This is a genomic window from Streptomyces sp. NPDC093586, assembly GCF_044764905.1.
Classification (GTDB): Bacteria; Actinomycetota; Actinomycetes; order Streptomycetales; family Streptomycetaceae; genus Streptomyces.
In genome coordinates this window covers 170,740-225,788 of the sequence record NZ_JBIWJA010000006.1, presented here as the reverse complement: position 1 = coordinate 225,788, position 55,049 = coordinate 170,740, and the positions used below count along the sequence as shown (strand labels likewise).

The 55,049-nt window shown below is 73.8% G+C and carries 51 protein-coding genes and 2 pseudogenes (1 of these 53 running past the window's edge); 26 read left to right on the top strand and 27 right to left on the bottom strand.

Annotated features, from left to right (window positions below; all coding sequences use genetic code 11):
• Positions 1-792, bottom strand: partial view of an SWF or SNF family helicase gene (locus tag ACIRFH_RS09835; RefSeq protein WP_403518632.1) — the 5' portion only. The gene continues 513 nt to the left of window position 1, outside the view; only the first 792 of its 1,305 coding nucleotides appear in the window; it begins with the start codon at positions 790-792; its stop codon lies off the left edge, out of view.
• A complete protein-coding gene (locus ACIRFH_RS09830) occupies positions 789-3,623 on the bottom strand; it encodes a DEAD/DEAH box helicase (protein WP_403518631.1) in 2,835 nt (944 codons plus the stop codon). Before ACIRFH_RS09830 ends, ACIRFH_RS09835 begins: the two co-directional genes overlap by 4 nt.
• Before the next feature lie 290 nt (positions 3,624-3,913).
• Here ACIRFH_RS09830 and ACIRFH_RS09825 point away from each other — a divergent pair, with 290 nt between their 5' ends.
• A complete protein-coding gene (locus ACIRFH_RS09825) occupies positions 3,914-4,096 on the top strand; it encodes a hypothetical protein (RefSeq protein WP_403518629.1) in 183 nt (60 codons plus the stop codon).
• 4 nt (positions 4,097-4,100) lie between these two features.
• Here ACIRFH_RS09825 and ACIRFH_RS09820 read toward each other — a convergent pair whose 3' ends face one another.
• The 3 genes and pseudogenes from ACIRFH_RS09820 to ACIRFH_RS09810 form a co-directional block, all read right to left on the bottom strand.
• Entirely contained in the window at positions 4,101-5,489 is a 1,389-nt protein-coding gene (locus tag ACIRFH_RS09820; RefSeq protein ID WP_403518627.1) for a tannase/feruloyl esterase family alpha/beta hydrolase, read from the bottom strand.
• Positions 5,490-5,637: 148 nt separating this feature from the next.
• Positions 5,638-6,585, bottom strand: a complete 948-nt coding sequence (locus ACIRFH_RS09815; RefSeq protein ID WP_403518625.1) for a hypothetical protein — start codon at positions 6,583-6,585, stop codon at positions 5,638-5,640.
• 144 nt (positions 6,586-6,729) lie between these two features.
• Positions 6,730-7,017: pseudogene (locus ACIRFH_RS09810) on the bottom strand (hypothetical protein); the annotation flags it as partial.
• Positions 7,018-7,112: 95 nt separating this feature from the next.
• Here ACIRFH_RS09810 and ACIRFH_RS09805 point away from each other — a divergent pair.
• Entirely contained in the window at positions 7,113-8,009 is an 897-nt protein-coding gene (locus ACIRFH_RS09805; RefSeq protein ID WP_403518623.1) for an oxygenase MpaB family protein, read from the top strand.
• Here the strand turns inward: ACIRFH_RS09805 and ACIRFH_RS09800 are convergent.
• Positions 7,995-8,519 carry a PadR family transcriptional regulator gene (locus ACIRFH_RS09800; protein WP_403518621.1) on the bottom strand — a complete coding sequence of 175 codons (525 nt, stop codon included), beginning with the start codon at positions 8,517-8,519 and terminating at the stop codon, positions 7,995-7,997. The genes ACIRFH_RS09805 and ACIRFH_RS09800 overlap by 15 nt on opposite strands.
• 160 nt (positions 8,520-8,679) lie before the next feature.
• Between ACIRFH_RS09800 and ACIRFH_RS09795 the strand changes: the two genes are divergently transcribed.
• Positions 8,680-9,435: an alpha/beta fold hydrolase gene (locus tag ACIRFH_RS09795; RefSeq protein ID WP_403518619.1), complete on the top strand. Its 756-nt coding sequence runs from the start codon at positions 8,680-8,682 to the stop codon at positions 9,433-9,435.
• 3 nt (positions 9,436-9,438) lie between these two features.
• On the opposite strand, the gene ACIRFH_RS09790 is transcribed toward ACIRFH_RS09795, so the two are convergent.
• Positions 9,439-10,038 carry a class I SAM-dependent methyltransferase gene (locus ACIRFH_RS09790; protein WP_403518618.1) on the bottom strand — a complete coding sequence of 200 codons (600 nt, stop codon included), beginning with the start codon at positions 10,036-10,038 and terminating at the stop codon, positions 9,439-9,441.
• Between the two features lie 152 nt (positions 10,039-10,190).
• On the opposite strand from ACIRFH_RS09790, the gene ACIRFH_RS09785 reads away from it, so the two are divergent.
• The 5 genes from ACIRFH_RS09785 (at position 10,191) to ACIRFH_RS09765 (ending at position 15,298) form a co-directional block, all read left to right on the top strand.
• A complete protein-coding gene (locus tag ACIRFH_RS09785; RefSeq protein WP_403518616.1) occupies positions 10,191-10,964 on the top strand; it encodes an MHYT domain-containing protein in 774 nt (257 codons plus the stop codon).
• Between the two features lie 65 nt (positions 10,965-11,029).
• Positions 11,030-13,654, top strand: coding sequence for a nitrate- and nitrite sensing domain-containing protein (locus ACIRFH_RS09780; protein WP_403518614.1), 2,625 nt, complete (start codon positions 11,030-11,032; stop codon positions 13,652-13,654).
• On the top strand, positions 13,651-14,088 hold the full coding sequence (locus ACIRFH_RS09775) for a roadblock/LC7 domain-containing protein (RefSeq protein WP_403518612.1): 438 nt from the start codon (positions 13,651-13,653) through the stop codon (positions 14,086-14,088). Before ACIRFH_RS09780 ends, ACIRFH_RS09775 begins: the two co-directional genes overlap by 4 nt.
• A gap of 22 nt (positions 14,089-14,110) precedes the next feature.
• Positions 14,111-14,524, top strand: coding sequence for a DUF742 domain-containing protein (locus ACIRFH_RS09770; protein ID WP_403518611.1), 414 nt, complete (start codon positions 14,111-14,113; stop codon positions 14,522-14,524).
• 168 nt (positions 14,525-14,692) lie between these two features.
• Positions 14,693-15,298, top strand: a complete 606-nt coding sequence (locus tag ACIRFH_RS09765) for a GTP-binding protein (protein ID WP_403518609.1) — start codon at positions 14,693-14,695, stop codon at positions 15,296-15,298.
• 106 nt (positions 15,299-15,404) lie between these two features.
• Here ACIRFH_RS09765 and ACIRFH_RS09760 read toward each other — a convergent pair whose 3' ends face one another.
• Complete coding sequence (locus tag ACIRFH_RS09760) at positions 15,405-15,833, bottom strand: PPOX class F420-dependent oxidoreductase (protein ID WP_403518608.1); 429 nt, start codon at positions 15,831-15,833, stop codon at positions 15,405-15,407.
• A gap of 107 nt (positions 15,834-15,940) precedes the next feature.
• Between ACIRFH_RS09760 and ACIRFH_RS09755 the strand changes: the two genes are divergently transcribed.
• Together ACIRFH_RS09755 and ACIRFH_RS09750 are read left to right on the top strand one after the other, a co-directional pair.
• Entirely contained in the window at positions 15,941-16,354 is a 414-nt protein-coding gene (locus ACIRFH_RS09755; RefSeq protein ID WP_403518606.1) for a roadblock/LC7 domain-containing protein, read from the top strand.
• A 138-nt stretch (positions 16,355-16,492) separates the two neighbouring features.
• Positions 16,493-17,506 carry a DUF6397 family protein gene (locus ACIRFH_RS09750; protein ID WP_403518605.1) on the top strand — a complete coding sequence of 338 codons (1,014 nt, stop codon included), beginning with the start codon at positions 16,493-16,495 and terminating at the stop codon, positions 17,504-17,506.
• Between the two features lies 1 nt (position 17,507).
• Here ACIRFH_RS09750 and ACIRFH_RS09745 read toward each other — a convergent pair whose 3' ends face one another.
• Positions 17,508-18,374, bottom strand: a complete 867-nt coding sequence (locus tag ACIRFH_RS09745; RefSeq protein ID WP_077799778.1) for an acyl-CoA thioesterase II — start codon at positions 18,372-18,374, stop codon at positions 17,508-17,510.
• 19 nt (positions 18,375-18,393) lie between these two features.
• Positions 18,394-20,907: a DEAD/DEAH box helicase gene (locus ACIRFH_RS09740; protein ID WP_403518603.1), complete on the bottom strand. Its 2,514-nt coding sequence runs from the start codon at positions 20,905-20,907 to the stop codon at positions 18,394-18,396.
• Between the two features lie 157 nt (positions 20,908-21,064).
• Between ACIRFH_RS09740 and ACIRFH_RS09735 the strand changes: the two genes are divergently transcribed.
• Complete coding sequence (locus ACIRFH_RS09735; RefSeq protein WP_403518602.1) at positions 21,065-21,859, top strand: metal-dependent hydrolase; 795 nt, start codon at positions 21,065-21,067, stop codon at positions 21,857-21,859.
• A 104-nt stretch (positions 21,860-21,963) separates the two neighbouring features.
• On the opposite strand, the gene ACIRFH_RS09730 is transcribed toward ACIRFH_RS09735, so the two are convergent.
• The 4 genes from ACIRFH_RS09730 to ACIRFH_RS09715 form a co-directional block, all read right to left on the bottom strand.
• Positions 21,964-22,242: a type B 50S ribosomal protein L31 gene (locus tag ACIRFH_RS09730; RefSeq protein ID WP_403518600.1), complete on the bottom strand. Its 279-nt coding sequence runs from the start codon at positions 22,240-22,242 to the stop codon at positions 21,964-21,966.
• A gap of 63 nt (positions 22,243-22,305) precedes the next feature.
• Positions 22,306-22,776: a DUF5709 domain-containing protein gene (locus ACIRFH_RS09725; protein WP_403518598.1), complete on the bottom strand. Its 471-nt coding sequence runs from the start codon at positions 22,774-22,776 to the stop codon at positions 22,306-22,308.
• Positions 22,777-23,149: 373 nt separating this feature from the next.
• Positions 23,150-24,931 carry an ABC transporter ATP-binding protein gene (locus ACIRFH_RS09720; RefSeq protein ID WP_403518597.1) on the bottom strand — a complete coding sequence of 594 codons (1,782 nt, stop codon included), beginning with the start codon at positions 24,929-24,931 and terminating at the stop codon, positions 23,150-23,152.
• Positions 24,928-26,784, bottom strand: a complete 1,857-nt coding sequence (locus ACIRFH_RS09715; protein WP_403518595.1) for an ABC transporter transmembrane domain-containing protein — start codon at positions 26,782-26,784, stop codon at positions 24,928-24,930. The genes ACIRFH_RS09720 and ACIRFH_RS09715 overlap by 4 nt, the downstream gene beginning before the upstream one ends.
• Positions 26,785-27,009: 225 nt before the next feature.
• Between ACIRFH_RS09715 and ACIRFH_RS09710 the strand changes: the two genes are divergently transcribed.
• Positions 27,010-27,768: a L,D-transpeptidase family protein gene (locus ACIRFH_RS09710; protein WP_403518593.1), complete on the top strand. Its 759-nt coding sequence runs from the start codon at positions 27,010-27,012 to the stop codon at positions 27,766-27,768.
• Between the two features lie 65 nt (positions 27,769-27,833).
• On the opposite strand, the gene ACIRFH_RS09705 is transcribed toward ACIRFH_RS09710, so the two are convergent.
• Entirely contained in the window at positions 27,834-28,307 is a 474-nt protein-coding gene (locus tag ACIRFH_RS09705) for a MarR family winged helix-turn-helix transcriptional regulator (protein ID WP_403518591.1), read from the bottom strand.
• Between the two features lie 118 nt (positions 28,308-28,425).
• Between ACIRFH_RS09705 and ACIRFH_RS09700 the strand changes: the two genes are divergently transcribed.
• On the top strand, positions 28,426-30,228 hold the full coding sequence (locus tag ACIRFH_RS09700) for an ABC transporter ATP-binding protein (protein WP_403518589.1): 1,803 nt from the start codon (positions 28,426-28,428) through the stop codon (positions 30,226-30,228).
• Between the two features lie 229 nt (positions 30,229-30,457).
• Positions 30,458-31,216, top strand: a complete 759-nt coding sequence (gene mltG / locus ACIRFH_RS09695; RefSeq protein ID WP_403518710.1) for an endolytic transglycosylase MltG — start codon at positions 30,458-30,460, stop codon at positions 31,214-31,216.
• Positions 31,217-31,228: 12 nt separating this feature from the next.
• On the opposite strand, the gene ACIRFH_RS09690 is transcribed toward mltG, so the two are convergent.
• Positions 31,229-32,308: an NAD(P)-binding domain-containing protein gene (locus ACIRFH_RS09690; protein WP_403518587.1), complete on the bottom strand. Its 1,080-nt coding sequence runs from the start codon at positions 32,306-32,308 to the stop codon at positions 31,229-31,231.
• A gap of 99 nt (positions 32,309-32,407) precedes the next feature.
• Here ACIRFH_RS09690 and ACIRFH_RS09685 point away from each other — a divergent pair, with 99 nt between their 5' ends.
• Positions 32,408-32,830, top strand: a complete 423-nt coding sequence (locus tag ACIRFH_RS09685; protein ID WP_403518585.1) for a secondary thiamine-phosphate synthase enzyme YjbQ — start codon at positions 32,408-32,410, stop codon at positions 32,828-32,830.
• Positions 32,831-32,864: 34 nt separating this feature from the next.
• On the opposite strand, the gene ACIRFH_RS09680 is transcribed toward ACIRFH_RS09685, so the two are convergent.
• Positions 32,865-33,389: a MarR family winged helix-turn-helix transcriptional regulator gene (locus tag ACIRFH_RS09680; protein ID WP_403518583.1), complete on the bottom strand. Its 525-nt coding sequence runs from the start codon at positions 33,387-33,389 to the stop codon at positions 32,865-32,867.
• Between the two features lie 77 nt (positions 33,390-33,466).
• On the opposite strand from ACIRFH_RS09680, the gene ACIRFH_RS09675 reads away from it, so the two are divergent.
• On the top strand, positions 33,467-34,675 hold the full coding sequence (locus ACIRFH_RS09675; RefSeq protein WP_403518581.1) for an MFS transporter: 1,209 nt from the start codon (positions 33,467-33,469) through the stop codon (positions 34,673-34,675).
• A gap of 90 nt (positions 34,676-34,765) precedes the next feature.
• Here the strand turns inward: ACIRFH_RS09675 and ACIRFH_RS09670 are convergent, their stop codons facing one another.
• From ACIRFH_RS09670 to ACIRFH_RS09660, 3 genes are read right to left on the bottom strand one after another with little or no spacing between them, the layout of a single operon-like run.
• The gene (locus ACIRFH_RS09670) at positions 34,766-36,253 is read right to left on the bottom strand and encodes a tripartite tricarboxylate transporter permease (RefSeq protein ID WP_403518579.1); all 1,488 of its coding nucleotides are present in this window, start codon (positions 36,251-36,253) and stop codon (positions 34,766-34,768) included.
• A gap of 1 nt (position 36,254) precedes the next feature.
• Positions 36,255-36,791, bottom strand: coding sequence for a tripartite tricarboxylate transporter TctB family protein (locus tag ACIRFH_RS09665; RefSeq protein ID WP_403518576.1), 537 nt, complete (start codon positions 36,789-36,791; stop codon positions 36,255-36,257).
• Positions 36,788-37,774 (bottom strand): Bug family tripartite tricarboxylate transporter substrate binding protein, encoded by a 987-nt coding sequence (locus ACIRFH_RS09660; RefSeq protein WP_403518709.1) that lies wholly within the window; start codon positions 37,772-37,774, stop codon positions 36,788-36,790. The genes ACIRFH_RS09665 and ACIRFH_RS09660 overlap by 4 nt, the downstream gene beginning before the upstream one ends.
• 438 nt (positions 37,775-38,212) lie before the next feature.
• Here ACIRFH_RS09660 and ACIRFH_RS09655 point away from each other — a divergent pair, with 438 nt between their 5' ends.
• Positions 38,213-39,874 (top strand): ATP-binding protein, encoded by a 1,662-nt coding sequence (locus ACIRFH_RS09655; RefSeq protein WP_403518575.1) that lies wholly within the window; start codon positions 38,213-38,215, stop codon positions 39,872-39,874.
• Positions 39,871-40,641 (top strand): response regulator, encoded by a 771-nt coding sequence (locus ACIRFH_RS09650; RefSeq protein WP_403518574.1) that lies wholly within the window; start codon positions 39,871-39,873, stop codon positions 40,639-40,641. Before ACIRFH_RS09655 ends, ACIRFH_RS09650 begins: the two co-directional genes overlap by 4 nt.
• Here ACIRFH_RS09650 and ACIRFH_RS09645 read toward each other — a convergent pair.
• Positions 40,604-41,194, bottom strand: a complete 591-nt coding sequence (locus ACIRFH_RS09645) for a TetR/AcrR family transcriptional regulator (RefSeq protein ID WP_403518572.1) — start codon at positions 41,192-41,194, stop codon at positions 40,604-40,606. The two genes, ACIRFH_RS09650 and ACIRFH_RS09645, sit on opposite strands and share 38 nt — an antisense overlap.
• 196 nt (positions 41,195-41,390) lie before the next feature.
• Here ACIRFH_RS09645 and ACIRFH_RS09640 point away from each other — a divergent pair, with 196 nt between their 5' ends.
• The 4 genes from ACIRFH_RS09640 to ACIRFH_RS09625 are packed head-to-tail and all read left to right on the top strand — an operon-like array spanning position 41,391 to position 46,225.
• Positions 41,391-41,969, top strand: coding sequence for a 2Fe-2S iron-sulfur cluster-binding protein (locus ACIRFH_RS09640; RefSeq protein ID WP_403518570.1), 579 nt, complete (start codon positions 41,391-41,393; stop codon positions 41,967-41,969).
• A complete protein-coding gene (locus tag ACIRFH_RS09635; RefSeq protein ID WP_403518568.1) occupies positions 41,966-42,958 on the top strand; it encodes an FAD binding domain-containing protein in 993 nt (330 codons plus the stop codon). The genes ACIRFH_RS09640 and ACIRFH_RS09635 overlap by 4 nt, the downstream gene beginning before the upstream one ends.
• Positions 42,955-45,102, top strand: a complete 2,148-nt coding sequence (locus ACIRFH_RS09630) for a xanthine dehydrogenase family protein molybdopterin-binding subunit (RefSeq protein WP_403518566.1) — start codon at positions 42,955-42,957, stop codon at positions 45,100-45,102. Before ACIRFH_RS09635 ends, ACIRFH_RS09630 begins: the two co-directional genes overlap by 4 nt.
• Positions 45,095-46,225 (top strand): XdhC family protein, encoded by a 1,131-nt coding sequence (locus ACIRFH_RS09625; RefSeq protein WP_403518565.1) that lies wholly within the window; start codon positions 45,095-45,097, stop codon positions 46,223-46,225. The genes ACIRFH_RS09630 and ACIRFH_RS09625 overlap by 8 nt, the downstream gene beginning before the upstream one ends.
• A gap of 147 nt (positions 46,226-46,372) precedes the next feature.
• Here ACIRFH_RS09625 and ACIRFH_RS09620 read toward each other — a convergent pair whose 3' ends face one another.
• The 4 genes from ACIRFH_RS09620 to ACIRFH_RS09605 form a co-directional block, all read right to left on the bottom strand.
• The gene (locus ACIRFH_RS09620) at positions 46,373-48,148 is read right to left on the bottom strand and encodes a glycoside hydrolase family 15 protein (RefSeq protein ID WP_403518563.1); all 1,776 of its coding nucleotides are present in this window, start codon (positions 48,146-48,148) and stop codon (positions 46,373-46,375) included.
• 10 nt (positions 48,149-48,158) lie between these two features.
• Positions 48,159-49,139, bottom strand: coding sequence for a polysaccharide deacetylase family protein (locus tag ACIRFH_RS09615; protein WP_403518561.1), 981 nt, complete (start codon positions 49,137-49,139; stop codon positions 48,159-48,161).
• A gap of 88 nt (positions 49,140-49,227) precedes the next feature.
• The gene (locus ACIRFH_RS09610) at positions 49,228-50,154 is read right to left on the bottom strand and encodes a DMT family transporter (RefSeq protein WP_403518559.1); all 927 of its coding nucleotides are present in this window, start codon (positions 50,152-50,154) and stop codon (positions 49,228-49,230) included.
• Between the two features lie 16 nt (positions 50,155-50,170).
• A complete protein-coding gene (locus ACIRFH_RS09605; protein ID WP_403518557.1) occupies positions 50,171-51,022 on the bottom strand; it encodes an SDR family NAD(P)-dependent oxidoreductase in 852 nt (283 codons plus the stop codon).
• Positions 51,023-51,278: 256 nt separating this feature from the next.
• On the opposite strand from ACIRFH_RS09605, the gene ACIRFH_RS09600 reads away from it, so the two are divergent.
• From ACIRFH_RS09600 to ACIRFH_RS09590, 3 genes are all read left to right on the top strand, one after another.
• On the top strand, positions 51,279-52,349 hold the full coding sequence (locus tag ACIRFH_RS09600; protein WP_403518707.1) for a galactosyldiacylglycerol synthase: 1,071 nt from the start codon (positions 51,279-51,281) through the stop codon (positions 52,347-52,349).
• Between the two features lie 100 nt (positions 52,350-52,449).
• On the top strand, positions 52,450-52,836 hold the full coding sequence (locus tag ACIRFH_RS09595; protein ID WP_403518555.1) for a DUF2267 domain-containing protein: 387 nt from the start codon (positions 52,450-52,452) through the stop codon (positions 52,834-52,836).
• A 168-nt stretch (positions 52,837-53,004) separates the two neighbouring features.
• The gene (locus ACIRFH_RS09590) at positions 53,005-53,496 is read left to right on the top strand and encodes a DUF1360 domain-containing protein (RefSeq protein ID WP_403518553.1); all 492 of its coding nucleotides are present in this window, start codon (positions 53,005-53,007) and stop codon (positions 53,494-53,496) included.
• Positions 53,497-53,523: 27 nt separating this feature from the next.
• On the opposite strand, the gene ACIRFH_RS09585 is transcribed toward ACIRFH_RS09590, so the two are convergent.
• On the bottom strand, positions 53,524-53,922 hold the full coding sequence (locus tag ACIRFH_RS09585) for a DUF5997 family protein (protein ID WP_403518551.1): 399 nt from the start codon (positions 53,920-53,922) through the stop codon (positions 53,524-53,526).
• Between the two features lie 58 nt (positions 53,923-53,980).
• Here ACIRFH_RS09585 and ACIRFH_RS09580 point away from each other — a divergent pair, with 58 nt between their 5' ends.
• Positions 53,981-54,757: a LysR substrate-binding domain-containing protein gene (locus ACIRFH_RS09580; RefSeq protein WP_403518550.1), complete on the top strand. Its 777-nt coding sequence runs from the start codon at positions 53,981-53,983 to the stop codon at positions 54,755-54,757.
• A 33-nt stretch (positions 54,758-54,790) separates the two neighbouring features.
• Here the strand turns inward: ACIRFH_RS09580 and ACIRFH_RS09575 are convergent.
• Positions 54,791-55,049, bottom strand: a pseudogene (locus tag ACIRFH_RS09575) (hypothetical protein); the annotation flags it as partial.

Sequence of the window (55,049 nt, the reverse complement as noted above, 5' to 3'; positions counted from 1 at the left end):
GAAGACCAGCGCCGCCGGATCCACACCGGGCGGGGGCACGGTCTCGGTGTCCAGGGCGGGCGGTTCCCCCGGTCCGTCCGGAAGCGGGGGAGGCGGGGGCGGCGGAGGCAGCACCTGCCCCGCCGCGTACGCCTCGGCGGCGTCCACCCCCTCCGGCCGGGAGGCCGCCGCCTCGGCGGACGTGCCGTCGCGTGTCTCCAGAGCGGACAGCACGGCGCTCTCACCGCGTCCGCGCATCAGCAGCAGTACGAGGGGATCCTGGTCCAGCAACCGCGCCACCTGGTAGCAGAGCGCCGCGGTGTGCCCGCAGTGGTCCCAGGCGCCGCAGTCGCACTCCGGTTCCAGGTCGCCCAGACCGGGCAGCAGGTCGATGCCCGCCGACGCCGCGTCCTCGACGAGATGCGGGGGCATCTCCCGGTCCAGCAGCGCCGCGACATGCCCGGACCGCTCGACCGTCATGTCGACAAAGCGATCCCACTGTTCGTCGGACAGCTCCTCCAGCAGGACATCGGCGCGGTGCGCCGTACGGTCCCGGTCCTGGACCACCGCCGTGATGCGACCCGGCCGCACCGAGACGGCCCCCACCGCGCCCGCGCGCGCGAGACGCCGCCCCGCTTTCACCTGCGCCCCGTCCATGGCGGCGTCCTCCAGAGCCTTCAGCCAGGCCTGACCCCACCAGGTCAGCGCGAACGCCCTGCCGGGCGGGGGCGGCAGCGGAGCGAAGGTCCGCTCCTCGCCATCGCTGGCGCCGCCGTCGCCACCGAATCCGTCGTGACCGTCGTACCGCGTCATCGCGCACCTCCGCGCAGGTCGACCAGATCGGCCAGTTCCGCGTCCGTCAGCTCGGTGAACGCCGCCTCGCCCGCTCCCAGCACGGCGTCGGCCAGGGCGCTCTTGCGGCTCAGCAGGGCCGCGATGCGGTCCTCGACCGTCCCCTCCGCGATCAGCCGGTGCACCTGCACCGGCCGGGTCTGGCCGATGCGGTGCGCGCGGTCGGTGGCCTGGGCCTCGACCGCCGGGTTCCACCAGCGGTCGTAGTGCACGACGTGCTCCGCGCGCGTGAGGTTCAGCCCGGTGCCCGCCGCCTTCAGGGACAGCAGGAAGACGGGGACCTCGCCGTCCTGGAACCGCCGTACCAGCGACTCCCGTCCGGCGACGGACGTACCGCCGTGCAGGAACAGCGACGGCACGCCGCGGGCGGCCAGATGCTGTTCTAGGAGCCGTGCCATCTGCACGTACTGGGTGAACACGAGCACACTCGCGTCCTCGGCGAGAATCGTGTCGAGCAACTCGTCCAGGAGTTCCAGCTTCCCGGAGCGGCCCGCGATCCCCGGACCGCCGCAGCGGTCCTCCTTGAGGTACTGCGCCGGATGGTTGCAGATCTGCTTCAGGCTCGTCAGCAGTTTCACGATCAGCCCGCGCCGCGCCATGCTGTCGGCCCCGGAGATCTCCGCGAGCGCCTCGCGCACCACCGCCTCGTACAGGCCCGCCTGTTCCGCGGTCAGCGACACGGGATGGTCGGTCTCGGTCTTCGGCGGCAGTTCGGGCGCGATCCCCGGGTCCGACTTGCGGCGCCGGAGCAGGAACGGCCGTACGAGCCGGGACAGCCGCTCCGCCGCGGCCGGGTCCTGGCCGCCCTCGACGGCCTGCGCGTAACGCCTGCGGAAGGTACCGAGCCGGCCCAGCAGCCCCGGGGTGGTCCAGTCCAGGATGGCCCACAGCTCCGACAGGTTGTTCTCCACCGGGGTGCCGGTGAGCGCCACGCGCGCGCGTGCGCCGATGGTCCGCAGCTGCCGCGCGGTCTCCGAGTAGGGGTTCTTCACGTGCTGCGCCTCGTCCGCCACGACCATGCCCCACTCCACGGCGGCCAGCCGTTCCGCGTCCAGGCGCATGGTGCCGTAGGTCGTGAGCACGAACTCGCCGTCGGCCGGGGCCGTCAGGTCGCGCCGGGGGCCGTGGAAGCGCCGCACGGGCGTGCCGGGCGCGAACCGCTCGATCTCGCGCTGCCAGTTGCCCATCAGGGACGTCGGGCAGACGACCAGGGTGGGCCCGGCGGCCGACGCGTCGGTCTGCCGGTGCAGGTGCAGGGCGATCAGGGTGATCGTCTTGCCGAGCCCCATGTCGTCGGCGAGACAGCAGCCAAGGCCCAGCGACGTCATGCGGGCCAGCCAGTTCAGGCCCCGTCGCTGGTAGTCGCGCAGTGTGGCGGCGAGGGCGGCCGGCTGGGCGACGGCGTCCTGCCCCTCGGGTTCGGCGATCCGCTCCCGCAGGGCCGCCAGCCAGCCGGTGGGCCGCACCTCGACGCGGTGGCCGTCGACCTCCGCCGAGCCGGTCAGGGCCGCGGCGAGCGCGCCGACGGGCGTGACCTTGTGGTCCTGTCGCGCGCGGGCCCGCCGCACCTCCTCGGGGTCGACGAGGACCCACCGGTCGCGCAGCCGCACCAGGGGCCGGTTGGCCTCGGCGAGCCGGTCCAGCTCCTCGCGCGTGAGCCGCTCGCCGCCCAGGGCGAACCACCAGTCGAAGGCGAGCAGAGCGTCGGCGGACAGGAACGACGGCGGGCCGCCCCCGGCGGCGGTGCCCGGCACCGGTTCGCCGTCGGACGGTCCGACCTCCGCGCGCGTGGTCAGGTCACGGGCCAGTTCGCGAGGCCAGTGCACGTCGACGCCGGCGGCTGCGAGTGCCCGGGTGCCCGCTCCGAGGAGCTCGGTGACCTCCTCGTCGGCGAGCTCGACGGCCTCCGGCACGGCGGCGGACAGCAGCGGGGCCAGCGGCGGCCAGGCCCGTGCCGCACGACGCAGCGCGAGCAGGGTGTCCGTCCGCGCGCGCGTGCCGAACGCGTCGCCCACCGCGCCCGACCACACCCCGGCGGCGTCCGTGACACGCGCGGGATCGCTCACGCTGTGCACCTGCGGGACGGCCCGGAACGCCGGCGACGCGTCCCCGGAGGCGGCCGGCAGGTTCCGTACCTCGACGCGCAGCGACAGCCGGACGCCCGTGTCGTGTCCCGCGGCGACGTCGGCGGCCCAGACGCGCAGCTCGGGCAGCTTCCGAGGCTCCGCCGCCGCGTAGGCGGGTCCGCCCGTCACCAGCGTGGCGGCGGGAGAGCGGGGCAGCGCGTCGGCGACGGCGTCCAGGAAGGCGCGCACCAGCCGCTCCGGGTCCGGCAGCCGCCACGGCTCGCCGTCGTCCACCGGGACGGCGTGCGCCTCGGGCGGCATGGCGGCGGCGAGGTGGCGGATCCGCTCGGTGTCCCGCGCGTCCAGCGGTCCCACGCGCCACGCGTCGTGGTCGGTCTCGGTCAGGCCGGGCAGCAGCAGCCCCCGCGCCACCAGGTGCAGGGCCTCCACGGCGACGGCACCCCAGAACACGGCCGCCCGATGGCCGGACGCGCCGGCACGCGCGCGCGTGAGGACCGGCAGCGCCTCCCGGACCGGCAGCAGGACGGCGGGCGCGTGGGCCGGTTCCACACCGTCGCCGTCCGGTACCAGGACCGTCAGGTCCTCCACGGACGCCGAGGGGACGGCCGGTGGGTCCTCGCCGTCGGGCCGCCAGAAGGCGACCGTGCCGGTACGGGCCGGGTCACCGGGTACGAACACGGCGCAGCACCGGGTGAGTTCTGACATGGAGAAGGCGGTTGCGGGAAGAGCCGTCTGCGCAGCGATGACGTATTCCTCAAATTTGACTAGTGGGGTTCGCGGTCGCCGATTGTACATGGTCGGCGCCACCGCGGGCGTCGCTGCGCTGTGTTCCGGGTCACTGTCGGTGGGGGCGCTCCGGGTGCCGTCGCCGACGGCGTCTCAGGGTTGTGTAGGGGGCCGGTCTCAGGGGTGTCTCAGGGATGAGGTGAGGAACCGCCGGGAGCGCGGACCCGTTTCCAGGACAGAGGCGGCAGTTGCCGCGAAGGAGGCGCACCATGTCGAAGAACGCCAAGACCGCCGCGGGGGGTGTGGCGGCCGGGCTCATCCTGCTCATCTGGCTGCCCTGGTGGGCCGCCCTGCTGATAGTCCTCGGAGTCCCGGCCGCCGCGTACCTCACGCTGGACCCCTCGCAGCGGCGCAGGCTGCGCCGTGTCACGCGCAAGGAGCTCGGTCGCTGACGCGCTAACGCCGTGCCGAGGCGTTCCCGCTCAGGTCGCAGGAGTCGACCACGTCGCCGTCCGCCGGCCGGCCGACCGTGTGGTCGGCGGGCGGCGGGGTGCCCCGCTCCACCCAGCCGGTGAGGGCGTCGAACGCCGACCGGAAGCAGGGCAGGATCGGACGCAGCCGCGTGGAATGGGTGTCGTACAGCCCATCGACGTGGGTGCCGTCCTCGACCGTGTAGTAGCGGTGCAGCCGGCCCCGTCCGCTCGCGTCGATCATGCGCGCGTACACGTCGGAGTCGGCTGCCCGGGGCAGCAGCGCGTCGAGGTCGCCGTGCAGGGTGATCAGCGGCTTCCCGATGCGCCCCGTCAGGGCCACCCGGGCCACGGCGCGGTGGACGGACGCGGGACGCGCCGCGTAGTCGTACGTCGCGTCGGCGGGGCACGGCGCCAGGATCTCCGCCGGCGACGACCCGGCCGACGGGCCGGGGCAGGCGGGATCGTAGGCCGGGTCGAACTCGGCGCGGTAGATCTTCTGGGTCAGGCCCCAGTAGGCCTTCTCGTGGTACGGCCACAGGAACTCGGAGCCGCGTGCGAACCCCGCCGCGTACATGTCCTCCTCCCGTGCCGCACCGAGCGTGCGGGCCACCGCGGTGGGCAGGGACGTGAGCAGGCCGGGACCGTCCGCAGTCCACAGCGCGCCCTCCCAGTCCACGCCGCCGTCGTACAGTTCCGGGTGGTTCTCCAACTGCCAGCGGGTGAGGTAGCCGCCGTTGGAGATGCCGGCGATGTACGTACGGCGCGGCGCGTGTCCGTAGCGCTGCGTCACCGCGCGCCGGGCGGCCCGGGTGAGCTGAGTGGTCCGCGTGTTCCACTCGGCGACCGCGTCTCCGGGCCGCGTGCCGTCCCGGTAGAAGTCGGGCCCGCTGTTGCCCTTGTCGGTCGCGGCGTAGGCGTAACCCTGTGCGAGGGCCCGGTCGGAGATCGCCGTGTCCGTCGCATACTGCCTGCGCGTGCCCGGCGCGCCCGTCACGACGAGGCCGCCGTTCCAGTGGTCCGGCAGCCGGATCACGAACTGGGCGTCGTGCTGCCAGCCGTGCGTGGCGTTGAAGCGGGAGGAGTCCGGAAAGTAGCCGTCGACCTGGATCCCCGGGACCCCGGAAGGCCTACGGGTGCCCGCGGTCGTCAGACCGGCCTGGTCGGCCATGTCCGTGTACCCGGTGCCCGCAAGCCCGGTGGTCGTCAGGTCGGCCAGACAGACACTGCGCTGCAGGGCGGCACCGGGCACCCGCACGCGCTCCTGACGGACGCAGTGATCACCGCCCTCCACAGCGCCGGCGGGGGACGGCCCGGTGAGCGCCGCCGCCGTCAACGCGGCGGCGAGCAACGGGACGGCACGGGACAGACGCATGGGAAGACCTCCAGGAGCGCGACGGGGGAGTGGAGCCGACGGCCGCCCCATCGTGCGGGCGCCCCCCGCCCTCATCCATGGGTTGGCACCACATGGGAGGAGGGCTGCGCATGGAGGTTGAGAACAGCTGGAACGTGAAGCCCCCCGATCAGCTCGGTCGGACGGCCATCTTGTCGAGAGCGTCCAGGAGGCCGGGCAGCTCGGGGCCACGGCCCACCGGCAGTACCTCACCGGGTTCCTCGTCGAGCAGGACGAAGGCGATGTCGTCGGTTCTGGCCACGAGGGACCAGCCGGGTCCGTCGGCCCGCAGGGTCCGCGCGTCACCCGGTGCGAACGACGACCGGACCCGGCCGAGCGGCGGTGGTGTGTCGATGTAGGCACGGGCTTCCGCGAGCACGCGCCGGACACCACCGTGTCCCGGGGTACCGGCCGCGGCGGTGGCATCGGCGGCCCGCGTGGCGGCGTCCGCGGTGTCTGTGGTGTCTGCGATGTCTGTGGCGTCTGTGGTGACTGGGGCGTCCACGCCCTCCGTGTCCGTCCCGCCCTCCTGTTCCGCACCGTCCGCCGGACCGGAGCCCTCCGCCGGCACCGGGAAGTCGGCGTCGTCGACCTGCTCCCGCCACCGCGCCCACTGGAGCGCGATCTCGTCCGCCCCCAGACGCCGCTGGGCCGGTCCCCACACCGTGGTGTCCGGCGGCGTCAGCGGGGGCCGGTCGGCGGAGTCGGGGCCGGGATCGTGCGGCGCGGGCACGCCGGGGGCCGTCACGGCGACCGCGAGGGGCCAGCCGGGCAGGGCGGCGACGACCGTACGCTCGTCCGGCGACAGGTCGTACTCCATCCCGCAGTCCCAGGAGGCCACGGCGACGGCGACCAGCGAGACGTCGTCGACGACGACGGTCCACCGGGCGCCGTCCCCGTCCTGGCCGAGCACCAGGCCGTAGCCGTCGGCCAGCGGGGGGAGACCCAGCGCGGCGCACGCCTCCGGATAGTCGTCGCCCAGCACGCTCGGGAACTTCGCCGGTGTCAGCAGCACCGCCGTGAGCACATAGAGCGCATCATCCGCGGCGGCGACGGTGTCCTCGTCCGTCCCTGCCATCCCAGCCTCCCCATCGGTTCGTCCAACGGCGCGCACCCTAGTGCGGTCAGGAGGTCCTTGTCACGAGCCCCGCACCCGGCCGAGCTGCAGCTTTCCGACTGGACGGGCGAACCGACCAGATTCCGGGCGCGCTCGTCGCAGCTCCGGAAGCCCGAGCAGCGCACGGGCCGCATCGCGCGGCGACTCGTCGCGTTCCCGCGCGAGAGCGAGGACCGCCCGGCACGCCGGCTCGTTCACCCCGAAGGACAGGGCCTCCGGTGACACCCGGCCCGCCGCCTCGTCGATGCCGTCCTGGTCGTCGTCCGCACACGCCGAGACGTACGCGGCGGCGGCCTCGAACAGGTTGTGCGAGCACGTGTCCCGCTCCGCCTCCCCCTCCGTGCGCCGGGTGCCGACCCACCTGCCCCAGACCTCGCGGGTCCTGCCGAGCATGCTGACCACCCTCCCCTGCCGTTGCCCTGGCCGATCGTGCATCCCCGCTGCCCGACGTAGAGTTGAAGCCTCGGCAGCAGAAGGGGACGGCCACCGTGAAGCGCTTCGAACGACTTGAGGAGATCCGGCGGTTGGACCCGTACCGGGACGCTTCGGAGATCTACCGGCTCTCCTCCGCCTACGAGTTCCCCTGGGACTTCACCCGCGCGCTCGAACTCGCCCTCTACCGCACCTACGCCGTGCCGAGCATCGGCCGGCTGCTGGCCGAGACGGCGGAGCTCACGGACCGCCCCCAGAAGCGGTACGACGACACCGTGCTGCTCCTCGACGCCGTCGTGGAGCACGGTTTCGGCAGCGAACAGGGGCGTACGGCGATCCGCCGCATCAACCGGATGCACCGCAGCTACGACATCTCCAACGAGGACATGCGGTACGTCCTGTGCACGTTCGTCGTGATGCCCAAACGCTGGATCGACGCCTACGGATGGCGCAGGATGTCCGGCCACGAGACCGTCGCCTGCGCCGTCCACTACCGCACCCTGGGACGGCACATGGGCATCAAGGACATCCCGGAGACCTACGAGGAGTTCGAGGCCTGCCTCGACGCCTACGAGCAGGCCCACTTCGCGTGGGACGAGGGCGCGCGCCGGGTCTCCGACGCCACGCTCGACCTCATGACCTCCTGGTACCCGCGCCCCCTCGCGCCCCTCCTGCGCACCGGCACCCTCGCCCTGCTCGACGAGCCCCTCCTGCGGGCCTTCCGCTACACGCCGCCGGCTCCCGCCACCCGTGCGATCGTGCGCCGCGCGGTACGGCTGAGGGGACGCGCGGTCCGTCTCATGCCACCGCGGCGCGCCCCTCACCACGCCCGGCAGAACTGGGAGATCAAGGGCTATCCGAACGGCTACCGGCTGGCGGACCTGGGCACCCGCCCGGTCCCCGGCGTGGCGGGCTGCCCCGTGCGCCACATCGGCACGTCAGCCGTCGAGTGAACCGATCGTCTCCCGCAGCCAGCTGAGTTCGGCGCGCGAGGTCGCCCGCGCGATGGTCAGCACGCCGCGCCGGAAGGGATCGTCCAGTTCCTCCGCGCGCAGCGGCCGGTCGCCGTCGTAGAAGAAGCTCGCGGGCTCCTCCAGGAAGGCCAGCCGGCGGCGCAGTACGGCCGCCTGGGCGGTGGCGTCGTCCAGGTGGCGGAGGAAGGCGAGCACCGTGAACCAGCGGTTCTCGTCGGTGATGTCACGCGGCGCGGGATCGGCGAGCCGGCGGCGCAGTTCACGCCCGCCCTCCTCGGTGAGCGTCAGGACGTGACGCGGGGCGGCGACCGATCCGGGCTGCGTGGCGCGCGCGAGCAGCCCTGCCTTCTCCAGGCGCTTGATCGCGGGATAGAGCGTGCTCTCGGCGACGGGGCGCACGTGTCCGGTCAGCGCGCTGATGCGCTTGCGCAGTTCATAGCCGTGCAGCGGGGCGTCGTACAGGAAACCGAGGATGGCGAGCTCGAGCATGCCCGCATTCTCGCGCATGTCCGCTGTACATCGACTGCCATCTACCTCGTTCCATGGGTACCTTGTCCCATGTATGCATCGAACCATTGATACATCGCTTCCGATGTATTCTTTCTGGTGTGCGGGAACGCCGTGGTCCGCCTGAGGAAGGGAAGACGGGATGAGAGAGACCGAGTTCGACGGCAAGGGCAGCCGCATCCGCTGGACGGAGACACCGGGGGAGGAGCCGGCACGGGTGTACGTGCACGGGCTCGGGGCGATGTCGTCCGTGTACCACGCGCACATCGCGGCCCGCCCCGAACTCGCGGGCCGGCGCAGCCTCTTCGTCGACCTGCCCGGCCACGGCACCAGCGACCGGCCCCAGGACTTCGGCTACACCCTCGACGACCACGCCGGGGCGCTCGCCGCGGCGTTGGACGCGGCGGGTGTGTCCGGCGCCGAACTGGTCGCGCACAGCATGGGCGGCTCGGTCGCCGTCGTCCTGGCCCACCGGCGGCCCGAACTGGTATCCCGCCTCGTCCTCGCCGAGGCCAACCTCGACGCCTTCCCGCCGCCGGCCGCCGGTAGCAGCGTCATCGCCTCCCACGAGGAGGACGACTTCGTGAACGGCGCCCACGCGCGCGTGCTCGACAGTGTCGGCCCCCAGTGGGCGGCGACGATGAGGCTGGCCGACCCCCGCGCCCTGCACCGCTCCGCCGTCGGCCTGCGGCGCGGATCGGAGCCCGTGATGCGCACCCTGCTCGAAGGGCTGGACATCGACCGCGTCTATCTGCAGGGCGAGTACAGCGGTGAACTGGCCGGCCACCGGGCCCTGGAGACCACGGGTGTGCGGGTGGTGACCGTGCCGGGCGCGGGGCACAACGTGATGTTCGACAACCCGGACGCGTTCGCGGCGGCCGTCGCGGGACGGGCCTGACGGTCAGCCCTCGCGGACGGCCAGGGCCAGGAACCGGGCGTCCTCGTCGGCGTACGACGTCATGCGCCACCCGGAAGTGGCCAGCAGCGGCCGGAGGTTGGGCTCGGCACGCAGATCGTCGGGGGTGATCCGCCGCCCCTGCCGTGCGGCGAGCGCCGCCCTGCCGATCGGGTGGAACAGCGCCAGCACACCACCGGGCCGCACGACCCGCGCCAGTTCCCCCAGACCGCGCGCCGGATCGGGCAGATGGGCGATCAGTCCCGCCGCGAACACGGCGTCGAGCGACCGCGGACGCAGCGGAAGCGCGGTCACGTCGGCCAGCAGCAGACGCCCGTCCCGGTCCCTCCCGGCCCGTACGGCGGCCTCGAGCATGGCCGGGGTCAGATCGGCACCGACGACCACTCCCGACGGGCCCACGGCCGCCCGCAGCGGTGGCAGGGCGCGTCCGGTGCCGCAGCCGGCGTCGAGCACCCGGCCCCCCTCGCGCAGGCCCATCTCGGCGACGGCGGCCGCGTAGGCGGGACCGTCGTCGGGGAATCGGCTGTCCCAGTCGGCGGCGCGGGCCGCGAAGAATTCCTGGACGTGTGTGTGGTCGTCGCTCATGTTCCGCATGATCCCCCAACCGGCAACCAGGTCGCCGCAGTGCACACGTTCGAGCGTGACGCGATCGTTCCAGCACCTCTCTGTGTCATATTCCAACAGCTTTCGAACGCGCCCCCGTTGCGCGCCCCTGGCGGGACTAGCGTCCCGGAGCCATGGGACACCTGGACCACGCCGCCCTGGGCTGGCTGACACCCACGCTGTCGTACGCGATGGCCTGCACCGGCGCTGCCCTCGGGCTGCGCTGTACCGTGCGCGCCCTCGGCGCCACCGGGCGCTCGCGCCGCAACTGGCTCCTCACCGCGGCCACGGCGATCGGCACCGGTATCTGGACGATGCACTTCGTCGCCATGCTCGGCTTCCGGGTCAGCGGCACCGACATCCGCTACGACGTACCGCTCACTCTCGTGAGCCTGCTCGTCGCCGTGCTCGTCGTCTGCGCCGGCGTCTTCGCGGTCGGGTACGGCCGCGACCGCGGACGCGCGCTCCTGGCCGGCGGACTCACCACGGGACTCGGCGTCGCGAGCATGCACTACCTCGGCATGGCGGCCGTACGCCTGCACGGCGACGTGAGCTACGACCCGACGCGGGTCGTCCTCTCCGTCGTGATCGCCGTCGTCGCGGCCACGGCGGCGCTGTGGGCCGCGCTCGACATCAGGTCGCCCCTCGCGGTCACCCTCGCCTCCCCGGTCATGGGAGCGGCGGTGAGCAGTATGCACTACACCGGGATGTTCGCGGTGAGTGTGCGTGTCACGCCGTCCGGCGAGGCCCTGCCCGGGGCCACGGCGATGCAGTTCATCTTCCCCCTCGCCGTCGGCCTCGGGTCCTATCTGTTCCTGACCTCGGCATTCGTCGCGCTGTCACCGACCGCAGGGGAACGCGAGGCGTCAGCTTCGGCTCAGCAGCCCGTCGAGAGCCCCGCACGGTAGCGCGGCCCGGGCACCGGCGGCCCGGAGACGGGGCACCCCCCGAACCAGTCAGAAGCGAGGAGGCCATGCGCCCACTCCGTACGACCCCCGCGACCGGCGCCGCGGCGCCGCCCGCACGCGGCCGTCGCGCGCACGCCGGACCACCGGCCGACGAGAGGCCGGTGGAGCCCGCGGGTGAGACGCCGGGCCCGGCCTCCACGCGCGCGTGGCGCCGTCGCATACGCCCGCGTACCGTACGGGCCAAGATCGTCTGCCTGCTGATGGTGCCGGTGGTCTCCCTCCTGGCCCTGTGGGCGTACGCCACCGTCACCACCGCCCAGGACGTCTCCCGGCTGCGCCAGGTCCAGCGGGTGGACGCCCAGGTCAGGGCACCGGTGAGCGCCGCCGTCGCCGCGCTGCAGGCGGAGCGGACGGCAGCCGTACGCCGCGCCACCGACCCGACCGCGGTGCCCGCCGGCGACTACGAGGAACTGTCCGCCCGCACCGACCGGGCCGTGGGAAAGCTGCGGCTCGGCGAGCACAGCACCGTCGCCGACAGCGGGGAACTGCCCGCCGGAGTGGCGCGGCGGCTCGAGGCGTTCGTCACCGGTGCCGAAAGGCTGGACCCGCTGCGCAGCGCCGTGCTCGAGCGCCGCGCGGGCTGGAGGGAGGCATACCAGCGGTACACGACGACCATCTCGGCGGCCTTCGGAGTGGGCGGCGCGCTCAGCGGTGTGCAGGACGCGGACCTCGGGTCCGACGCGCGCGTGCTGGTCGAGTTCGCCCGCGCGGGCGAGGCGCTGGCCCAGGAGGACGCCGTACTCGCCGGTGCGCGGCTCACCGGCCGCCTCGACGGCGAGCGGCTGCACCTGTTCACCGGCGCCGTCGGTGCCCGCCGCGCCCTCACCGAGTCCGCCGTCGCCGATCTGCGCGGTACGGAACGCGCCGCCTGGCTGGAACTCGCCGACGGCGCCGCCTACACGGTGGTGGGCTCCACCGAGGACCGGTTGCTGGACGGCGGGGCGCACGTCCGGTCGATCGAGGCCGTGGCACCCCGCGGCGCCTGGGACACGGCCCACGCGCGCGTGCAGGACGGCATGCGGACCATCGAACAGGACGCCGGACGCGGAGTCGCCGACCGGGCCGACCCGTTCACCCGGGGCGTGCTCACCCCGGCCGGGGCCGCCGTCCTCTTCGGCCTCCTCGCCGTCGCCGCGTCGCTGGTCATCTCCGTCCGCATCGGCCGCGGCCTCGTGGTCGAGCTGGTGAGCCTGCGCAACAGCGCCCTGGAGATCGCCCGGCACAAACTTCCCGAGGCCATGCGCCGGCTGCGCACCGGAGAGGAGATCGACATCCGGGCCGAGGCCCCGCCGGGAGCACCCGCCGAGGACGAGGCCGGGCAGGTCGCCGAGGCCCTGGGCACCGTGCACCGCGCCGCGCTGCGGGCCGCCGCCGAGCGCGCCGAGCTCGCCAGCGGCATCTCCGGTGTCTTCGTCAACCTCGCCCGCCGCAGCCAGATCCTCGTCCACCGCCAGCTGAGCCTCCTCGACAGCATGGAACGCCGCTCCGACGACCCGAACGAACTGAGCGACCTGTTCCGTCTCGACCACCTCACCACCCGGATGCGCCGCCACGCCGAGAGTCTGATCATTCTCTCCGGCGCGGCCCCCGGACGCGCCTGGCGCATGCCGGTCCCGCTGACCGACGTCGTCCGGGCGGCGGTTTCCGAAGTCGAGGACTACGCGCGCGTGGAGGTACGGCAACTGCCCGAGGCGGCCGTCGTCGGCGCCGCCGTCGCCGACCTCACCCACCTCGTCGCCGAGCTCATCGAGAACGCCGCGCAGTTCTCACCGCCCCACACGCGCGTGAGCGTGACCGGGGAGCCCGTCGGGAACGGCTACGCGCTCGAGGTGGAGGACCGAGGGCTCGGCATGGGCCAGGAGGCCCTCGCGAAAGCCAATCGCCGCATCGCCGAATCGGAGGCGCTCGACCTGTTCGACAGCGATCGGCTCGGCCTGTTCGTGGTCAGCCGGCTCGCGTCCCGGCACGGCATCAAGGTCCATCTGAGGACCTCGCCCTACGGCGGCACCACCGCCGTCGTCCTCGTGCCCACCGTCCTGCTGCACAACGGAGCGGCGAAACGTCCGCCCGGGGACCCCCGACCGCTGCGCGCGCAGTCACGCCTGGCCTCCGCGGCGGCGCGGAGGGAGGTGCCGCAGGAGGAAGCGGTACAGGAGGAAGCGGCGCAGAGAGCAGGAGAGCCGGGGGAGCACCGGTACGCGCGCGTGCCCGTCGGTGTCCCGCGCCAGGAGCCCGTCCCCGCACCCGCCGGCCGGCCCGCACTGGTGGCACCCGTACCGACCGCGGCGGAGGCCGCGACCACGAGCCGGCCCACAGGAGTCCCCGCCTTGCGTCTGCACCCGTCCACCGGCCGCTCTCCCGACCGGTCCGCCGAGCGAGCCACGGGGGCCGACGACCTTCCCCGCCGCGTACGCCAGGCCAGCCTCGCCCCCCAACTGCGCAACGGGCGACCGGAGGAACCCGCGCAGCCCCTCCCACCGCACGACGACGAGCGCACCCCCGAGCGCGTACGCGACCGCATGGCGGCATACCGCGACGGCTGGACACGCGGTGGCGGCAGGCGACCCGGCCGCGGAGTCCCGCCCGGCGCGACGACCCCCCGCGACACCAGTGAAGGAGACCCGGCATGATCCAGGACCCCCGCACGACCGCCGACCGGCGGACCGGCGAACTCGACTGGCTGCTGGACGACATGGTCCTGCGCGTGAGCGAAGTGCGGCACGCCGTCGTGCTGTCGAACGACGGACTCGCCGTGGGCGCGTCGACGGGCCTCGGACGCGAGGACGCCGAGCACCTGGCCGCCGTATCCTCCGGTTTCCACAGCCTCGCCAAGGGCGCGGGCCGGCACTTCGGCGCCGGGGGCGTGCGCCAGACCATGGTGGAGATGGACGATGCCTTCCTGTTCGTGGCCGCCGCGGGGGACGGCTCCTGCCTAGCCGTCCTCACCACCGTGACCGCCGACATCGGCCTGGTCGCCTACGAGATGGCACGGCTGGTCAGGCGGGTCGGCGAGCACCTCCACACGCCGCCGCGCACCGCGGCCCGGCCGCCCGCCGCCGGATGACGCGGAAGGGCGGTCCGCGCAGATGACCGACGACACGACGGGCGGCGTGCCCGACCGGCCGGGCAGCCAGTGGTACGACAACGAGGCCGGACCGCTCGTCCGCCCCTACGCGATGACGGGCGGCCGCACCCGGCCGGGCCCCACCGGAGTGCGCTTCGACCTGATCGCCCTCGTCGCCCTGGCCCCGGACGCACCCGAAGCCGGCCACACGGCGCTGGGGCCGGAGCACCGGGCCCTGATCGAGCTGTGCCGCACGGAGACCCAGTCGGTCGCCGAGCTCGCGGCCGGCGCGGACCTGCCTGTGGGAGTCGTCCGGGTGCTCCTCGGCGACCTGGTCGAACTGGGCTCCGTGACCGTCAGCCGTCCCGTACCGCCCGCGCAACTTCCCGACGAGCGCATCCTGCGCGAGGTGATCAACGGGCTGCGCGCCCTGTAGCCACGTCCTGCGGGGGCCGCCCGAACCGAGGAGAAGAGGTCGCAGTCCATGTCAGCGAAGAACGCCCACGACGACCCGCCCGCCCGTGGCACCCGCGCGCGCACGCCGAGGCCGCCGCACACACCCACGGCCGCCGGCCGCCGCCCGCACTCCCGAGAGAAGTGATCGATGGTCTCCGAGCACTCCGACGCCACCGGCGGCGACACGACCGCGCTGGCGTTGAAGATCCTGGTCGCCGGAGGGTTCGGCGTGGGCAAGACCACCCTGGTGGGAGCGGTCAGCGAGATCAGGCCGCTGCGCACGGAGGAACTGCTCAGCGAGGCCGGCCGGACAGTGGACGACACCGGCGGCATCGACCAGAAGGTCACCACGACCGTCGCCATGGACTTCGGACGCATCACCATCCGGTCCGGACTCTCCCTCTACCTGTTCGGCACCCCGGGCCAGGACCGCTTCTGGTTCCTGTGGGACGAACTCGCACAGGGCGCCCTCGGCGCGGTCGTGCTCGCGGACACCCGGCGCCTGGCGGACTGCTTCCCGGCGGTGGACTACTTCGAGCACCGGCACATCCCGTTCGTGGTGGCCGTCAACTGCTTCGCGGGCGCTCGCCACCACGGTGCCGACGACGTCCTGCGCGCTCTCGACCTGGACAGTGGAACGCCCGTGGTGCTGTGCGACGCACGGGAACGCGACTCGGGGAAGGAAGTGCTGATCCGGCTGGTCGAGTACGCCGGGCGGATGCACACCGCCCGGCTGCTCGACTCCGTGCGGTGACCGGCCCACCGCCCCCGCGGCGACCTCGCGTCCGGGCCGGCGCACCGTCCTCTCCGCGGCGGCCTCGCCCCGGCTGCCGGCCCTCCGCTGCGCCCGGAAGGGAACCTCAGTCCGCCACGGCCTTCAGCGCCACGACCTTGTCGACCGTGACGCGGACCAGGAGCTCCCCCGGTACGCCGTTGCGGGCCCCGAACTCCTCGGCGCGTTCCTCGCCCATGTACCGGGCCCCGATCCGCGCGGCCCAGCGCCGGAGTTCGCCGGAGTCCTCCACGATCCTCGCGCGGCCCTGCAGCACCACGAAATCGAAGGGCGGCCGGTCGTCGTCCACGCACAGGGCCACCCGGCCGTCCCGGACCAGGTTGCGTCCCTTCACGGTGTCCTCGCCGGTGTTGAACACCACCTCGTCCCCGTCCAGCAGGAACCAGACCGGCGCCACGTGCGGGCTGCCGTCCGCGCGAACGGTGGAGAGTTTCGCCGTGCGGGTGCCGTGGGAGACGAACGCCCGCCACTCGTCATCGGTCATCTTCTGTGCCATGCGCCCCATCCTCCTTGCCCGTGGCCCGGGTGTGGGGAAGGCTGGCGGGCAGATCCCCCGGGCAGGGGGAGACGAGGCATACGGGGACAACACGGGGAGACCGGATCATGGCGCAGAAGCAGGGACTCGGCTGGCTGCTGGACGACCTGACCGAGCGGGTGGAACACGTACGGCATGCGCTGGTCCTGTCCAACGACGGACTGGTGACCGGCGCGAGCACGGGACTGCGGCGGGAGGACGCCGAGCACCTCGCCGCCGTCTCGTCCGGACTCCACAGCCTGGCCAAGGGCTCGGGCCGTCACTTCGGGGCCGGCGGGGTACGGCAGACGATGGTCGAGTTCGACGACGCGTTGCTGTTCGTCACGGCGGCGGGCTCCGGCAGCTGTCTGTGCGTGCTCAGCGGGGCGGAGTCCGACATCGGGCAGATCGCCTACGAGATGACACTGCTCGTCAACCGGGTCGGCGAACACCTCGACGTCGACGCGCGGCAGCCGGACCGGAACCCGTTCATAGAGCCATGACCAGGTCTTTCATGGCTCGTTGAACGGCAGGTGCGGAGTTTTCCACAGGCTCGTCACGGGTGGCGCGGCAGCGGCTACGGTTCTGTGTCGAGCGGCCGAGGACGGCGTCGGCCGGCACACTCCACGGGGGAGACGAGCATGTCCGCGAAGACCATCGGGAACGACGGCACGACCACCGCCGAACGGATCACCACCGCCCGGGAGAGCGCGGTCGCGCCGAGCCGGGCGGCACGGGAACTCGGTCTGAGGCGAAGCGAGTTCGACCTCGCCGTGCATCTCGGACGCATCCGCACCGTCCCCGACGAGGGAGGAGGCGGAGGGCGCGTGCCCCGCGCCGAGATCCAGCGGATCCGTGCGGACGTGGGCTTTCCCGACGCCTTGCGGGAGAGGGTCCGGACGGTGGGCACGACGGACGGCGCGGCCCTCCTGGAGGTGACGAAGGCCCGGTTCACCCGCCTCGCCCGACTGGGGCTGCTGGTGCCCACGGCGTTCTCCATCAACCGCTACCGGGCCGTCGTCTGGAGGTATCTCGTCGACGACCTGAGGAAGTTCGCGGCCGACGAGCACAACGCGGCGCTGCTGACGGGGCGCACACCCCAGGGCCTGCGGGACCGACTGACGGAGGGGCTGGACCTGCGCCCCCGCAACTGGCGGGGCCGGCACCTCGAATGCCTGCTCCGTCGCACGGACGACCCGTGGGCCCGGGCGGCCGCCGTGGCCTCGCTGCTCGATCCGGTCGACGTCTCGGAGGTGGTCGCGGACCCCTACGAGCGTTCCCACCTGAGCCGGTACCGGCCGGCCCGGCCGGCCCACGGCTCACCGGGTTCCCCAGCCGCGCGGATCGCCGAAGAACTCATGACGGCGGCCGATCCGGACGAGATCGACCGGCTCCGGGCCGGCCTGGCGCGCGCGGTGCGCGACGCGCGCTTGCTCCACCCGGCACCACGCCCGGCCCCGCGGGAGCACCGGCACCGCCCGGCACCGACGGCGCACGAGCACCGCCGGGCGCGGACGGCACACGGACACCGGGCCGCGCGCCCCGCCGCTCAGCCGATGCCGGACCCACCCTGTCCGGTACCCGTGCGGCACCGGACCGAGGACTCCGGACGGCTGCGCGGCCTGCTCGGCCGGCTCCGGCGCAGAGGGGCGTGACCTACAGGGACCGGAACAGCCCCTCCTGCACGACGGACACCAGCAGGCGCCCCTCCACGTCGTAGATCCGCCCACGGGCCAGTCCCCGCCCGCCGGTCGCGATCGGGGACTCCTGGTCGTACAGGAACCACTCGTCGGCGCGGAACGGCCGGTGGAACCACATGGCGTGATCCAGCGACGCCATGTCGAAGCCCCGCGGCCCCCACAGCGGCTCCACCGGGATGCGCACGGCGTCCAGGAGGGTCATGTCGCTGGCGTAGGTCAGCGCGCAGGTGTGCACGAGCGGGTCGTCGCCGAGCGGTCCGACCGCGCGCATCCACACCGCGCTGCGCGGCTCGGCGCCCTCGACCTCCTCGGGGGTCCAGCGCAGCCGGTCGACGTAGCGGATGTCGAAGGGCTGACGGCGGGCCATCCGCTCCAACTGCTCCGGCAGCGCGCCCAGGTGCTCCCGGATCTCCTCGGTGACCGTAGGCAGCGACTCCGGGTCCGGGACCTTGCGCGCCGGAGGCAACTGGTGCTCGAAACTCCCCTGCTCAGGCTTGTGGAAGGAGGCGGTGAGCGTGAAGATCGTGCGGCCCTGCTGCACGGCGGTGACCCGGCGGGTCGTGAACGACCGCCCGTCCCGGTCCCGTTCGACCTGGTACACGATCGGCACGCCCGGACGCCCGGGACGCAGGAAGTACGCGTGCAGCGAGTGCACCGGGCGGTCGCCCTCCGTGGTACGCCCGGCGGCGACCAGCGCCTGGCCGGCCACCTGGCCACCGAAGACCCGCTGCAGGGACTCCTCGGGGCTGCGGCCGCGGAAGATGTTGACCTCGATCTGCTCCAGGTCGAGCAGGTCGACGAGGCTCTCGGCCGGGTTCGTCATCGGTGGGGTTCTCCTGTGCTCACAGCTGGCCGACATCGGTGACGCGGACGACCGCCCGGCCCTCGGCGTCCGAGGCCGCGAGATCGACCTCGGCGCTGATGCCCCAGTCATGGTCGTCGTTCGGGTCGTCGAAGATCTGCCGCACGCGCCACAGACCGTTCCTCGGCTCTTCCTCGATCACCAGCAGCTTCGGGCCGCGGGCGTCGGGACCGGTGCCGAGGTCGTCGTACTCGTCCCAGTACTTGTCCATGGCCTCGCCCCACGCGTCGGCGTCCCAGCCGGCGTCGCCGTCCATCTCGCCCAGCTCCTCCACCTGGTCGAGGGCGGCGAGCTCGACACGGCGGAACATGGCGTTGCGGACGAGGACGCGGAAGGCGCGCGCGTTGGCGGTGACCGGCCGCACCTGGTCGGCCTTCTCCTGGGCCTCCTCGGCGGTCATCACCTCGGGGTTGGCCAGCTGCTCCCACTCGTCCAGCAGGCTGGAGTCGACCTGGCGCACCATCTCGCCGAGCCACTCGATCAGGTCCTGGAGGTCGTCGGACTTCAGGTCGTCGGGGACGGTGTGGTCGAGGGCCTTGTAGGCGCTGGCGAGGTAGCGCAGCACGATGCCCTCGGTGCGGGCCAGCTCGTAGTGGGAGACCAGCTCCGTGAAGGTCAGCGCCCGCTCGTACATGTCGCGGATGACCGACTTCGGCGACAGCGGATGGTCACCCACCCACGGGTGGCTCCTGCGGTAGGTGTCGTAGGCGTGGAAGAGCAGCTCCTCCAGCGGCTTCGGGTACGTGATGTCCTGGAGACGCTCCATGCGCTCCTCGTACTCGACGCCGTCCGCCTTCATCGCGGCCACCGCCTCACCGCGCGCCTTGTTCTGCTGGGCGGCGAGGATCTGCCGCGGATCGTCCAGCGTGGACTCCACGACGGACACCATGTCCAGCGCGTACGACGGCGACTCGGGGTCCAGCAGCTCGAACGCGGCGAGCGCGAACGTGGACAGCGGCTGGTTCAGCGCGAAGTCCTGCTGGAGGTCCACCGTCAGACGGACGATGCGGCCCTCGGCGTCCGGCTGGTCGAGCTTCTCGACGATGCCGCCGTCCAGCAGCGAGCGGTAGATGGCGATCGCCCGCCGGATGTGCCGCAGCTGCTGCTTGCGCGGCTCGTGGTTGTCCTCCAGCAGGTGCCGCATCGCCGCGAAGGCGTTGCCGGGCCGGGCGATCACCGACAGCAGCATCGTGTGTGTGACCCGGAACCGGGAGGTCAGCGGCTCCGGCTCGGAGGCGATGAGCTTCTCGAAGGTGCTCTCCGACCAGGCCACGAAGCCTTCGGGAGCCTTCTTGCGGACGACCTTGCGCCGCTTCTTCGGGTCGTCGCCGGCCTTCGCGAGCGCCTTCTCGTTCTCGATGACGTGCTCGGGCGCCTGGGCGACGACGAAGCCCTCGGTGTCGAAGCCCGCACGCCCGGCCCGGCCGGCGATCTGGTGGAACTCCCGCGCCCGCAGCGTGCGCACCCGGGTGCCGTCGTACTTGGTCAGCGCCGTGAACAGCACCGTGCGGATCGGGACGTTGACGCCCACGCCGAGCGTGTCGGTCCCGCAGATCACCTTCAGCAGCCCGGCCTGGGCCAGCTTCTCCACCAGACGCCGGTACTTGGGCAGCATGCCGGCGTGGTGCACACCGATGCCGTGCCGGACGTAACGGGAGAGATTGCGGCCGAACTTCGTGGTGAAGCGGAAGCTGCCGATCAGCTCGGCGATCTTCTCCTTCTCCTCGCGCGTGCACATGTTGATGCTCATCAGCGCCTGCGCGCGCTCCACGGCCTGCGCCTGAGTGAAGTGCACGATGTAGACGGGCGCCTGCCGGGCCTCCAGCAGGTCGGTGAGCGTCTCGGTGAGCGGCGTGTAGCGGTACTCGTACGACAGCGGCACCGGACGGGTGGCCGAGCGGACCACCGCCGTGGGGCGGCCGGTGCGGCGCGCGAGGTCCTTCTCGAAGAACGAGACGTCACCGAGCGTGGCCGACATCAGGACGAACTGGGCCTGCGGCAGCTCCAGCAGGGGGATCTGCCAGGCCCAGCCGCGGTCCGGCTCCGCGTAGAAGTGGAACTCGTCCATGACGACCTGGCCGATGTCCGCGTACTTGCCGTCGCGCAGCGCGATCGACGCCAGCACCTCGGCGGTGCAGCAGATGACGGGGGCGTCGGCGTTCACCGAGGCGTCGCCGGTGAGCATGCCGACGTTCTCGGTGCCGAAGAGCTTGCACAGCTCGAAGAACTTCTCCGACACCAGCGCCTTGATCGGAGCAGTGTAGAAGGTGACCTCGTCCCGGGCCAGGGCGGCGAAGTGGGCACCCGCCGCGATCATGCTCTTGCCGGAGCCGGTGGGCGTCGACACGATCACGTTGGCGCCGGAGACCACCTCGATCAGCGCCTCCTCCTGATGGGGGTAGAGCGTGAGACCGCGCTCCTGGGCCCAGGACTCGAAGGCTTCGTACAGGGCGTCGGGATCGGCGGTCGGCGGGAGCTGGTCGATGAGGGTCACGCCCCCATCTTGCCTGGCCCGGGCCGCGAGGGGGGAATCGGATGCCGGAACGAAGATCACGGCCGCTACGCTGGGTCGCCGACGGCGCATCAGCGGATCCTGGATCGGACCCGGACAACTGGACAGCGGCAGACGAGGAATGGGGCGGGCAACGGCGATGATGGGACCAGCACACTCACTGTCGGGCGCCGCGGCCTGGCTCGGCGTCGGGGCGGCGACCGCCGCGGCCGGACACCCGATGCCCTGGCCGGTGCTGCTCGTCGGGGCCCTGATCTGCGCGGGCGCCGCCCTCGCCCCGGACCTCGACCACAAGGCGGCCACCATCTCCCGGGCCTTCGGGCCCGTCTCCCGGTGGCTGTGCGAGATCGTCGACAAGCTGTCGTACGCCGTCTACAAGGCCACGAAGAAGCGGGGCGACCCGCGCCGCTCCGGCGGACACCGCACGCTGACGCACACCTGGCTGTGGGCCGTCCTGATCGGCGCCGGCACCTCGGCCCTGGCCATCACGGGCGGACGATGGGCGGTGCTCGGCATCCTCTTCGTGCACATGGTGCTCGCCATCGAGGGCCTGCTGTGGCGGGCGACCCGCGGCTCCAGCGCCGACGTACTGGTCTGGCTGCTCGCCGCGACGAGCGCGTGGATCCTCGCCGGGACGCTGGACGAGCCGGGCGGCGGCTCGGACTGGCTGTTCACCGCGCCCGGCCAGGAGTACCTGTGGCTGGGGCTGCCGATCGTGCTGGGCGCGCTGGTGCACGACATCGGGGACGCGCTGACCGTCTCGGGCTGCCCGATCCTGTGGCCCATACCGGTGGGCCGCAAGCGGTGGTACCCCATCGGTCCACCGAAGGCCATGCGGTTCCGGGCGGGCAGCTGGGTGGAGCTGAAGGTCCTGATGCCGGTCTTCATGGTGCTCGGCGGAGTGGGCTGCGCGGCGGCACTGAACGTCATCTGAGGCGTCCGGGCCGTCCGGCGGGCGTTCGTCCGAGGCGTCCGGCGGGCGCCGGCCGCGCCCGGCCCGGACGGGGTGCCGGCTCCCCGGAGGCGCGCCCGGTCCGCTCAGCCGGCCCCACCACCGGTACCGCCCTGCCCCTCGCCGCCCCCGTAGCGCCGCTCGAAGCGGGCGACGCGACCCTCCGAGTCGACCGTGCGCGCCTTGCCCGTGTAGAAGGGGTGGCTCTCCGAGGAGATCTCCACGTCCACCACCGGGTAGGTCTCCCCGTCGTCCCACGCGATGGTCTCCTCGCTGGTCGCGGTGGACCGGGTGAGGAAGGCGTATCCGGCGGCGCGGTCACGGAAGACGACGGGCCGGTACTCGGGGTGCTTGTCCTGCTGCATGGCTGCTCCTCGTACGACGCGGATCATCGGGGCGGCGGCACGGGAACGCCGCGGCGGGTGGTGTCAGCCGGGCAGGGAGTCCTCGTCGACGATGTGCATCGCGGCCTCCTCGGCGGACGCCGCCGCGCCGTCGATGCCCACGTCGGTGGCGACCAGCGCCGGCTCCTCGTCCTCGCGCGTCCCCTCGTCGGGCGCCACGAGCCGGCCGGAGCGGTCCGCGCCGACCTCGTTGTCCAGCAGTTCGCCGTCGGTGCCCTCGGAGTCGCCCAGACCGTCGCCGTCGGGGACGGCGGGATCCGGCAGTTCCTCGGCGAGCCGCTGCTCCAGCGTCTCGCCCCGCCGGCGTTCGGCGGCCGTCACACCGGTGTGCTCGACCGCCCAGGGGCGCTCGGGCGGGGACCAGCCCCGGTCGAGGGGATCGTCGACACCGTCGTACTCGAGGGTGTCCTCACCGTCGAGCAGCCCGGTGTCCTCCCTCTGTTCGGACCCGTCGGGCTGATAGACGTCGTCTCCCCATCCGTCGGCGCTGTTCACGGGTACCTCCAGGGGGTGGGGGCCGTCCCCTTCTCGCCGTGGGCCGCGGCGGGCCGCCGCTGCACGGGGCACAGGCGTCACCCGTCGCCGGACCATGCGGTCCCCGGGCCTTCCCCGAGCCGGTGCCTCCTCCCAGCCTTCCACCCCTGTTCGGGACCGCGCAACGGCACGGAGCCCGGCCGGGGCGGCTCCTCCGGTGCCTGCCCGGTGCCGGGCGGCGCAGCATGCCCAGGGGCGCGGGGAACTGCGCGACAAGCCACGGACCACCCGCAGCCGCCGACGACGATCAAGCCCACGGCCCTCTGCGCCGCCCCGCCCGCAGTGACCGGCGTGTCCCCGTCCGCATGGCCGAGCGGCGAGCGGCGAGCCCCGGTCACCCGTGCCACGACCGCCACAGCGCCGCGTAGGCACCGTCCGCCGCGACCAGCTCGTCGTGACTGCCCAGCTCGCTGATCCTGCCGTTCTCGACGACGGCGATGACGTCCGCGTCGTGGGCGGTGTGCAGGCGGTGCGCGATCGCGATCACCGTGCGGCCCTCCAGGACACGGGCCAGGGACCGTTCGAGGTGGCGCGCGGCCCGCGGGTCGAGGAGGGACGTCGCCTCGTCCAGCACCAGGGTGTGCGGGTCGGCCAGCACCAGCCGGGCGAGCGCGACCTGCTGGGCCTGCGCCGGCGTGAGCGCGTACCCGCCGGAGCCGACCTCGGTGTCCAGGCCCTCGTCGAGCGCGCGGGCCCAGTCGTCCGCGTCGACCGCGCCCAGCGCCGCCCACAGCTCGGCGTCGGTGGCACCGGTGCGGGCGAGCCGGAGGTTGTCGCGCAGGGAGCCCACGAAGACGTGGTGCTCCTGGTTGACCAGGGCGACGTGCGAGCGGACCTGCTCGGCGGGCATCCTGGACAGTTCCGCGCCGCCCAGGGTGATGCTGCCGGCGCGGGGTCCGTAGATGCCGGCGAGCAGCCTGCCCAGCGTGGACTTGCCCGCACCCGAGGGGCCCACCAGGGCCAGCCGCGTCCCCGGGGCGACCTCCAGGGACACCTTGCGCAGGACGTCCACGCCCTCCAGGTAGCCGAAGTGCACCCGGTCCGCGCGCACGTGCCGTCCGTCCGGCTCCAGCGAGGCGTCACCGGCGTCCGGCTCGATGTCCCGCACGCCCACCAGCCGGGCCAGCGACACCTGGGCCACCTGCAGCTCGTCGTACCAGCGAAGGATCAGCCCGACCGGGTCGACGAGCATCTGGGCGATCAGGGCGGCCGTGGTCAGCTGGCCGACCCCGATCCAGCCCTGCAGGACGAACACACCGCCGATCAGCAGGACGGAGGCGAGCACGGTCACATGGGTGACGTTGACGACCGGGAAGAGCACCGACCGCAGCCAGAGCGTGTAGCGCTCCCAGGCGGTCCACTCCTTGATCCGGCGTTCCGACAGCCCGATGCGGCGGGCGCCGAGGCGGTGGGCCTCGACGGTGCGGCCGGCGTCCACGGTCTCCGCGAGCGCGGCGGCCACGGCGGCGTACCCGGCGGCCTCCGAGCGGTAGGCGGAGGGCGCCCGGCGGAAGTACCAGCGGCAGCCGATCACCAGCAGCGGCACGGCGAGCAGCACCACCGGCGCGAGCGGCGGGGCGGTGACCGCGAGTCCGCCGAGCAGCAGCACCACCCACACCACGCCGATGGACAGCTGGGGCACGGCCTCGCGCATGGCGTTGGCGAGCCGGTCGATGTCCGTCGTGATCCGGGACAGCAGATCGCCGGTACCGGCCCGCTCCAGCACGCCCGGCGGCAGTCCGACCGACCGCACGAGGAAGTCCTCGCGCAGGTCGGCCAGCATGCGCTCGCCGAGCACGGCACCGCGCAGCCGCACCTCCCGTACGAACACGGCCTGGACGACCAGCGCCAGCACGAACAGCGTGGCGGTGAGCCCCAGACGCAGCTCGCGGGCGTCGTCCGAGACGCGCTCCACGAGCCCGCCCAGCAGGGAGGGGCCCGCCATGGAGGCGATCACGGCGACGGTGTTGACGGTGACGAGCAGGAGGAACGCCCGGCGGTGCCGGCGCAGCAGTTCGCCCGCGTAGGCGCGGACGGTCGCGGGGGCTCCGACGGGCAGGGTGCTCGCCGCCGTCGGGGCCGCCGGGTCGTACGACGGTGGCGCCACGCCGATCATGCCGTCTCCTCGATCTCTTCCAGTCGGTGCAGGACGTCGTCGTCCAGCGGCTCGCCGAGACGGCCGCCGTCACGGTCCGGCGCGTTGCCGCCGTCGTGCCCGGTGCGCCGCGCGGCGGTCTCCTCGTCGGTCTCGCGGGTGACGACGGCCCGGTACCGGGGCTCGGTGTGCAGCAGGTCCCGGTGGGTGCCCACCGCCGCCACCCGGTCGTCGTGCAGGAACACGATGCGCTCCGCGCGGTCCAGGAGCAGCGGTGACGAGGTGAACACCACCGTCGTGCGCCCCGCGCGCAGGCTCCGCACCCCTTCCGCGATCCGCGCCTCGGTGTGCGAGTCGACCGCGGAGGTCGGCTCGTCCAGGACGAGTACCTCCGGGTCCGTGATCAGGGACCGGGCCAGGGCGAGCCGCTGGCGCTGGCCGCCCGACAGGGAGCGGCCCCGCTCGGTGATGCGGGCGTCCATCGGATCGTCGGCGCCGAGCGATCCCTGCGCGAGCGCCGCCAGCACGTCCCCGCACTGGGCCGCGGCGAGCGCGTCCCCGGTGGCGACGGCGCCGGACGCGGGTACGTCGAGGAGTTCCCGCAGGGTGCCGGAGAGCAGTACCGGGTCCTTGTCCTGGACCAGGACGGCCGTGCGCGCGCAGTCCAGCGGCAGCTCGTCGAGAGGCACCCCTCCCAGCAGGGCCGAGGTGCCCTTTTGGGAGGGGTGCCCGCCGAGACGTTCCGCGAGGCGGCCGGCCGCGTCGGGGTCGCCGCACACCACGGCGGTCAGCAGTCCCTTCGGCGCGAGCAGGCCGGTGGACGGGTCGTACAGGTCTCCGGCCGGCGCCTCGGCGGTGCGCGTCCCCGCGGTGTCCGTGGCCCGCTCCAGCGCCAGCACGCGTGCGGCCCGCTTGGCGGAGGGCCGGGAGAAGGAGTACGCCATGGCGATCTCCTCGAAGTGCCGCAGAGGATAGGTGAGGATCATGACGGAGCTGTAGACGGTGACGAGTTCGCCGACGCCGATGCGGCCCTCGCGGGCCAGGTGCACGCCGTGCCAGACCACCGCGATCAGCAGCAGTCCCGGCAGCAGGACCTGGATCGCGGAGATCAGGGACCACATCCGGGCGCTGCGGACGGCCGCGTGACGCACCTCCTGGGAGGCGCCGCGGTAGCGGTCGAGGAAGAGCTCCTCGCCGCCGATGCCGCGCAGCACCCGCAGTCCCGCGACGGTGTCCGAGGCCAGTTCGGTGGCGCGTCCGGCCTTCTCGCGCTGGACGTCGGCCCGCCGGGTGGCGCGGGGGAGCAGGGGCAGCACCGCGAGGGCCAGCACCGGCAGACCCGCCGCGACGACGAGCCCGAGCGACGGCTCGTAGACGATCAGGCCGACGCAGACCAGCACGATGGTCACCGCCGCCGCGGTGAACCGGGACACGGCCTCCACGAACCAGCCGATCTTCTCGACGTCGCCGGTGGAGACGGCGACGACCTCGCCGGCCGCGACGCGGCGGGTCAGGGCCGAGCCCAGCATCGCGGTCCTGCGGGCCAGCAGTTGCTGGACGCGGGCCGCGGCGGTGATCCAGTTGGTGACCGCGGAACGGTGCAGGAAGGTGTCGCCGAGCGCGTTGCCCACGCAGCACAGCGCCATGAGACCGCCCGCCGCGGCGAGCCGGGCGCCGGACCGGTCGACGACGGCCTGCACGGCGAGACCGACGCAGAAGGGCAGCGCCGAGACGGAGGCGAAGTGCAGCAGGCCCCAGGCCAGCGACTTGAGTTGGCCACCCAGCTGGTTCCGGAACAGCCACCACAGAAATCGGGGGCCCGAACGCGCGTCGGGCACGCCCGGGTCGGGATACGGAAGGTCTTGGATCTGCATGACGTCCCAGAGGCTCGGGTCAGGGGTGCCGCGCGACACGGCATCAAGAGGCTGCAAACCGTGAAAGGTTCGCTTCGCGGCGTACCCGAAATCAAGCGGTTTTCCGCGAGGGGGCACGAATCCGGCTGCGGTGCGTCAGGGGGCCGGTGCCCGGGCCGGTGCCATGCCCGGAACGTCCCCGGGGCGGCCGGGAACGTTCCGGACGGCGAGTGCGACCATGGACCGATGCGAAGTGGTGGAACACGGCGTAGGGCGGCCACGATGGTGGCACTCGGTTCTCTGGTGGCGGCGCTGTCCGCCTGCGGCGGCGGACCGTCCGGGCACGGTGGGGAGGCGGGCGCGAGCCGGTCCGCCGGCGGGGCGGCCGGCACGAGCGGAGCCCCGGCCGACACCACGCGGATCCCGGGTGTCGGTGACCGGCTGCAGCAGCGCATCCCCGCGAAGTCCCGTCAGGTCGTCGCGGTGTACGGCGAGGGCAAGGACTCCGCCTCGTCCACGGTCGTGCTGTACACGAAGCAGGGTTCCGTCTGGCACCGGGCCCGCAGTTGGGCGGCGCACAACGGCCGGAAGGGATGGACGACCGACCACCACGAGGACGACCAGCGCAGCCCCGTGGGCGTCTTCACGCTCAGCGACGCGGGCGGCGTGCTCCCCGACCCGGACCCGGCCCCCGGCGCGGGACTGCCCTACACCCGCTCCTCCGCCTTCGCGGCGCCGCACTCGTGGGGCAAGGCGTACTGGCACGACTTCGACTACGTCGTCGCCATCGACTACAACCGGGTCAAGGGCACGCCCCCGAACGACCCGACGCGTCCCGAGGGCACGTCCAAGGGGGGTTCGATCTGGCTGCACATGGACCACGGCAGCGGCACGTCCGCCTGCGTCAGCCTCCCCAAGGCGGCGATGGAGTACCTGCTGCGCACGCTGGACCCGGACCGGTACCCCGTGGTGGTGATGGGGGACCGGGCGGACCTGGAGGCCTGACCGGCCCGGAGGCGGCACACCGGCGACGCGGGGTGGGCCAAAGGGGGGCGTCGCGGTCGGTGCCCCTACGCCGTACCGGGCCCGCGTCCGCTCCCGGGTTCCGTGCCGGGGCCGTCGACCAGAGTGTCCAGGAGGCCGCCGAGCACCGCGCGCTGCTCGTCCGTGAGCGGGGCGAGGATCTCCTCCGCGGCCAGCCGGCGTGCGCTGCGCACCTCCCGCAGGGCCGCGCGCCCGTCGTCCGTCAGCTCGATCCGGATCACCCGGCGATTGGCCGGATCAGGCGCCCGGCGCACCTTCCCGGCCGCCTCCAGACCGTCGACCAGCGTCGTGACCGCCCGTGGCACGACCTCCAGCCGCTCGGCGAGATCGGCCATGCGGGGCGGCGACCCGTAGTGCGCCAGGGTGCGCAGCAGCCGGGACTGGGCCGGTGTGATGCCGAGGCCGCGCTGTGCGAGATGGCGTTTCTGGACGCGGTGCACCCTGCGGGTGAGCCGCAGCAACTGCTCGGCGAGCGGGCCGTCGGGATCGGGGGCGGTCATGCGGGAACAATAACAGGACCACGTTCATTGTGAGCATAGGTAACAATGAACTGTGTCCGTCGTCCGTCAGGCCGCGACCGGCGAAGTCCCGCCGGCCCTCCGTTTCCCGTAGGAGCCCATGCATCCCGACCGTGAAACCAGCTGGACGCCACCCGCCGACGCCGGGGAACAGCCCCGGCAGGTGCGTCGCATCCTGAAACTCTTCCGCCCCTACCGAGGCCGTCTCGCGATCGTCGGACTGCTCGTCGGCGCCGCGTCCCTGGTCTCGGTCGCCACGCCCTTCCTGCTCAGGGAGATCCTCGACGTCGCGATCCCCGAGGGGCGCACCGGCCTGCTGAGCCTGCTCGCCCTCGGCATGATCCTGGGCGCGGTCCTCACCAGCGTCTTCGGTGTGCTGCAGACGCTGATCTCCACGACGGTCGGCCAGCGCGTCATGCACGACCTGCGCACCGCCGTCTACGGCCGGCTCCAGCGCATGTCCCTCGCCTTCTTCACCCGCACCCGCACCGGCGAGGTCCAGTCCCGCATCGCCAACGACATCGGAGGCATGCAGGCCACCGTCACCTCCACGGCGACCTCCCTGGTCTCCAACCTCACCAGCGTGGTCGCCACGATCGTGGCGATGGTCGTCCTGGACTGGCGCCTGACCGTCGTCTCGCTCCTCCTCCTGCCGGTCTTCGTGTGGATCAGCCGCCGGGTCGGCCGGGAACGCAGGAAGATCACCACCAGACGTCAGAAGCAGATGGCGGCGATGGCCGCCACGGTCACCGAGTCGCTCTCCGTCAGCGGCATCCTGCTCGGCCGCACCATGGGCCGCTCCGACTCGCTCACCCGCGCCTTCTCCGACGAGTCCGAACGCCTGGTCGACCTGGAGGTCAGATCGAACATGGCGGGCCGCTGGCGCATGGCCGTCATCACGATCGTCATGGCCGCCATGCCGGCCGTCATCTACTGGACCGCCGGCATCGCCCTCCGGCTCGGCGGGCCGGACGTCTCCCTCGGTACCATCGTCGCCTTCGTCTCGCTCCAGCAGGGGCTGTTCCGCCCGACCGTGAGCCTGCTGTCGACCGGCGTCCAGATCCAGACCTCCCTCGCCCTCTTCCAGCGCATCTTCGAGTACCTCGACCTGCCGGTCGACATCACCGAACGGGACGAGCCCGTCCGCCTCGACCGGGTCAAGGGCGAGGTCCGCTTCGAGAACGTCGAGTTCCGCTACGACGGCAAGGGCGCCCCGGTCCTCGACGGCATCGACATCACCGTCCCCGCGGGCGGCAGCCTCGCCGTCGTCGGCCCGACGGGCGCGGGCAAGTCCACGCTCGGCTACCTGGTGCCGCGGCTGTACGACGTGACGGGCGGCCGGGTCACCCTCGACGGGGTCGACGTGCGGGACCTGGACTTCGACACCCTCGCCCGGGCGGTCGGCGTCGTCTCGCAGGAGACGTACCTCTTCCACGCCTCGGTCGCCGAGAACCTGCGCTTCGCCAAGCCGGACGCCACCGACGAGGAGCTGGAGGCGGCGGCGCGGGCGGCCCAGATCCACGACCACATCGCCGCCCTGCCCGACGGCTACGACACGGTCGTCGGCGAACGCGGCCACCGCTTCTCCGGCGGGGAGAAGCAGCGCCTGGCCATCGCCCGCACCATCCTGCGCGACCCGCCCGTCCTCGTCCTCGACGAGGCGACCAGCGCCCTGGACACCCGTACCGAGGCCGCCGTGCAGGACGCCCTCGACGCCCTGTCCGCCAACCGCACCACCATCACCATCGCGCACCGCCTGTCCACCGTCCGGGGTGCCGACCGGATCGTGGTCCTCGACTCGGGTCGCCTGGCCGAACAGGGCACGCACGAGGAGCTGCTGGCACGCGACGGGCGGTATGCGGCCCTGGTGCGGCGGGACGCCCGACTGGAGTCGACAGGATGATGATATGTCGGGATTGAGATGATAAGAGGGTTACCGTGCCCGCATGCAGATGAACACTCCGCGACGGAGCGCGAGGAGTCCGAGGAGCCTGCGAACCCCGGGATTCCCGACGCCGCCCAGAACCCCGAGGCTCCCGAGGCCCCCGAGACCGCCCAGGGGCACGGTCCGGCTGACGCGCCGGGGCCGCATCGCCCTGGTCGCGGCCGGAGCCCTCGTGACCGGAGCCGCCGTGGTGGTGCCGCTGCTGATGACGGACGACGAGGGCGAGTCCCGGCCCACGTCCCTGGTGATCCCGGAGGGCCGGCGCGCGACCCAGGTCTACGAGGTCGTCGACGAGACCCTCGCCCTGCCCGTCGGCACCACCAGGAAGTCCCTGGCCAGGGCCGATCTCAAGCTGCCGAAGGACGCCGGGGGCAACCCCGAGGGCTATCTCTTCCCGGCGACCTATCCGCTCGGTGAGCAGCCGACCCCGGAGAAGCTGCTGGCGACCATGGTCGACACGGCGAAGAGGAAGTTCCACGGCGCCCCGATCGCCGCGGGCGCCCAGCGCAACGCGCTGAACGTCTACCAGGCGGTCACCATCGCGAGCATCGTCCAGGCGGAGGCCGCGACCAAGGACGACATGGGCAAGGTGGCCCGGGTGATCTTCAACCGCCTGGAGCGGGGGATGCCGCTGCAGATGGACTCCACCATCAACTACGCCCTGGGCCGTTCCACCCTCGCGACGAGCACGCAGGACACCCGGATCGACAGCCCCTACAACTCGTACCAGCGGATGGGTCTGCCGCCCACGCCCATCGGCAACCCGGGCGACGAGGCGATGCGCGCCGCGATCACCCCGACCCCGGGCGACTGGCTGTACTTCGTCACGGTCAAGCCCGGCGACACCCGCTTCACCGCCGACTACGCCGAGCACCGGCGCAACGTCGCCGAGTTCAACCGCAACCGGCGCAGCGCCCCGCCCCCGGCCGATGCCGCGTCCGGGTGATCCGGCGGGGCGTCACGCGGCGGCCGGCTCCTCCTCGGCCAGCAGCCGCCTGATGTCCCGTACGGCCGCGCGTCCCGCCCGGTTGGCGCCGACGGTGCTGGCCGACGGCCCGTAACCGACCAGGTGGACCCGTGGATCGGCGACCGCGCGCGTCCCCTCGACGCGGATGCCGCCGCCCGCCTCCCGCAGCCGCAGCGGCCGCAGATGCTCGATGGCGGCCCGGAACCCGGTGGCCCACAGAATGACGTCGGCGGCCACTTTCCGGCCGTCGCCCCACTCGGCCCCGTCGGGGATGATCCGGTCGAACATGGGCTGCCGGTCCAGCACGCCGGACTCCAGGCCCGCGCGGACGGCTTCGTTGAGCGGCAGTCCGGTCACCGAGACCACACTCTTCGGCGGCAGCCCCCGCCGCACCCGCTCCTCCACGAGCGCGACCGCCGCCCGGCCCGCGTCCTCGTCGAAGGGCCCCTCGCGGAACACGGGGGGCCGCCTGGTCACCCACGTGGTGGCCGCGGCGTACGGGGCGAGCTCCAGCAGGTGCTGCGTGCCCGACGCGCCCCCGCCCACCACGATCACGCGCCGCCCGGCGAACTCCTCGGGCCCGGCGTACCGAGCGGTGTGCACCTGGCGCCCCCGGAAGGTCTCCTGGCCCGGGTAGCGCGGCCAGAAGGGCCGGTCCCAGGTGCCGGTCGCGTTGATCAGCGCCCGCGTCGACCAGGTGCCGTCCGAGGTCTCCACGAGCAGCCGCCCACCGCTGCCCTCGCGCACCGCGCGGACGTCGACGGGACGCCGCACCCGCAGGTCGAAGGCGCGCTCGTACGCCGCGAAGTACTCGGCGACGACCGCGGCGGACGGCCGCGCCGGATCGGCGCCGGTCAGCTCCATGCCGGGCAGGGAGTGCATGCCGTGCACCTTGCCGTACGTCAGCGACGGCCAGCGGAACTGCCAGGCGCCGCCGGGCCCGGGGGAGTGGTCGAGCACCACGAAGTCGCGCTCGGGCTCGAACCCGGTGCGCCGCAGGTGATAGGCCCCGGCCAGTCCCGCCTGACCGGCTCCGACGACGACGACCTCGACCTCGCGTGTGTTGTTCACGTTTCCACCAACGGTGCGCCCGCTCCCGGTCTTCCCGGTGACCGTGTCCCCGGCCCGCCGCTCCCACCCGTCACGCGCCGGGTACGTCAGGATGGGGGCATGTCAGATGCCTTCACCACCCGAGTCATCACTCTCACCACCGGCTCCGCGGAGCGCGTCGCCGACATCACCGGTGACTGCGAGTCCTTCCTCCGCGAGGTGGCGGCCGGCCGCGACGGCCTCCTCAACGTCTTCGTCCCGCACGCCACCGCCGGGATCGCGATCATCGAGACGGGCGCGGGCAGCGACGACGACCTGCTGGCCACGCTGCACACCCTGCTCCCGGCCGACGACCGCTGGCAGCACCGCCACGGCAGCCCCGGCCACGGCCGCGACCACGTCCTGCCCGCCCTCGTCCCCCCGCACGCCACCCTGCCGGTGGTCGACGGCCGCCTGGAACTGGGCACCTGGCAGTCGGTGTGCCTGGTGGACACCAACAGGGACAACCCGCAGCGGCAGGTCCGTCTTTCCTTCCTGGGATAGCCCCGACCGGGCCCGAGGGCGTGTCCGGAGGCGGTCAGCCGGCGCCCTCGATGTGCAGGGTCAGCTGCTTGAGCAGTGAGGCGAGGCGGGTGCGGTCCTGGTCCGTGAGGACGCCGAACAACTCGTCCTCGGCCTGGCCGCGCAGCGCCATCGCCCGCTTCCAGACGGCGAGGCCGTCCTCGGTGACCTCGATGTCGACGCGACGCCGGTCGCCGGCGACCGGTGACCGGCGGACCCAGCCGGACCTCTCCAGCACGTCGAGCCGGCCGGTCATGCCGGCGGCGCTCACACCGAGATCGGCGGCGAGCGCGGAGGGGGCGGCCAGGCCGGGAGTGTCCCGGACGATCAGGTGGTGAAGGGTTTCGTACTCGTGGATCTGGAGTCCGGCCACCTCGACGGCGCGGCGCGTGCACTGCTTGAGGTGGCGCCGGATCCTGTCCAGTCGGACCGTGATCGCCTCGGTCTCGTCGTCGAAACGGATACCGGTCCACTGGTCCCGCCACCGCTCGACATGCCGGTCCGCCCAGTCGTGCGGTGAGTCGGGACGGAGCTCCTCCATGGGGTGATCGTAACCCAGTGATTCGCTCACAGATAATTAATTGACGAAAAGTTCAGTACCGAATTACCTTCCTCGCCGTGAAGCGACGAAGCCTTCGAGTCCTGCGTCATCGCGGCTACCGCCACCTGGTCTCCGGTAGCGCGGTCAGTGCGCTGGGCAACGCCATCACGCCGGTGGCGCTGGCGTTCGCCGTGCTCGACCTGGGCGGCTCGGTCGTCCAACTCGGTCTGGTGGAAGCGGTGTTCGCCGCATGCCAGGTCGTCACCACGCTGGCCGGCGGTGTGCTGGGCGACCGGGTCTCCCGGCAGTTGATGATGACGGGAGCGTCGGCCGCCAGTGCCCTGGTCATGGGAGGGATGGCCGGTGCGCTGCTGCTGGACGTCGCCACCATCCCGCTCATCGCGACGCTGGGCGGGCTCGGCGGTGTGGTTTCGGCGCTGGGCCGTCCCTCCGCCATGGCGATGACCCGGCTGGTGGTGCCCGAGGACGAACTGGGTGACGCGGTCGCGCTGCGGACGCTGCTCCAGACCTCCGCCTCCACGGTGGGATACGCCGTGGCCGGAGCGCTGGTCGCCGCCGTGGGCTCGGGGTGGGCGATCATGGCCGACGCCTGCACCTTCGTCTTCGCCGCGGTGGCCTTCGCCCTTTTCCGCGTCCCGCACGTGCGCACGCCCCGGGCGGCATCGGCTCTCGCCGACCTGAAGGACGGCTTGCGGGAGGTGATGCGGCACAGCTGGCTCTGGCTGCTGATCCTCCAGGCCCTGCTGTACCACCTTTTCTACGGCGGGGCGCAGGCGGTGCTCGGCCCGGTCGTCGTGGGGGACGGGATCGGCCGGTCGGCCTGGGGGCTCGCCCTGTCGGTCCTGATGGCCGGGTTCGTGGTCGGCGGCCTGCTCTGCCTCCGGGTCCGGCCGGGACGGCCGCTGGCGGTGGGCGTGGTCCTGCTCGCGTTCACCGGCTTCTTCCCGCTCGCCATGGCGCTCTCCGACACGCTCTGGCCCATCCTGCTCGGCGCGTTCCTGCACGGCCTCGGCCTGCAGATGTTCGACGTGTACTGGGAGCAGTCCATCCAGAGCCACGTGCCCGAGGACAGGCTCGCCCGGGTCTACGCCTTCGACACGGTCGGCTCCTTCGTGGCCCGTCCCGTGGGCCTTGCCCTCACCGGTCCGGTCGCCACCGCCGTCGGTTTCGACGTGTGGCTGCTCGTCGTCGCCGCGGTCATCTCCGGAGTGTCCCTCGTCGCGCTGGCCGCCCGGGGAGTGCGCCACCTGGAGCGGGTGAGCTGAGAACCGGGCCGAAAGGCCCCGGCCGCCGGGCGGAACGCACCGCCCCCGGGCCTCGTCGAGGCTCCGGGGGCGGACGGGCGGATCATCGCCTCACGCGCGTGCGCGTACCACCACCCGCCTCAGCAACGGCCACGCCAGCAGCAGCACGATCACCGCGTACACCGCCACCGCGAACGGCGTGTTCACCAGGCCCGTGACGCTGCCGTCGCTGATCTGCAGGGCGCGGCGCAGCTGCTGCTCGGCGTTGGGGCCGAGGATGACGCCGATCACCGCGGGCAGGACCGGCAGTCCGTAGCGCCGCATGCCGAAGCCGACCAGGCCGATGACCAGCAGGATCACCAGGTCGACGACCTCGCCGCCCACCGCGTACGCGCCGACCGCCGCGAAGAACATGATCCCCGCGTAGAGGTAGGGGCGCGGGATGCGCAGCAGCTTGGCCCACACCGGTGCCAGCGGCAGGTTGAGCGCGAGCAGCAGCACCATGCCGACGAACAGGGAGGCGATCAGGCCCCACACCAGCTCGGGTTCGCGTTCGAACAGCAGCGGTCCGGGCTGGATGCCGTACTGCTGGAACGCGGCCAGCATGACCGCGGCGACCGCGGTGGTCGGCAGACCGAGCGTCAGCATCGACACCAGCGTGCCCGCCGCCGAGGCCGACGCCGCCGACTCGGGGCCGGCCACGCCCTCGATGGCGCCCTTGCCCCACTCGTCCTTGTGCTTGGACAGCCGCTTCTCCGTCACGTACGACAGGAACGTGGGGATCTCCGCGCCGCCCGCCGGGATCGCGCCGAACGGGAAGCCGATGAACGGGCCGCGCAGCCACGACTTCCACGTCCGCCGCACATCGGCGCGACCGAGCCAGGGACGGCCCACCGGGATCGGCTCCGCCGCCCCGCGCCGCAGGTGCGCCGCCACCCACAGCGCCTCGCCGATCGCGAAGAGACCGACCGCGACGATCACCACGTCGATGCCGTCGGCGAGTTGCAGCGAGCCGAAGGTCAGCCGCTGCTGGCCCGTCATCTGGTCCAGGCCCACCAGACCGATCGTCAGGCCGATCAGCAGCGAGGCCAGGCCCCTGACGCGCGACGAGCCCAGCACCGACGTCACCGCGATGAACGCCAGCACCATGATGGCGAAGTAGTCGGGCGCGCCGATGTCCACCGCCAGGTCGGCGACCGTCGGCGCCAGCACCACCAGCAGGATCGTGCCGATCATGCCGCCCGCGAAGTGACCGATGGCGGCGGCGGCCAGCGCCTGGGCGCCGCGACCCGACTTGGCCATGGGGTTGCCCTCCATGGCCGCGACCACCGCGGCGCTCTCGCCGGGGGTGTTGAGCAGGATGGAGGTGGTCGAACCGCCGAACATCGCGCCGTAGTAGATGCCCGCGAACATGATGAACGCGGCCACCGGGTCCAGCCCGTACGTCACGGGCAGCAGCAGGGCCACCGCCATCGCGGGGCCGATGCCGGGCAGCACGCCGATGGCCGTGCCGAGCAGGACGCCGAGGGCGGCCCACAGGAGGTTGAGCGGGGTGAGGGCCGTGCCGAAGCCGTCCAGGAGGGAGTTGAGGGCGTTCATGTCAGAGCACTCCCATCAGCGGACCGCCGGGCAGGGGCACTCCGAGAAGCTTGTCGAAGACGACGTAGGTGATCAGGGACAGCACCGCGGCGATCAGCGGATCGCGGTCGACGCGCCGGCTGCCCAGGGCGAAGGCGGCGCCCCAGAACAACAGCGCGCCCGCGGCGGGGAAACCGGCCGGCTCGATCAGCACGGCCGCGCCCAGGAAGATCCCGGACAGCAGCAGCACCGTGCGCCAGTCGGCCGGTTCGGACAGGTCGATGTCCTCGCCCCCCTCGGCCTCGCCCCGGCCGCCGCGCAGGACGTCCACGGCGAGCAGCGCGGCGATCACCAGCAGGCCCGCGCCGACGACGAGGGGTACGGTCCTCGGGCCGACCGGGCCCCGCTGGGTGAGGTCGACGTCCATGGTCAGCGCGTCGGTCAGGACCAGGACGCCGAGCGCCAGCAGCAGCACGCACACGCCCAGTTCGGAGTGGTCGCGCAGCCACGAACGCCGCTCGGCGGCCGGTTCGGTGGGCGTCTCGGTCCGCGTCGTCACAGTCCCAGCTCCTTCAGCACCGACACCACGCGCTTGTCCTGGGCGTCCAGGAACGCGCCGAACTCCTCACCGGTCAGGAAGGCGTCGTCCCAGCCGTTCTGCTCCAGGGACTTCTTCCACTCGGGAGAGTCGTGCAGCGCCTCGACCAGGCGGGTCAGCTTGTCCCGCTCCGCTTCGGTCAGGCCGGGCGGGGCCACGATGCCGCGCCAGTTGGTGAAGTCCACGTCGTAGCCGGACTCCTTCAGCGTCGGGGCGTCCTCGAGTTCGTCCACGCGCTCCGGGCCCGTCACCGCGAGCACCCTCAGCTCGCCCGCCTTGATCTGGTCCAGGTACTCGCCGACGCCGGAGACCCCGAAACCGACCTTGTTGCCGAGGATCGAGGCGAGCAGCTCGCCGCCCCCGTCGAAGGGGATGTAGTTGACCGACCTGGGGGAGATCCCGGCGGCCTGCGCCATCAGCATCGGCGCGAGGTGGTCGGGCCCGCCCGGGGACGAGCCGCCACCGACGGGGATCTTGCCCGGGTCCTTCTTCCAGGCGGTGATCAGCTCGTCGATCGTCCGGTACGGGGAGTCCTTGCCGACCACGACGACATCCTGCTCCTCGGTGAGCCGCGCGATCGGCGTGGTGTCGGCGAGCGTCTTGGGTGCGTGGTTGGAACGGGCGGCGCCCACGACGCCGAGGCCCATGGACATGGCGAGCTTGCCGTTGCCGTGCTCGCTCACCAGCCGGCTCAGCCCCACGGTGCCGCCCGCACCGGGCAGGTTGAACACCTCGATGTTGTGCGTGAGTCCGGCGTCCTCGGCGTTCTTCGCGGCCGTGCGGGCGGTGATGTCGTAGCCGCCGCCGGGCGTGTTGGGGACCATGAGGCGCAGGCCGGGGATCTGCGTGCCGGTCTCGGACTCGCTGCCCGTCGAGAGCAGCGGGGGACCGGCGAGGACGAGCACGGCGGCCCCGAGCAGAGCAAGGGGGGTGCGCAGGCGCACGAATGCCACCACCTGTCGGTTGGGTAGATCGGTACGGGGAGCCCTGTGGGGGAGGGTGACGTGGGCCACATGGTGCCCGCGGCCCGGCGGCGTGTCTTCCTTGCGGAACCAAGGGAGGTTGTGGTCTTTGCGGTCACTGCCGCGCGCCGGTCCACAGGGGTCCTCGCCCGTCCTCACCGGCCCTCGCCGCCGTGTCCGTGACGCGTCACCGGGTACCACCGGGGCGTCGGACCGCCGGGGCCGGATCGCGGACCGCCGGGGTCGGATCGCGGGGCGCCGGCGCGCGGTCCGCGTCACCGGCACATCGCCGGTTCATTGCGAAGACGGCACATCCCTTTCCCTCGCCGCAGGTGGGCGCCATGATGGCGACCCGGCACCCCGCCCCCGACGCCCCCGACGCGCCCCGCCCCGCCCCCGTCAGCCGAGATCGAGTACGCCGTGGCCCCCACCTTCCGCCGTCACACCCTCGCGGGCGAGATGCTGGTCCTCCAGCTCGCCATCGTCGTGGTGGTGCTGCTCGCGGTGGCCGCCGTCTCGCTCGCCCAGTCGAAGGCCACGTTCAACCGGGTCGAGGGTCGCCGCGTCGCCGCCCTGGCCGAACAGCTGGCCGCCACCCCGCTGGTCCGCAGCCAGCTGCTGCGCCCCGTACCGCGGGAGGCCCTCGCCCCGCTGGTGAACTCCACGCAGACCCAGTCCGGGGTCACGTCGGTCACGGTGGCCGACGCCGGCGGCCGCGTCGTCAGCTCCACCGACCCGACGGTGATCGGCACCCGGCTGCCGCTCGCCGACGACGCCGTCGAGGGACGCGGCTGGTCGGGGGCGCTGACGCTGGGCGGCAGCCGGGAACTCGTCGCGCAGGTGCCGGTGCTGGGGGACACCCCGGAGACCCTCGGCCGGCACCTCGGCACGGTGATGGTCGGCGAGGCCGACCCCACGGTGTGGCAGCGGCTCGGCGGCGCCTCCTCCTACCTCCTCGCCTACCTCGGCATCGCCAGCGGCCTCGGCGTGGCCGGTTCCTGGCTGCTCGCCCGGCGTGTCAAACGGCAGACCCTCGGCCTGGAGCCCCGCGAGATCACCGGGCTCGCCGAACACCGGGAGGCGATGCTCTACGGCATCGCCGAGGGCGTGGTCGCCCTCGATCCGCAGCACCGGCTCACCCTGGTCAACGAGATGGGACGGCGCCTGCTCGACCTGCCGGGGGACTGTGTGGGGCAGAGCCTGGACGGCCTGGGCATCGAGGGGCGCCTGCGGGACGTCCTGACCGGCGCCACGGCGGACGCGGACGGCCGGCCGGAGACGGGCGGGCGGCGGGACGAGGTCGTCGTCCGCCACGGCCGGGTCCTGGTGATGAACCGCATGACCGTCACCAAGGACGGCCGCTCGCTCGGCTCGGTCACCACCCTGCGCGACCGCACCGAACTGGCCCGCCTGGAACGGGAGATCGGTGCCTTCCGCAGCACCTCCGAGCTGCTGCGCGCCCAGGCCCACGAGTTCGCCAACCAGCTGCACACCATCTCCGGGCTGATCCAGATCGGTGAGCAGGAGGAGGTGGTGCGCTACATCCGCGCGCTCAACCAGCGCCGCCAGTCCCTCGACGTCGCCCTCAGCCGCCGCGTCCGCGACACCGCCGTCGCCGCGCTGCTGACGGCCAAGACCTCCCTGGCGGCCGAGCGGAAGGTCGCCCTGCGCGTCTCCGAGCGCACCGCGCTCGGCCGGCTCGCCCCCGAGGACGCCGCCGACGTGGCGACCGTGGTCGGCAATCTCGTCGACAACGCGGTGGACGCCGCCGCGTCGCCCGGCGACGACGCCGCCTGGGTCGAGGTCGAGCTGAGGCAGGACGCCACCGGCGTGGAGATCGTGGTCCGCGACTCGGGGCCCGGCGTGGCGCCCGCACTGGCCCGCGAGGTCTTCTCCCACGGCTTCACCACCAAGGTCGCCCGGCAGGGCGAGCGCGGCATCGGCCTGGCGCTGACCCGGCTCGTCTGCGAACGCCACGGCGGCGAGATCTCGGTGACCAACACCTCCGAAGGGGCCGTGTTCACGGCACGCATGACGGTCAGCCACCTCACCGACGCGGTGGCGGAAGGAGCAGCACCATGAAGGGGACGATCGGCACCGGCGACGCGAGGACCGCCACCGACGCCACCGACACGATCGGCGTGCTCGTCGTCGACGACGACTTCATGGTGGCCCGGGTCCACCGCGCCTTCGTCGAACGCGTCGAGCACTTCCGGGTCGTCGGCGTCGCCGGTACCGGCGAGCAGGCCCTCGCCGCCGTCGACGAACTCCGCCCCGATCTGCTCCTGCTCGACCTGTACCTGCCCGACCTCTTCGGCCTGGACGTCATCACCGGGCTGCGCGCCGCCGGCCACGACTGCGACGTCATGGTCATCAGCGCGGCCCGGGAGGCGGACACGGTGCGCGGCGCCGTCCGTCACGGTGTCGTCGACTACCTGCTCAAGCCGTTCGACTTCGAGGACCTGCGGGTCCGGCTGGAGCGCTACGCCGGCCGGCGGGGCCGGCTGCTCGGCACCGTCGTGCGCAGCCAGGCCGACGTCGACCGCGTACTGGCCGGGGCGGCGGCGCCGGCCGCCACCGTCCCGGCGCTGCCCAAGGGGATGAGTGCGGAGACGGCCGAGCTGGTCGAACGGACCCTCCGCGAGGCCGAGGGCACGCTGTCCGCCAGCGAGTGCGCGGCGCTGACCGGCGTCTCCCGGGTCAGCGCCCGCCGCTACCTGGAGTACTTCCACACCGTCGGCAGGGCGGAGGTCTCCCTGCGGTACGGGGTGACGGGCCGCCCCGAACGCCGCTACCGCTTCCGGGGCGTGGTCACCGGCCTGGCGCTCCCGCCCGCAGCCCGTCCATGACGAAGTCCAGGAACCGGGTGGCCCGAGGTTGCCAGTCCTCGCCGGGAGCGATCAGCCACAGACCGCCGATGACGAGGAAGAAGTCGTCCGCGGTGATACCGGGCCGGATGGTGCCGGCCTCCTCGTTGGCGCGGAGCAGCAGCCCGGCCGCGTCCATGATCGGAGTGGGGTGCGGCTTCTCGGGGCTTCCGGGCGCGCTGGTGACCAGCCGGATCGCGTCCGCCAGGCCCGCCTTGGTCATGGCGAACCCGGCGAGGCGGTCCATCCACTCGCGCAGGGCCCGTTCGGGCTCGCGGGTGGCCAGCAGATGGGGCGCGGCCTCGGCCACCTGCTGCATCTCGTAGCGGTAGACCTCCAGGACGAGGGCCTCGCGGTTGGGGAAGTTGCGGTAGAAGGTGCCCTGCCCGACGCCCGCCTTCTTCGCGATGGCGCTCAACGGCGCGTCCGCGCAGCGCGTCAGTTCCTCCGTGGCCACGTGCAGGATCCGCTCGCGGTTGCGCTGGGCGTCCGAACGCAGGGGAGTGTCCGGCCTGTCCCTCTTCGACGGCGGCACCCGTCCTCCTTCCGGGTTCGTGGCCGAATCCCGTTCTTGCTAACCGGACAACTGTCCGTTACGTTTCCAGTGAGCGGACAGCTGTCCGGTTATCGCCCACTGTAGCGGCGGATGCGGCCGGTGGCCCCCGCCCGCGGACGCCCCCACTGCCTCCAGCCCGTTTTCCCTGTCACCAGACACCAAGAGAAGGCTGACCATGGCCCCAGCGCCCTCGTCGACGTCCAGTGCCATCACCCTGAACATCAACGGCGAGAAGCACCAGCTGACCGTCGACCACCGCACCACCCTGCTCGACGCCCTGCGCGAGCGCCTCGACCTGACCGGTACCAAGAAGGGCTGCGACCAGGGGCAGTGCGGCGCCTGCACCGTCCTGGTCGACGGGCGACGCGCCGTCTCCTGCCTCAACCTGGCCGTCGCGGCCGAGGGACGCGAGATCACCACCATCGAAGGCATGGCCGAGGGCGACCGGCTGCACCCGGTGCAGCAGGCCTTCCTCGATCTCGACGGCTACCAGTGCGGCTACTGCACGCCCGGCCAGATCTGCTCGGCCGTCGCCGTCATCGAGGAGCACGCCGCCGGCTGGCCGAGCGCCGTCACCGAGGACGTACGGCCCGAGGCCGGACCGCCGCCCCTGACGCCCGACGAGATCCGTGAGCGGATGAGCGGCAACCTGTGCCGCTGCGGCGCCTACGTCTCGATCCTCCAGGCGGTCGCCCGCGCCGCCGAGGCCCACGGGACCACCGCGGCGGACGACGCCGAGGAGGCCGCCGCATGAGGGAATTCGGCTATCAGCGCGCCGACGACGTCCAGGGGGCCGTGGCCCTGCTCGCCGCCGACCCCGACGCCCGCTTCCTCGGCGGCGGCACCAACCTCGTCGACCTGATGAAGACCGGCGTCGAACGCCCCGCCCTGCTCGTCGACGTCCGCGAACTCCCCCTGGACGGCATCGAACCGACCGGCGACGGCGGCCTGCGCATCGGCGCCACCGTCACCAACAGCGACCTCGCCGCCCACCCCGAAGTCCGCCGCCGCTACCCGGCGTTGGCCCAGGCCGTCCTGGCCGGAGCCTCCGGGCAGCTGCGCAACATGGCCACCGTCGGCGGAAACCTGCTCCAGCGCACCCGCTGCGGCTACTTCACCGACGTGAGCAAGCCGTGCAACAAGCGCGTCCCCGGCAGCGGTTGCCCCGCGATCACCGGCGAGCACCACAACCACGCCGTCCTGGGCGCCTCCGACCACTGCGTGGCCGTCCACCCCTCCGACATGGGCGTCGCCCTCACCGCCTTCGACGCGGTCGTCGCCTACGAAACCGCCGACGGGCCGGGGAAGTTGCCGCTCGCCGACCTCTACCTCCCCGTCGGCGACACCCCGCACCGCGAGACCGCCCTGCCGCCCGGCGCGCTGATCACCGGCGTCACCCTGCCGCCCGCGCCCGTCGCCGCCCGCTCCCGCTACCGCAAGGTGCGCGAGCGCGCCTCGTACGCCTTCGCCATCGGCTCGGTCGCCGCCGCGCTCGACGTCGAGGACGGCGTCGTGCGCGAGGCGCGGCTCGCCCTCGGCGCCGTCGCCTCCCGCCCCTGGCGGGCCCGCGCGGCCGAGGCCGTGCTGACCGGCGCGCCCGCCGGCGGCGACACCTTCGCCGCGGCAGCCGACGCCGAACTGGCCGCGGCGCGCCCCCTGCCCGGCAACGCGTACAAGGTGACGCTCCTGCGCAACCTCGTGGTCGCCGTGCTCACCGAACTCGCCGAGGAGGCCACCCGATGACCACCGCCACGACCGGCCGCACCCCGGTGAAGGGCGCCGTCGGCACCGCCCACACACGCGTCGAGGGACGGGACAAGGTCACCGGCGCGGCCCGCTACGCCGGCGAGATCCCCTTCGCCGACCTCGCCCACGGCTGGCTGGTGCTGTCCACCGTCGCGCGCGGCCGCATCCGCTCCCTCGACGAGGACGCCGTCCTCGGCATGCCGGGCGTGCTGGCCGTCCTGCACCACGGCAACGCCCCGCGCCTGAAGACCGACTACATCGGCATGCTGGGCGTCCCCGACCCGACCGCCCTGGTCTTCCAGGACGACCGGGTGCCGCACGCCGGCTGGCCCGTCGCCCTCGTCGTCGCCGAGACGCCCGAGCAGGCCCGGGAGGCCGCGGAGTCCCTCGCCGTGACCTACGACGAGGAACCGCACGACACCGTGCTGGACGCCGGCCACCCCGACGCCTACCCCGCGAACGGGCACATGCCGGCCGAGACGGAGAAGGGCGACCTGGAGGCCGGACTCGCCGCGTCCGCCGTCGTCGTGGACGCCGAGTACACCACCCCGGAAGAGCACCACAGCATGATGGAGCCGCACGCGGCGACCGCGCTGTGGGACGGCGGCCGGCTGGAACTCGTCGACTCCAACCAGGGCGCCACCTGGGTGCAGAGCGAACTCGCCAAGATGTTCTCCCTCGACGAGTCCGCGGTACGGGTGCGCTCCGAGCACATCGGCGGCGGCTTCGGCAGCAAGGGCGTGCGCGCGCACCAGGTGTCCGCCGCCATGGCCGCGACCGTGCTGCAGCGCCCCGTGCGCGTCGTCATGACACGGCGCCAGATGTTCTCCCTCGCCGGGTACCGCAGCCCCACCGTGCAGCGCGTCAGGCTCGGCGCCGACGCCGACGGCAGGCTCCGCGCCCTGGAACACCGCTCGCTCAACCAGACGTCCAGGGTGTACGAGTTCGTCGAGCCCGGCGCCGGCGTGGCCCGCGTGATGTACGACGCCGACGCCCACCGCACCGCCAACCACGTCGTCCGCCTCGACGTGCCGTCCCCGACCTTCATGCGGGCCCCGGGCGAGGCACCGGGGTCGTTCGCGATCGAGTCGGCGCTCGACGAACTCGCCGAGCGCTGCGGCGTCGACCCGATCGAGCTGCGCCTGCGCAACGAGCCCGAGGTGGGCCCGGTCTCCGGACAGCCGTTCAGCACCCGCCGACTGGCCGCCTGCTTCCGCGAGGGCGCCCGCCGCTTCGGCTGGGCGGACCGCGACCCGCGCCCCGGCGTCCGCCGCGACGGGCGCTGGCTGCTGGGCACCGGCACGGCCGCCGCCTCCTTCCCGGCCGGCGCCGGGCCCTCCACGGCCCTGCTGACCGCGGAGGCCGACGGCACCTTCACCGTGCGCATCGCCGCCGCCGACATCGGCACCGGCGCCCGCACCGCCCTCACCCTGATCGCCGCCGACGCCCTGGAGGTCACGCCGGACAGGGTCCACGTCCGCATCGGGGACAGCGACTTCGGGCCCGCGATGATCGCCGGCGGCTCCATGGGCACCCGCTCCTGGGCCTGGGCGGTCACGGCCGCCGCCGGCGAACTGCGCGAGCGCCTCGCCCTCGGCGCCGACATCCCGCCCGAGGGCATCACCGTGCGCTCCGACACCACCGCCGCCCTCGGCGCCCTCGCCCAGAAGGAACGGCACTCCTTCGGGGCGCAGTTCGCCGAGGTCGCCGTGGACACCACCACCGGCGAGGTGCGGGTGCGCCGCATGCTCGGCATCTTCGCCGCGGGCCGGATCGTCAACCCGCTCACCGCCCGCAACCAGCTCGTCGGCGGCATGATCTGGGGCATCTCCATGGCCCTGCACGAGGAGGCGGTCCGGGACCGGACCACCGGCGGCCTGTACGGGCCAGACCTCGCCGGGTACCACGTCGCCACGCACGCCGACGTGCTCGACGTCCAGGCGGACTGGGTGGACGACCCCGACCCGGACGACCCGGTCGGCATCAAGGGCGTCGGCGAGATCGGCGTCGTGGGTGCCGCCGCGGCCGTCGCCAACGCCGTCTGGCACGCCACGGGCGTCCGCCACCGCCACCTGCCGATCCGGCCCGACCGCGTCCTGACGGGAGCGGTGCCCGCCGACGGGGGAGCGGCGGATGCTTGACATCGCCGGCGAGCTGCACCGCTGGATCGAGGAGGGCCGCGAGTTCGCCGTCGCCACCGTCGTCTCCGTCGGCGGCAGCGCGCCGCGCGGACCCGGCGCGGCCCTCGCCGTCGACAGCGAGGGCACGGCGCTCGGCTCCGTCTCCGGCGGCTGCGTGGAGGGCGCGGTGTACGACCTGTGCACCGCGGCCCTGCGCGACGGCGAGACGGTGCGCGAACGGTTCGGCTACAGCGACGAGGACGCCTTCGCGGTCGGACTGACCTGCGGCGGGGTCATCGACGTGCTGGTCACCCCGGTCGGGGCCGACGCGCCCTCGCGGGCGGTGTTCCGGGCGGCGCTGTCGGCCGCCGCCCGGGACGAGCCCGCCGCCCTCGCCCGGGTCGTCCGGGGCCCGGCCGGGCTCCTCGGGCGGGCGCTGCTCGTCCGCGCCGACGGCTCGCACGAGGGCGGGCTCGGCGGCCCGCCCGAGCTGGACCGCACCGCGGTGACCGAGACCCGGGCGCTCCTTGACGCGGGCCGCACCGGCACGGTCGCCCTGTCGGAGGACGGCACGCACTGCCCCGGCGGGCTCACCCTGCTCGTCGAGTCCCGGGTGCCGCCGCCCCGCATGATCGTCTTCGGCGCGGTCGACTTCGCCGCGGCGCTGGTGCGCGCCGGCAAGTTCCTCGGCCACCACGTGACCGTGTGCGACGCCCGGCCCGTCTTCGCCACGCGGGCCCGCTTCCCGGAGGCGGACGAGGTCGTCGTCGACTGGCCGCACCGCTATCTGCGGAGCACCCCCACCGACGGGCGCACGGTGCTGTGCGTGCTCACCCACGACGCCAAGTTCGACGTACCGCTGCTGGTCCAGGCCCTGCGCATGCCGGTCGCCTACGTCGGCGCGATGGGCTCGCGGCGCACCCACGAGGACCGGGAGCGACGACTGCGCGACGCCGGGCTGGGCGAGCGGGAGCTGGCCCGGCTGCGGTCGCCCATCGGCCTGGACCTCGGCGCCCGCACCCCCGAGGAGACGGCCCTGTCCATCGCGGCGGAGATCGTCGCCGCCCGACGCGGCGGAACGGGCCGACCGCTGACCGGCGGCGCGGCGCCGATCCACCGCGACCTGTCGGAGGCCGCCGCCTGACGGACCGGGTGCGGCGTCCCGACGGTTCACGGCCGCGTCCGGAGACCTCGCGGCCAGGACCCGAGGTCCCGGGGCCGACGACCGGTCAGGACGCTGCCCGGAGGGTCCAGGACGCTGGCCGGAGGGGCGGGGACAGTGCCCGGCGGGTCAGGGCAGTGCCGACACGCCGGCCAGGCGGACCGCGGACTCCAGCATCGTCGCGTGCACGAAGGCCTGGGGGAGGTTGCCTCGCAACTGACGCCGGCGCACGTCGTACTCCTCGGCGAACAGCCCGGGCGGCCCACAGGCCGCCCGGGCGCGCTCGAACCAGCGGAACGCGCCCACCCGGTCGCCGAGCCGGTGGGCGGCGAGCGCCATGGCGAACCCGCACAGCAGGAAGGCCCCCTCCGCCTCGCCGAGCGGCCTGCCCGGATGCTCGAAGCGGTACAGGTACCCGTCCTCGGCGAGCCGGGACTCGATGTACGCCCGCGTGGCGGCCCCGCCGTCGTCGCCGAAGGCGCAGCCGCGGGCCAGCGGCACCAGCAGGGCCGCCTCCGGACCGTCGTCGTCGGCGGCCCGGCGCCAGCGTCCGTCCGGGCGCAGGCAGCGGCGCCGGGTCTCCCGCAGCACGGCGTCCGCGAGATCGTCGCAGCGCCGCCGCGCGCCCGCGGGCAGCACTTGGGCCATGTGCCGCAGACCGCACACCACGCTCAGCCGGGAGTGGGTCCACCACCGGTCCTCCAGCTCCCACACCCCGGCGTCCGGCCGCGTCCACTGCCGCTCCACGACGTCCACGGCGACGGCCGCGGCGCGCTCCGCGTCCTCGGTCAGCCGGTCGTGCGCGGCCGCCGCGGCGAAGAGCTGGAGCGCCTCCCCGAAGGTGTCCAGCTGGAACTGGGCCCCCGCGTCGTTGCCGATGTGGTCGCTGCCGCCGGGATAGCCCGGCAGCCGCAGGGAACGTTCCCCGCCGACCGGCCTGCCGTCGACCGTGTAGGCGGGACGGACCTTGTCACCGTCCTCGAGGATGCGTTCGGCGACGAACCGCACGGCGTCGTCGACCAGCGGGTGGGGCCCGTGCGCGGCGACGGCGAGACCGGCGTAGCACTGGTCGCGCAGCCACGCGAAGCGGTAGTCGTAGTTGCGCCCGCTGTTGGCCCGCTCGGGCAGGGACGTGGTGACGGCGGCCGCCATGCCGCCGGAGACGCTGGTCAGCCCGCGCAGGACGGCGTACGCGTGCCGGGCGTCGCGGGGTGCGGCCAGTCGTGAGCAGTCCGGGACCGCCCGCCGCCACTCCCGTTCCGTGGCCCGCCACAGCGTGTCGGCGTCGAGCGGCTCCGTCTCCGGTCCCTCGGACAGCTCCAGCACGAGGTCGTGCGACTCGCCCTCGCGCAGCGAGAACTCGCCGACCAGTCCCTCGCCGGGCCGCCAGACCGCGTCCGGCGCACCCGAGAACCGCATCCGCAGCCCTCCACCCTCCGCCGTCCACGCCCCGTCCTCGCGGCGGGGGTCCGCCATCCGGCCGGTACCGAAGCCCGGCCGCGCGTCCAGCACCAGGCGCAGCCGCGGCCGGCCCCGCACCGCCCGCATCCGGCGCAGCAGCACGAGGCGGTCCGGGCGGGCCGGCACGGCCAGCGCCTCGCGGCACTCGGCCACGCAGCCGGAGGTCACCCAGTGGCTGACCCGGATGAGCGTGCCCTCCTCGTAGGAGCCGCCCCAGACGTGCCGGGGGTCCGCCGGCCCGACCGTGAAGTGCCCGGGGCCGCCGATGAGACCGGAGAACACCGCGTCGTCGTGCCAGCGCGGGGCGCACAGCCACACGATCCGGCCCCGGGGATCCACGACCGCGCCGCGCTCACCGTCGGCGATCACGGCATACTCGCGCAGCACCCACGGGGGAGACGACGAAGCGGGGTCCTGCGCGGGCGGGCCGTCACTGTGCTCCATGTCGCTACGGCTATCCCGGCCGCCGTGGCCGAAACGGTGCCGTCCCCGGCGTCCCCTCGACGCGCGCCGCCGTCTCCGGGAACGTCCGTTCCTCATCCGGAGGCGACGGCACACCCCTGCGCCGCACTCCGTCCATCCCGTGCGCGGCCAGCGGCCCCACGGTGAGGCCCGCCGCGCGGCAGTCGGCGACGAGGCCGGGGAGGGCGCCCAGGGCCGCCCGCCAGCTGCCCGGGGCGGAGGCGTGGTCGGTGTCGTGCAGGAGGACCGTGCCGCCCGGACCGAGGCCCGCCGCGACCGTCGCCCGCACGGAGGCGGGCGTGGCGTCGTACCGCCAGTCCTTGCCCCACGCCGTCCACAGGACCGGCCGCAGTCCGGCGTGCCGGGCGGCGGCCCAGCGGCCCGAGGTGAGGATGCCGTAGGGCGGCCGGTACCAGCGCGGTGCGCCGCCGGTGACCTCGGCCACCGAGCGGGCGGCCCGCAGCAGCTCGCGCGCGTCCCGCGCCGGCGACGGCAGCCACGGCCGGTCGTGCGACCAGCCGTGGACGGCGAGTTCGTGGCCCCGCCGCACCAGGTCACGGGCCGTCCCGGGGTGCCGTACGACGTTCTCGCCCAGCACGAAGAACGTCGCGCGCACGCCGAGCTCGTCCAACGCGTCGAGGAAGCGAGGTGTGGACGCCGGGTCGGGGCCGTCGTCGAAGGTGAGGGCGACGTGGTCGGGCCGGCCCTGTCCGGCCAGTGTGGGGAACCAACGGCGGCGCAGCCCCGGCAGCCAGGTCGCGGCCGGCCCGATGTGCGCCAGCGCGGTGACCGCCGGCACGACGACCGCCGGCACGACGACGTACGGCAACCGCTCCGGCCCGGCCCCGGCCGCGGCGGTGTACGGCCCCCGCCAGGCCCTCGCCCCGAGTCCGACGACGTGCACCACCTGCCGGGCCCCGGCCCCGGCCGCGACGCCGCGCGCCGTCCGCCCGGCCCCGGTCGTGTCCCGCATCCGTCCCGCCTCCTGCTCTCCTCCGGAGTCCGGGCCGGGTCAGCTCCTGCCGGACGTCGAAAGCCATGGTGTGCCGAAGTCCCGGTGGTCACGATCGCTGCTGCTCCTGTTGCCGCCGCCCGCCCCCCGGCCCGTCGCGCGCCGCCGGTGCGGTGTCCCAGGCGCCGTGCACCGACGGCGCCCGGGCCAGTCCGACACTGCCCAGGCCCATCAGCGCCACGCCGATCAGTTCGGGCAGTACCCGCACCCCGAGGACGATCTCCTCGCCGAACAGGGCCCAGCCGATGGCGACGCTGGTCAGCGCGTCCCCGAGGGTGAGCGCGGGCTGCGACGCGGCGAGGGTCCCGGCCCGCAGCGCACTCTGCAGGAGCAGAAAGCTGATCACGCCGACGACTCCCGTGGCGTACAGCGGCCACTGCGTCAGCACGGCGCCCGCCCCCTGGGGGAACCGTCCGGTGACCTCCTTCAGCAGCCCCGCCGTACCGCCGAACGCCACCGCGGCCGCCGACCCGAACAGCGCGGCCCGGGGCGCGCCGTGCACCAGTCGGCCGGCGGCGGCGAGGCCCGTCACCACGCAGAACAGCGCCAGGAGCGCCCAGGGCCAGCGGCCCGGGGTCGCGGTGGCGTCCCCCTCCGACGGGGAGGCGGCGCCCAGGAACAGCGCCAGCCCGAAGGCCAGCGCCACGAACGCCAGCCAGGTCCGCCGGTCGGGCCGTCGGTGGAAGACCGTGCTGCCGACGACCAGGGTGAACATCAGCTCGCTGGCCATCAGCGGCTGGACGACGGCCAGGCTGCCCACCGCCAGCGCGGCCGCCTGCAGCACCGTCGTCAGGGCGAGCAGCGCCGCGCCGCCCACCCAGTACGGGTCGCGGATCAGCCTCGGCAGCGAGCGCACCACCGTGTGACCGGCACCGGCGCGGTCCTCGTCCAACGCCGCGGCCCGGCGCTGCAGCACCGACGCCGCGGCGTTGGACAGCGCCGCGAACAGGGCGAGGACGACGGTGAGGACACTCACCGCGGCGAGCTCCCGCTCATCCGAACCGGGAGGCCATCCGTCGGTACAGTCCGGGTGCCGCGCCCCGGACCCGGCACGGCAGCCGCAGCCAGCCGGGCACGTACACCTCGTCCCGGCCCCGGACCACCGCCCTGCGCACCGCGTCGGCGACCCGCTCCGCCGGGACCGGCCGCGGCCTGGACCGCCGGTAGGGCGTACCGCGGCGTTCGAAGAAGGGCGTGTCGACGACACCGGGCACCACATGGGTCACTCCGACCCCGGTGCCCCGCAACTCGTACCGCAGGGCGTCGGCGAAGGCGCCCAGCGCGGCCTTGGCGGCGGAGTACACGGCCTCGTCGCGCACCCCCACGCAGCCGGCCAGCGATCCGATGAGCACCACGCGCCCCGAACCGGCCTCGATCATGCCCGGCAGCAGCAGCCGCACCAGCCGCAGCGTCGCCAGGACGTCGATGTCGAAGACCTCGTCGATGGTGTGCGGTGGCATGTCGCGGAACTCCCCGGCCCAGCCCACCCCGGCACCCGCCACCAGAAGGTCCACCGGGCCCACCGTGGCCAGGGCGAAGTCGGCGAGCTGCCGGTCGGCGCCGGGCAGGGTGAGATCCGCGGCGAAGGCGGTGGCCGACGCGTCCTGAGCCACCTCGCGCAGCCGGGACGGGTCGCGCCCGCTGAGCACCAGGCGCCAGTCGCCCTCGTCGGCCAGCCGCCGGGCGACGGCCGCGCCGATGCCGGAGGAAGCCCCCGTCACCAGCGCCGTGCGCGTCCGCGTGCCCCGCCCGCCGACGGGCGGCCGGGGCTTCGCGCGGTCCGCGTCGGGTGCGACGATCCCCGGTCCGGGGACGGACCGGGTGCGGGAGAACGCATCGACCATGGGGACCACCTTGGCTCGGGGCGGACACCGGGGGACGGCCGACCGGCCGGCCGGGGCCTCCGGCTGTCCGACCGGACGGGCGGTCATGGAGTATCCCCGGTGAAAGATCCGAAACGCCCACTTGTGCCCCGGTTTGGAACGCATCGGGCGGGCAACTTGAACCGCCGTGCATCCACCCAGCTCATCCGCGTCCCGCCGGACCGCACCCCCGCGCGCCCCGCGGGACACCGGGTGTCTGCTGCTGGTCAGCGCGAGCATGGGCGCCGGGCACGACACGGTCGCCGCCGAACTGGCCCGCCGGATCCGCGAACGCGGCGGCGACGCCCTGGTCGTCGACGTCCTCGCACTCCTGCCGTACGGCCTGGGCCGCGCCCTGCGGCTCTTCTACCGCGGGTCGGTACGGCACTTCCCCTGGGCGTACGCCGCCCTGTACCGCCTGTTCCTGCGTCCCGGCGGCGGGCGCCGGCCCGGCGGAACGCCCCTGGCCCGGCTCGCCGGCGCCCGGCTGCTGAGGCTGGCCGACCGCGCCGGAGCGGACGTGGTGGTCCCCGTCTTCCACCTCGCCGCCCAGCTGACCGGACATCTGCGTGCCCGCGGCCTGCTGTCCGTGCCCAGCGTCGTGTTCGTGACCGACTTCGTCGTCCACCGGCAGTGGCTCCACCCCGGCAACGATCACTGTCTGTGCCTCACGGACGACGCGGCGCGCCAGGTGCGGCGGAGCACCGGCACACCCGCCGGGGCCTGCGGCCCGGTGGTGGCCCCCGAGTTCTTCGCCGACGCGCCCGGAGCGGACGGATGGCGCCGGCTGTTCGACCGGCACGGCCCCGGGCGGCCCCCCGTGGTGCTGTCCGCCGGCGCCTGGGGAGTCGGCTCGCGCCTGGCCGCCACCGTCCGGCTGCTGTCGGAGCACGGTTTCCTCCCGGTCGTGCTCTGCGGGGACAACGCGCGGCTGCGCCGCGAGCTGTCCGGCGTCCCCGGTGCGATCGCCCTCGGCTGGGTGACGGACATGCCCGGTCTGCTGCACGCCGCCCGCGCCCTGGTCGACAACGCCGCCGGCCAGACCGCCGTCCAGGCGCTCGCCGCCGGACTGCCGGTCGTGGGGCACCGTCCGATACCGGGGCACGGCGCGGACGGAGTGCGCCGGATGGCCGCGCTGGGCGTCTCGGAGACGGCCGGGGACGACGCCGCGCTGCTCGGGGTCCTGCGGCGGCTGACCGTCCCCGGTCCGGCCCGGCAGGAGCGGATCGCCGCCGGGCGCGCCCTGTTCCGGGACGACGCCGTGACCCGGATGACCGCCGTCGCCGACGCGTCGCGCGCACGCCGGTGAACCCGGCCCGCGCCGCGGCGGCCGCCCGGTGGGCCCGCGCCCGTTTCCCCTGCCCCGGCCGGGGGCACCCGGGGCCGAACCGGCGGAAGGAGGTGACGCCGTGCGGCTCGACGAGTTCCTGACCCGGGTCCGTGACCGCGGGGAGTACCACAGTGAGGAAGAGGCCGAGCAGGTCACCACGGCCGTGCTGTGGGTGGTCGCGTCCCGGATCGCACCGGAGGAGGCCGCGGCCCTGGCCGCGCACCTGCCGGCGCCCCTGGACGACGCGCTGCGCCTGGAACGCGGGCGTCCCGAGGACTTCGGCCGTGACGAGTTCCTGCGACGCGTGGCCCAGCAGACCGGTGCCCGGCCGCGCACCGCGGAGTGGGACGCCGGCGCGGTGCTCTCCACACTCGCCGAAGCGGTGCCCCGCGATCGCGTGGACAGCCTCCGCGGCGCACTGCAGGCCGACTGCGCGGACCTCTTCGGCGGTCCCGCGACGGGCTGACCGGGGCGCCCGGGTCCGGCCGGCCGCGGCGCCCGCGTTCGCGCCGGCCTGGGCGGCGCGCGCCCACGCGTCGGAGCGCGCGCCACGCGTTGGAGGCGGCCGGAACAGGGCACCCGGTCCCGGACGACGAGGCGGCCCCGGTGGCGGGCGCCCGGAAGGAAGGCATTCATGACGGACGGTGAGCAGCGCTACGGCGCCGACGACGACACCCCCCTCGCGGGATACGCGACGCTCGCGACGACCTTCGCGGCCGCTGTCGGAACGCTCGCCGCGGTGGCGTGGCGCCGTGGGGTCCGACTGCCCGACACTGTCCCGCCCTGGGACGTGGCCCTGCTGGGGACGGCGACGTTCAAGGCGTCCCGGCTGCTGACCAAGGACAAGGTCACGAGCTTCGTGCGGGCGCCGTTCACCCGCCGGGAGCGCGCGAGCGAGGCCAACGAGGTGATGGACGCCCCGCGGGGCGGCGGGTTGCGCCGCGCCGTCGGCGACCTGGTGTCCTGCCCGTTCTGCACCTCGGCCTGGGTGGCCGGCGGGCTGGTCGGCACCTACGCGGTCGCGCCCCGGGCCGGCCGCATGCTGAGTGCGGGCCTGAGCGCCGTCGCGCTGTCGGACTGGCTGCAGTACGCGTGGAGCCTGACGGAGCAGAGGGCCGAGGGGTGAGCCCGGGGGCCCGCGCCCCCGGGACGGTCAGCCGCGCTCGGCGCGTGCGGCGCGCTCCGCGTGGAGCTGCTTGACGCGGGCGGCCTCCTTGCGGACGTCGGCCTGGACGGCCTGCTCCCGCTCCAGCCACTCGGGACGCTCCTGCTTCAGCGCGTCGATCTGCGCCGTGGTCAGCGGTTCGTCGACCCCGCCGCGGCGCAGGCCCGCGATGGACACGCCCAGCTTGGCCGCCACCACCGGCCGCGGGTGCGGCCCGTCGCGCCGCAGCTCGCGCAGCCACTGCGGCGGGTCGGCCTGCAGCGCGTTCAGCTCGGCGCGCGTGACGACGCCCTCCCGGAACTCGGCGGGTGTGGCCTCGAGGTACACACCCAGCTTCTTCGCCGCGGTCGCGGGCTTCATGGTCTGGGTGTTCTGGTGCGACGTCATGGTGTCAAGGGTATCGAGCATGTGAGCGGCTCCCGACCACGCCCGGTAACCTGGCCGGGTGACAGGCTCGCAAGACCCCCCCTCGTTCCGGCTCGCCTACGTCCCGGGGGTGACGCCCGACAAATGGGTGCGCATCTGGAACGAGCGGCGGCCCGGCGTCCCGCTCTCCCTGACCCAGGTCTCCGCCGCCGGGGCGGGCGGTGTGCTGCTGGGCGGCGACGCGGACGCCGGACTGGTACGGCTGCCCGTCGACCGGACCGTGCTCAGCGCGATCCCCCTCTACACCGAGACCACGGTCGTGGTGATCCCCAAGGACCACCTGGTGACCGCGGCCGACGAGGTGACCGTCGAGGACCTGGCCGACGAGATCGTGCTGCACCCCCTCGACGACGTGCTCGGCTGGGAGCGGCCGCCGGGCAGGCCCGCCTTCGAGCGCCCGGCCACCACCGCGGACGCCGTGGAACTGGTGGCGGCCGGCATCGGCGTCCTCGTCGTCCCCCTGTCGCTGGCCCGCCTGCACCACCGCAAGGACCTCACGTACCGGCCGGTCACCGACGCCCCCGGATCGGGCGTGGCCCTGTCGTGGCCCGAGGACGCGCACACCGACCTGGTGGAGGAGTTCATCGGGATCGTCCGGGGCAGGACCGTCAACAGCACCCGCGGCCGGCAGTCCGCCCCGGCACAGGCGAAGGACGAGCGCACCGGTACGGCGTCGGCGCGGCGCAAACCGGCGACGGCGAAGAAACCAGCCGGTGGAAAGCAGGCCGGCGGCGCGCGGCGTGGCTCCGGCGGCAGCACCAAGGGCGGTCGGCGGGGCAAACCCCGCGGCAGGTGAGCCCCGCCGGTACGCGGACGGCGCCGGCCGGCCTCAGCGGACCGTCGGACCGGGTGTCGGAGTCGTCGTGTCCACGTCCAGACCGGGCGGCTCGGTGAGGGCCGCCACCGGCTCGCCGGGCTGCGGGGCCGGCGGGGTGAGCCGTGCCTTCGGCAGACCCGGCGGGGCCGACTGCTGGAAGTCGGCCTGGTCGAAGTCGGTGAGGGCCGCCACCGGCTCGCCGGGCTGCGGGGCCGGCGGGGTGAGCCGTGCCTTCGGCAGACCCGGCGGGGCCGACTGCTGGAAGTCGGCC

Bases quoted from the DNA above. Each gene is read 5' to 3' on its own strand.
- ACIRFH_RS09600 (WP_403518707.1), top strand. From the start codon at position 51,279: ATGGGCGCCGGGCACGACACGGTCGCCGCCGAACTGGCCCGCCGGATC.
- ACIRFH_RS09630 (WP_403518566.1), top strand. From the start codon at position 42,955: ATGACCACCGCCACGACCGGCCGCACCCCGGTGAAGGGCGCCGTCGGC.
- ACIRFH_RS09755 (WP_403518606.1), top strand. From the start codon at position 15,941: ATGGCGCAGAAGCAGGGACTCGGCTGGCTGCTGGACGACCTGACCGAG.
- ACIRFH_RS09785 (WP_403518616.1), top strand. From the start codon at position 10,191: ATGGGACACCTGGACCACGCCGCCCTGGGCTGGCTGACACCCACGCTG.
- ACIRFH_RS09650 (WP_403518574.1), top strand. From the start codon at position 39,871: ATGAAGGGGACGATCGGCACCGGCGACGCGAGGACCGCCACCGACGCC.
- ACIRFH_RS09730 (WP_403518600.1), bottom strand. From the start codon at position 22,242: ATGCAGCAGGACAAGCACCCCGAGTACCGGCCCGTCGTCTTCCGTGAC.
- ACIRFH_RS09710 (WP_403518593.1), top strand. From the start codon at position 27,010: ATGCGAAGTGGTGGAACACGGCGTAGGGCGGCCACGATGGTGGCACTC.
- ACIRFH_RS09715 (WP_403518595.1), bottom strand. From the start codon at position 26,784: ATGCAGATCCAAGACCTTCCGTATCCCGACCCGGGCGTGCCCGACGCG.
- ACIRFH_RS09800 (WP_403518621.1), bottom strand. From the start codon at position 8,519: ATGCTCGAGCTCGCCATCCTCGGTTTCCTGTACGACGCCCCGCTGCAC.
- ACIRFH_RS09700 (WP_403518589.1), top strand. From the start codon at position 28,426: ATGCATCCCGACCGTGAAACCAGCTGGACGCCACCCGCCGACGCCGGG.
- ACIRFH_RS09830 (WP_403518631.1), bottom strand. From the start codon at position 3,623: ATGTCAGAACTCACCCGGTGCTGCGCCGTGTTCGTACCCGGTGACCCG.
- ACIRFH_RS09670 (WP_403518579.1), bottom strand. From the start codon at position 36,253: ATGAACGCCCTCAACTCCCTCCTGGACGGCTTCGGCACGGCCCTCACC.
- ACIRFH_RS09615 (WP_403518561.1), bottom strand. From the start codon at position 49,139: ATGCGGGACACGACCGGGGCCGGGCGGACGGCGCGCGGCGTCGCGGCC.
- ACIRFH_RS09640 (WP_403518570.1), top strand. From the start codon at position 41,391: ATGGCCCCAGCGCCCTCGTCGACGTCCAGTGCCATCACCCTGAACATC.
- ACIRFH_RS09825 (WP_403518629.1), top strand. From the start codon at position 3,914: ATGTCGAAGAACGCCAAGACCGCCGCGGGGGGTGTGGCGGCCGGGCTC.
- ACIRFH_RS09770 (WP_403518611.1), top strand. From the start codon at position 14,111: ATGACCGACGACACGACGGGCGGCGTGCCCGACCGGCCGGGCAGCCAG.
- ACIRFH_RS09820 (WP_403518627.1), bottom strand. From the start codon at position 5,489: ATGCGTCTGTCCCGTGCCGTCCCGTTGCTCGCCGCCGCGTTGACGGCG.
- ACIRFH_RS09775 (WP_403518612.1), top strand. From the start codon at position 13,651: ATGATCCAGGACCCCCGCACGACCGCCGACCGGCGGACCGGCGAACTC.
- ACIRFH_RS09590 (WP_403518553.1), top strand. From the start codon at position 53,005: ATGACGGACGGTGAGCAGCGCTACGGCGCCGACGACGACACCCCCCTC.
- ACIRFH_RS09745 (WP_077799778.1), bottom strand. From the start codon at position 18,374: ATGACGAACCCGGCCGAGAGCCTCGTCGACCTGCTCGACCTGGAGCAG.
- ACIRFH_RS09605 (WP_403518557.1), bottom strand. From the start codon at position 51,022: ATGGTCGATGCGTTCTCCCGCACCCGGTCCGTCCCCGGACCGGGGATC.
- ACIRFH_RS09625 (WP_403518565.1), top strand. From the start codon at position 45,095: ATGCTTGACATCGCCGGCGAGCTGCACCGCTGGATCGAGGAGGGCCGC.
- ACIRFH_RS09815 (WP_403518625.1), bottom strand. From the start codon at position 6,585: ATGGCAGGGACGGACGAGGACACCGTCGCCGCCGCGGATGATGCGCTC.
- ACIRFH_RS09760 (WP_403518608.1), bottom strand. From the start codon at position 15,833: ATGGCACAGAAGATGACCGATGACGAGTGGCGGGCGTTCGTCTCCCAC.
- ACIRFH_RS09735 (WP_403518602.1), top strand. From the start codon at position 21,065: ATGATGGGACCAGCACACTCACTGTCGGGCGCCGCGGCCTGGCTCGGC.
- ACIRFH_RS09790 (WP_403518618.1), bottom strand. From the start codon at position 10,038: ATGAGCGACGACCACACACACGTCCAGGAATTCTTCGCGGCCCGCGCC.
- ACIRFH_RS09720 (WP_403518597.1), bottom strand. From the start codon at position 24,931: ATGATCGGCGTGGCGCCACCGTCGTACGACCCGGCGGCCCCGACGGCG.
- ACIRFH_RS09705 (WP_403518591.1), bottom strand. From the start codon at position 28,307: ATGACCGCCCCCGATCCCGACGGCCCGCTCGCCGAGCAGTTGCTGCGG.
- ACIRFH_RS09780 (WP_403518614.1), top strand. From the start codon at position 11,030: ATGCGCCCACTCCGTACGACCCCCGCGACCGGCGCCGCGGCGCCGCCC.
- ACIRFH_RS09685 (WP_403518585.1), top strand. From the start codon at position 32,408: ATGTCAGATGCCTTCACCACCCGAGTCATCACTCTCACCACCGGCTCC.
- ACIRFH_RS09680 (WP_403518583.1), bottom strand. From the start codon at position 33,389: ATGGAGGAGCTCCGTCCCGACTCACCGCACGACTGGGCGGACCGGCAT.
- ACIRFH_RS09585 (WP_403518551.1), bottom strand. From the start codon at position 53,922: ATGACGTCGCACCAGAACACCCAGACCATGAAGCCCGCGACCGCGGCG.
- ACIRFH_RS09620 (WP_403518563.1), bottom strand. From the start codon at position 48,148: ATGGAGCACAGTGACGGCCCGCCCGCGCAGGACCCCGCTTCGTCGTCT.
- ACIRFH_RS09750 (WP_403518605.1), top strand. From the start codon at position 16,493: ATGTCCGCGAAGACCATCGGGAACGACGGCACGACCACCGCCGAACGG.
- ACIRFH_RS09635 (WP_403518568.1), top strand. From the start codon at position 41,966: ATGAGGGAATTCGGCTATCAGCGCGCCGACGACGTCCAGGGGGCCGTG.
- ACIRFH_RS09795 (WP_403518619.1), top strand. From the start codon at position 8,680: ATGAGAGAGACCGAGTTCGACGGCAAGGGCAGCCGCATCCGCTGGACG.
- ACIRFH_RS09765 (WP_403518609.1), top strand. From the start codon at position 14,693: ATGGTCTCCGAGCACTCCGACGCCACCGGCGGCGACACGACCGCGCTG.